Below are 55856 nucleotides of genomic sequence, written 5' to 3'. Positions count from 1 at the left end.
CCCAGCAGTGATAGCACGAGTTGGCCCTGCACCAGCCCGCCGAAGTCGAGCAGATCTTCGCCCGGGGTGAAATCGGTGATGACGTCTTCGGTGCCGGGAAGGCTGTCGGTCACGCGGGAGAAGACGAAGACATCCGGCCCCGCGCCGCCAGTCATGTCGTCCTGCCCGCCGCCGCCCTTCAGCGTGTCATCGCCGTCGTCGCCGAACAGGTTGTCCCGACCGATGCCGCCGAACAGCAAATCGTCGCCCTCGCCGCCGGTCAGATTGTCATTCCCGGCGCGCCCCGCAACACGGTCGTCGCCTGCTTCGGCATCGACGATGTCGTTGCCGCGCCCGCTGTCGATGATGTCGTTCCCAGCGCCGCCCGCGATCGTGTCCCTGGATCCCTGACCGTCCAGCCGGTTGTTGCCGGCGTTGCCCGCGATGACGTTCTGCCAGTCGGTGCCCGCGCCCGACAGGTCCGAACCGCCGGTCAGCACCAGATCCTCGACATGGTCGGCGAGTACATGATCGACGCTGCTGTGCACCGTATCGTGCCCGCCGCCCGACTGTTCGGAAATGGTGACCCCGGCGCCGCCGGTGATGTACAGGTCGCCGCCGTCGCCACCGCTGACAGGTCCGGCCACGGTCCCGCCGCGCAGGTCAAGGGTATCGGCCCCGTCGCCCGCATCGACCGATCCGGCGACGGTGCCGCCGGTCAGCCGCACCACGTCGGCGCCCGGTCCCGTGCGGATGTCGCCATCGACAAGCCCGCCGGTGACCAGAACCTCGTCCGCGCCGCCGCCGGTGTCGATCACGCCGCCCATCACGCCGCCGGTGCGGACAGTGTCATCGGCGTCACCGCCCAGAAAAGCGCCCGACTGTCCGGACAGAAACCCACTGTTCGTCAGTGTGTTACGGGCGCCGGGATCGCTGTCCGAGAAATCGACGGCATAGTCGGCGCTGATCACGGTGCCCGAATTCTGGACCAAGCTTCCGTCGCCGCCCAGCCGCACGCCGGGAAGGTCGGCGTTGATGGTGCCGGCGTTGACCAGCGTCGAATTCGCGAAATCCTGCAGCAGGGCGCCCGGTCCGACCGCCGTGATCGCGCCGTTGTTGACGAACATGCCCGACCCGGTGACCCACAGTCCGAAACTGCCCGACTGGATGATGCCGTCGTTCGTCAGCTGGTTTCCGACCCCGGAAAAGGCGACCCCCGCTGCGGCGCCGGACAGGACGGTCCCGTTGATGCCGATGGTGACCGAGTTGTCGTCGGATGCCAGCAGGATCGCTTCGGCCAATTGCGCGGCGACGGTGCCGCTGACGGTGACATCGACGCTGCCCGCCGTGGCGTAGATCCCGCGCGCACCGGCACCGCTGGCTGCGGCGACGCGATCCGCCTGGACCAGCACGACGTCACCGGCGGACGTCACGTCGATGGCGTGATCGCCCGCGGCGGTCGTCGAGATGCTGGTATTGATGATCTGGATGGACATTCTGCCCTTCCCGGCCGTTTCTCGGTCGGGGGAAGGAATGGCACACCGGCGTGAATCAGTCGTAAACGGCAGTCGGTTCCGGGACGGGAGCCGGGATCACAGCCCCCGGCTTTGCCGTATCTTGGCCGCAAGCCGCGCGGGGTCGATCACCCGGCGTTCGTATTCGGCGTCCCCGGCGTCGGTGCCCATGAACACATCCGGGTTACGGTATTCCATCGGCCCCGGTTCGACCGTGGCGTCCGCGAAATGGAACTCGTAGCCGGTCAGGTCTTCGTCGTTCGGGTCGATCTCGGACGGCGAAAGCTGCCCGCAGACAAGGATCTCGATCCGACCGGCGGCATGCCGGATCAGGCCGCGCAACAGGTCCAGCCCGTTGCGCGCATCGGCGGTCTGGCCGCTGGTCAGAACACGGGTGACACCGCACCGGATCAGGGCGTCCAGCGCCTTGTACGGATCGGGCGTCATGTCGAAGGCACGGTGGCAGGTGACTTCCATCGGACCGGCGGCGCGGACCAGTTCGGCCATGCGCGGCGCGTCGATGGTGCCGTCAGCGTTCAGGCAGCCGCAGACCATCCCCGGCAGCCCGGCGTCGCGGATCGCGGCGACGTCGCCCAACATCACGGCGTACTCGGCGTCGGTATAAAGGAAATCGCCCTTGCGCGGACGCACGATGGCCATGACCTTCGCGTCCTTCACCCGCGCCGCAGCCTCGCGCAGAAGGCCGGGCGACGCGGTCAGCCCGCCCTCGGACAGCGCGGTGCACAGTTCGACGCGGTCGGCACCGGCCTCGGCGGCAAGAACCGCCTCGTCGATGCCTTCCACGCAGATCTCGATCTTCGGCACGAAGCCCATGTCAGTGGCCGCCACAGCGGCAGGGCTGCATCACGTAGTTGCCTTCCTCGAACGGGCGCCGCGCGATCTCGGACTCGCGCCCAGCCATGTAGACGGCCACGGGGTAGAACAGCTTGTCGCCGTCGCGCCGGATGCCGCGCACGTCCTCGAAGGTGATCTTCGCCTCGTTCACCTGAAGCACGGTGATGTCGGCCACCGCGCCGACGCCAAGATGCCCCAGCTCTGGCCGGTTGATCGCCAGCGCCGGACGGTTCGACGACCGCGCCAGCGTTTCGGCAACGGTCAGGCCGCAGTTCAGCAGCTTGGACATGGTGTGCAGCAGGTCAAAGGCCGGGCCCTCGATCGCGACGATGTGCACGTCGGACGAAATCAGGTCGGGCTTGAAATCGTGTCGCAGCGCGACCTCGGCGCTTTCATAGCCGAAAGCGCCCATGCCGTGCGCGATGTCGAACAGCACGCCGCGTTCGCGGGCCGCGAGGATCTCGGGCAGGATTTCCCCGTTCTCGGTGATCGCGCTGTTCGGCTCGGGCCGATAGCAATGGGTCAGGATATCGCCGGGCCGCAGCATCGACACGACGTCGGCGTAGGACGGGGGCGGGCCGCCGATATGGGTCATCAGCGGCAGGTCGACGGCGTTCGCCGCCTCTAGTGCCAGTTCCAGCGCGCCAAGACCGAACTTGCCGGTGACGGGGCCGCCGATGCGGACCTTGACCCCGACGATCCGGTCGCGGTTTTCCTCGATCTTCTGCACGCAGCGGTGCACCGGCAGCATCTCTGCCAGCGTGGCCTCGCCGATCTGTACGTCTTTGTCGAAGCCGAAGATGCCCGGGAAGGATACGTTCAGGAAGGCGAGGATATTGTACGGCGACTGCTTCATCACGAAGTCGCGTAGGCCGTCGTAGTTGCCCGCGCCCGCGCTGCCCGCGTCGACCAGCGTCGTGGTCGCCGACCGGCGAGAGATGAAGTCGGGGTCGATGCCCAGCGACGTCGCCTTGTGATAGACATGCGTGTGGATGTCGATGAGCCCCGGGCTGACATAGCAGCCCGAGACGTCGCGGACGGGCGCGCCCTGCGGGTCAAGGTCCTTGCCCACAGCGGCGACCTTGCCCGCCTTGATCGCGATGTCGGTGACACCGTCGATCCCGTTCCGTTCGTCGACCAGATGGCCGCCCTTCAGCACCAGATCATACGTCTTGGCTTGCGCCGTCATGGTCGTGTCCTTGTTCTTATCCGTGGTCCCGGTGCGGGTCCGCGCCCGAATCAGAGCGGCTTGTAGGCGACGGCTTCGACCTCGACGAGGATATTCGCCATCAGTCGGCTTTCGCAGGTGGTGCGGGCCGGGAAGCCGTTCTTGAAGAACGAACCGTAGGTGGTGTTGAACTTGCCGAAGTCGCGGGCGTCATCCAGCCAGACCGTGGTCTTGCACACGTCGTCCATCGTGCAACCGGCCAGCGCCAGCGCGGCCTCGATGTTCTTCATCACCTGGGTGGTCTGGCCGATGATCTCGTGTCCGACGATGGCACCATCGGCGCCGGCGGGCACCTGACCCGAGATGAAGACGTAATCGCCCGCACGGACCGCGGGGCTAAGCGGCGGGGTCCCGGTGGCGCCGGGGTTGGTGAAATGTTCGATGACCTTGGTCATGCTGTCCTCTTTTCTTCTTTCTCAGAGGGTTGGTTTCGGCTCAGCCCTTGACCGCGCCGCCGGAAAGGCCGGCGATCAGGTGGCGCTGGAGCCAGATGAAGATGATCGAGACGGGGATGGTCGCCACGAAGGTCGCGGCCATGACATGGTGCCATTCGATCTGATAGCGACCGCCCGTCAGTGCCGCGATCTTCAGCGGCAGGGTGTAGGTTTCAGACGACCGGATCAGGGCCAGTGCCAGCGCGTATTCGTTCCACGCGCCGATGAAGGTGAACAGCGCGACCACCGCCATCGCGGGTGCGGCCAGCGGCAGGAACACCTTGCGCAGGGTATAGGCCTTGCTGGCGCCTTCCAGCCACGAGGCATGTTCCAGTTCGATCGGGATCGAGGCGAAGTAGCTTTGCAGCATCCAGATCGCCACCGCGATGTGGAAGCAGCAGTACAGAACCGAGAGCGCCACCAGCGAGTCCAGCAGCCCCAGCCCGACGATCAGGGTGAACAGCCCGATCACCAGAACCACGGGCGAGAACATCTGGGTGATCAGCAGGAAGATCCGGAACGCCTGCATCCCCTTGAACGGCCGCCGTGCCATCGCATAGGCGGCGGGCACGGCGACAAGGATCGTCATCACCGTGGTAATGAAGCCCACGATCAGCGAGTTTACCAGCGCCCCGCCGAAGCCGACGGTTTCCCACATGTCGACGAAGTTGCGCCACGTGAAGGTTTCCGGGATCCACTGCGTGCCCTGCGCGTAGATGTCCTGTTCCGGCGTCAGCGCGGTCGAGATCATCACCGCGAACGGAAACAGGTTGCAGATCAGCAGCGGCGCCAGTGCCAGCCACATCAGGAACGAGCGGCGCACCATTGGGTCCACGGTCTTAGCTGCCATAGGTCTGCTCCCGCGAGATGAGGCGAAGGTAGATGATCGAACAGATCAGCAGGAAGATGACCATCAGCAGGGACACGACCGAAGCCTCGCCCAGCTTCCCGTACTTGAAGGCGATCTTGTACAGGTACGTCACAAGGATGTCGGTCGAGTTGGCCGGCCCGCCTTCCGTCAGAATCCAGATGATCGGGAAGCTGTTGAACACGTTGATCATGTTCAGCACGACCGCGATGTTCACGAAGGGCCGCATCAGCGGCATGGTGATGGTGCGGAACTGGTGCCACGGCGTGGCGCCCTCCATCGTGGCGGCCTCGTAGATGTCCTGCGGCATCGCGGACAAGCCGCCCAGCAGGATCGTCGTGGTGAACGGGATCGATACGAGGATGCCGATGAAGATCTCGACCGTGAAGGCGATGGTCCCGTTGCCCAGCCAGACGACCGGCGCGTCGATCAGGCCCATCTGCATCAGCGAGTGGTTCAGAAGGCCGCTTTCGGCGTTCAGCGCCCAGCGCCAGACCACCGCCAATAGCGACAGCGACACCGACCACGGCAGCATGATGATCACCCGCGCGATGGCGCGGCCATAGAACTGGCGGTGCAGGATCAGCGCGGTCACCACCGAGATCAGCAGCGTGCCGCCCACGACCGAGCCGGTCCAGATGATCGAGCGCCAGATCGCCGCGTGGAACAGCGGGTCCGAGAAGACCTCGGAGAAGTTTTCGAAGTTGTTCAGGTCCGTGATCATCCCGAAGCGATTCACTTCGCGCAGGGACGTATTGATCAGGGCGTAGAAGGGATAAAGGATGATGAAGCACGCGAGGATCAGCCCCGGCCCGATCATCAGATACGGTGCCATGATGAAGGCGGCGCGGGACTGCGCCCGCCCGGGGGTCATGGTCTGGGTTTCGGCAACCATCGTTAGTCGCGTCCTGTCCGGTCTGGAGAACCAAAAAGCGCGGGACCCTGCCGAAACAGGGCCCCGCAGTCAGGGGATCAGTCGAGGATGCCGTTCACGGCAGCTTCGATCTCGGCGAGGGCGTCGGCCGGTTCGGCCTGGCCCAGGTACACCGCCTGAAGATTGGTCAGGGTCGCGTCCGCGATCTCTTCCCAGCCGCCCACGAGCGGGGCGAAGTGGGCGTCGGCCAGCAGCGAGGTGAAGACCTTCAGGTCCTCGTTGTCGGCGAACTGGGGCTGTTCCGCTTCGAAGCGGTTCACCGGCAGGAAGCCTTCAGCCTCGTCGAACTTCACGCGCTGCTCGTTCGAGAACAGGAAGTCGAGGAACGCCCAGGCTTCTTCCTTCACTTCCGAGTTCTCGAACATGACGATCGAGTCGGTCACGCCATAGGTCGCGAAGTTGGTGCCTTCCGGAACCTTGGCGAGGCCATAGTTCAGGTCGGGCGACTGTTCCTGAATCTGCTTCGACACGAAGGGGCCGGTGATGATCATGCCCAGCTTGCCCTGCTTGAACAGGGTCTCGATGTCGGCACGGGCATAATCGACGACGCCCGGCTGGGTGTAGCCGTTGTCGATCATTTCCTTGTACATCGTCAGCGCAGTCAGGCCGGCTTCGGTGTTGACGTTGGACTTGCCGTCCTCGGTCAGGATGGTGCCGCCGTAGGACCACATCGGATAGTAGAAATAAACGTCGGTCTCGGTGCTTTTGCCCTGCAGGCCATAGGCATAGACGTCGTCGGCCGAGCTTTCGGTGATGGCGGCGGACACCTCCATCAGCTCTTCCCAGGTCGCGGGCGGCTCGTCATAGCCGGCGGCCGACAGGATGTCCTTGTTGTAGAACATCGCGCGGGCCGAGGCGGCGATCGGCAGACCGTAGTTGGTGCCGTCGATGACCGAAGGGGTCAGGAACACTTCGAAGAAGCGCGACGAGAATTCCTCGGTGATGTAATCGTCCAGCGGCTCGATCACACCCAGTTCGGCATAGTCGAGAATCCAGCGAGTGCCGATCACGGCGAGGTCCGAGTTTACGCCGCCCGAGATGTCGGTGACCAGCTTCTGCTGCAGCGCGGTCCACGGCACCATTTCCAGTTCGATCGTGGTGTCGGGGTTCTCGGCCATGAAGGCTTCTGCGGCTTGCTCGAAGTAGGGCAGGGTGTTCGAGCTGTACTCGGGGATGGTGACCCGAACGGTGCCGGCGTCGGCGGCAGCCGCCATCAGGCCCAGCGCCGCGGCGCCCGCCATCAGGCTGGTCCGCGCGCTTCCGGAGCGGATCTGGAAATCGGTTTTCATGAGTTTCTCCCGGTTGGATTTGGTTTGTGGTATTCTTGTTATGAAGGAACGGTAGGAACGCTTTCGCAAATCCGTCAAGAAAATTTCTGGATTTGCGCAAATCGATTTTCATGGCTAGCCTCGTTGTCAAAGCGGCCACCGAGACCGCGATGACAACAGGACGGAAAGCTATGGCCGAACCAGCGCCCTACCGCGCGATGTACGCCTACACATGGGATCTCGTGGATGCGGGACCGGACGCCTTCGTTGATGAAATGGCCGGGATCGGCGTGAATACCGTCGCCGTGGCCGCGTCGTACCACGCGGGCAAATTCATTCGCCCCAAGGGCACGTCCGGCAAGGTTTATTTCCCCGAAGACGGCGTCGCGCACTGCCGCGTGAATCCTGGGAAATATGGTAAAATCAAACCTGTAATCGGCGAATTGGCGCAGTCTGACGACGTCATGGGGCGCATGTGCGATCACGGCGGGCTGACGGTTCAGGCTTGGACCGTGTTGCTCCACAACAGCCGGATCGGGGCGCTGCATCCCGAAGCGGTGACCCGCAACGTCTATGGCGATCCGCTGCACTACAGCCTGTGCCCATCGGCCCCCGAAGTGCGGGAATACGCGGTCACGCTGTGCGCCGATATTGCCGACTCGTACGACATCGCGGGGCTGTCGCTGGAGACGCCGGGATGGCTTCCGTACCGCCACGGGTACCACCACGAATTCGCATTGATCGGCGATTCTCCCCGGTGCGAATTTTATCTCGGGCTGTGTTTTTGCGCAAATTGCAAAAAAGTTGCACAAGCCGCAGGCATCGATGTCGAGGCGCTTGAGGCGCGGGTGAAGACGCGGATCGAATCGGCCCTGTCCGCCGCTGAAGAGACCGACCCGGCAACGGACCGCCTATGGCTGGAAAACGATCTGCTGCTGGATCCCGAGCTTGCCGCCTACATCCGGATGCGCAACGAGATCGTCACCTCGCTGGTCGCCGAGATCCGCGGGGGCGTGCGCAAGGACGCCACCGTGCACATCATTCCGTCGGTCAATCAGCCGCTGGCCCTGTCGTGGATGGAAGGCAGTGACCTTGCCGGGATCGACAAGGCCTGCGACGGGCTGGAGGTCTGCTTCTACAGCAAGGCCGCGCTGGTCGATCACGCGATGGTCTCGCAGCACATCGGGCATTCCGACATGCGCGTCGTGCTGCGCCCCACCTCGGCCGAGCACCGTGACGAGGGTACATTTGCAGCGACGGTCGCCGGCTTTGCCGATGCGGGCGTCGATGGCTTCGCTTTCTATAACTATGGCCACATGCGGCAGTCCGGGCTTGACCGGATTGGCCGTGCCCTGGCCGCGATATGATGGGACAGCTCAGGTGAAACGACTGGACGGAAAAGTTGCGCTGGTGACCGGCGCGGTGGGTGGCATCGGAACGGCCGTGGTGAAGGATTTCCTTGCCGAGGGCGCGAAGGTCATCGTGATGGACATCAAGGAAGACGCAGTGCAGGCCGCCGTCGACGCCTATAAGGCCGACGGTCATCCGGTCGCCGCCGCCGCCGCCGACATCCGCGACGCGGACGCCGTCAAGGCGGCCGTCGACAAGGCGGTGGCCGAGCTGGGCCCGGTCAGCATCGTGGTGGCGAACGCCAATACCGGCGGTGCGTCGACAACGCTGGACAAGTCCACGCCCGAGGCGTTCCGCACCGAGATCGCGGACAACATGGCGGGCCAGTTCAACACGGTTCACGCCTGCATCGACATGCTGAAGAAAACCGGCGGTTCGATCGTCGTGGTGGGGTCGGTCAACGGGCTCGCCACCTTCGGGCAGCCCGGCTACAGCGCGGCCAAGTCGGCGCTGCTGTCCTACACCCGGACGATGGCGACCGAGTACGGCGAATATAACATCCGCGCCAACATCGTCTGCCCGGGCACCGTCCGCACCCCCGCTTGGGACGCGCGGCTGGCGAAGAAGCCGGACGTGATGGATGGCCTGAAACGCTGGTATCCGCTGGGCCGCGTCGCGTCGCCCGAGGACATCGCGAAGCCCATCGCCTTTCTGGCGTCGGACGATGCCGCGTTCATCTCGGGTGCGATGCTTCCGATCGACGGCGGCCTGATGGCCGGCAACCACCAGATGGCGCGCGAACTGACACTGGAGGACGTGTGACATGGCCGATCTTCGCATGGTGCGGGTCAGCAAAAGCTATGGCCAGCAAGAGGTCCTGCAGGCGCTGGACCTTGTCATCCCCGAGGGCGAGTTCGTGGTGCTGGTCGGCCCGTCCGGCTGTGGCAAGTCCACACTGCTGCGGATGATCGCCGGGCTAGAAGAGATCACCGACGGCGAGGTCTTCATCTCTGGCAAGAAGTGCAACGACACCCCGCCGCAGAAACGGAACATCGCGATGGTGTTCCAGTCCTACGCCCTGTTCCCCCATCTGAATGTCCGCGAAAACATCGCCTACGGGCCGAAGTTGCGCGGCGAAGATGCCGCTGCCATCGACCGGAAAATTGGCTGGGCGGCCGAGATCCTGAACCTCTCCCCGTATCTCGACCGCTTCCCGAAACAGCTTTCCGGCGGGCAGCGGCAACGGGTGGCGATGGGCCGCGCCATCGTGCGCGAGCCCTCGCTGTTCCTGTATGACGAGCCGCTGTCCAACCTCGACGCGCAGCTGCGCGTGCAGATGCGGACCGAGATCAAGGCGCTGCACAACAAGGTCGGCACGACCTCGATCTACGTGACCCACGACCAGATCGAGGCGATGACGCTGGCCGACCGCATCGTGGTCATGAATGCGGGCCGGATCGAACAGATCGGCACGCCGCTGGACCTGTTCGACAAGCCCGAAACGGTGTTCGTCGCCAAGTTCATCGGCTCGCCTTCGATGAACATGATGCCCGCCACCTGCACGGACGGCATGCTTGTGCTGGACAGCGGCGCCGGGTCGGTTCCGGTACCCGCAAGCTACAAGGTCGCCGAGGCTGGTAAGGTGCTGGTCGGCATCCGGCCGGAACACCTCGACATCGTTCCTTCGGGTGGTTTCGCCTTTGACGCGAATATCGTAGAGCAGACCGGCACTGACACCTACGTCTACGGCAGCATCGGCGGCATCGACTCGACGGTGATGTTCCGTGAACGGACTGCAATCGAGGACGGGTCCAGCCTGAACGTGATGCCACGCACCGGCCACCTGCACCTGTTCGACGTCGCCACCGGCGGCCGTCTACCGGAGATCAACGCGTGAGCCTGAACGAACTCGAAACCCCCGTGCCTGTCGTCGACCTTGCCAAGGTCGACGCCAACCTGAAGCGGATGCAGGACTACTGCGACACGCACGGGATCAAGCTGTGGCCCCATATCAAGACGCACAAGATCGTCGAGATGGCCAAGCGCCAGCTTGCGTTGGGGGCCGAAGGGCTGGTGTGCCAGAAGCTGACCGAGGCAGAGGTCATGCTGGACGCGGGCTGCGAGAACATCCTGATTTCCTATCCGATGATCGGCATGGAAAAGGCGCGCCGCCTTGCCGCGATCGCGGGCAAGGCGAAGTTCACCGTTGCCGCCGACAGCATCTGCGCCGTCGATACGCTGCGCGAGGCCGCCGAGATGTCCGGGGCAGAGATCGGCGTTCTGGTCGAGTTCGACAGCGGCATGGGGCGCACCGGCGTCGTGACGCCGAAAGAGGCCTATGAACTGGCCGAGATGATCAGCGATACCGACGGGCTGCGGTTCGCGGGCCTGATGACCTATCCGTCGAATGAAAACTCGGTCGCCTTTCTGAAGGAAGTGAAACCGCTGCTGGATGCAGCCGGGTTCGGCCTGCCGGTGTTTTCCGGTGGCGGCACCCCGAAAGCGTTCCACCAGCACGAGCTTGGCATCGTCGATCAGCTGCGGGTGGGGACCTACATCTATCACGACCGCAACACGGTGGCGGCAGGGGCGGCCAGTCTGGAAGACTGCGCGCTACACGTTCTGGCGACGGTCATCAGCACGCCGAAACCCGGACATTTCGTTCTGGATTGCGGCACCAAGACGCTGACCAGCGATCCGGTGGCGGCGCCGAACAAGGGCCACGGGCTGCTGGTCGACTACCCCGAAGCGGTGATCGAGCGGCTGACCGAAGAGCATGGCATGGTCACGCTCGACCCGGATCTGCCCGCGCCGCGCATCGGTGAAAAGGTCCTGATCCTGCCGAACCACGTCTGCCCCGTCAGCAACCTGCACGATCAGGTCGCCGTGCGGCAGCGCGACGGCAGCTTTGAATTCTGGGATGTCTCGGCCCGAGGCTGTACGCGATGACGGTCGGGCATGGTCCCCTTTCGCCCGTGACGGACGGAGGGCGTCCATGCCCGTGATGCACGATCTGCGGGTGCTTGGCGGAGACGTCAATTTCGACATCTACACGGCCGGGAACATCGCCACGCAGCTTTCGTACTGGATGCTGCGCACCATCAGCGGCTGGCATGCGTGGGCGCTGACCGGGCAAAGCAGCTGGGTCGGGGTTGTGGTGGCCGCCGACATGCTGCCCGCCTTGCTGACCGGGCCGTGGGCCGGGGTGCTGGCCGACCGGATCGAGGTGCGGCGCGTGCTGCTGGCCTGCTACGGCGCGGCCACGGTCCTGTTCTGCGCCATGGCGTTCCTTGCGGGACAGGATGCGCTGGGGATCTGGGTGCTGACCGCCATGATGGCGGCCAACGGCGTCGTCACCGGCTTTGTCCAGCCCGCCGCCCACGCCGCGATCACCGGGGTCTGCGCCCGGCCGCAGCTTGGCACCGCGATCTCTCTGCACTCGATCCTGTTCAACGTTGCCCGCTTCATCGGCCCGGCCATCGCGGGTGTCCTGCTGGCGATGTCGGGTGTGTCGCTGGCCTTCTGGGTAACCGCGGCGCTGATGGGCCTGTCGTGGCTTGGCTTCGCGCTTGTCCGGTTCGCGCCGCTGGACCGGATGACCGGCTCTGGTTCTGTCCTTGCCGGGATGTGGTCCGCCTTTCGTCATGTCGTGACCGCGCCGGGGTCGGGACCGATCTTTGCGCTGTTCGTGGCGGCGGCCTTCCTGCTGCGCCCGATCGGGGAACTGTTGCCCGAATTGGCGGATGTCACGCTGTCCGGGGACGCCGAGATGCTGGCGCGGCTGAGTTCGGCGATGGGGCTTGGTGCGATCCTTGCCGGGCTTGCGAACATGATGGGCGGCGTCAACGGGCTTGTGCGGCTGTCCTACGTCGGCGCCGGGCTTGCCGTAGTCGGGGGCATTGGGCTGGCCCTGTCGCAATCCGCGACGGCGGCGATCGCGTTCTCTGTCCTGTTCGGGGGCGCCATCGCGGCGGGCGGCGTTTCGGCGCAGACGATGATGCAGGTGTCTGCCCCCGCCAACATGCGTGGCCGGATCATGAGCCTGTTCGGCATGACCTTTCGCGCCGGTCCTGCGCTGGGCGCGATGGCGATGGGCGTGCTGGCCGACCGGGTGGGGCTGGGCTGGGTGTTCGCCGGTGGCAGCCTTGGGATGCTTGTGATCCTTGGTGTCCTGCTTCGGCAGTACGGAACGGCCCGTGATTCAATGAGGATGGTATGAGTTTGGTGGCGTGGCGGGTTGCAAATTTTCCGGCTCCCGCACACATCGGCCGCCGATCCTAGGGAGGACGCACACCGATGAGCGATATCCGCGAAAAGGACGCCGCTGCGCCGCGAAAGATCAATCAGGCGGACATCGCCCGGCGCGCCGAGGTGAGCATCAGCACGGTATCCCGCGCCCTGTCCGGCGCGCCGGGGACCCGCCCCGAGGTGCGCGCCCGCATCCTTAAGATCGCCAGCAGCATGGGCTATTCCCTGCCCGAGGCGCTGGCGTCCGAGCGGGTGGCGGTTTTCCTGCCGATGCACCCGGTCACGGGCGGTCTGCATCAGGTGTTTCAAGAGAATTTCGACGGGGTGAAGGACGCGGCGACCGAGCTTGACGTCGACATCTTCCCCTACCTGATGCCCGAGGCGGACATCACGCTGGACCGCGTCCGCGGCATCATGGACGACCACCAGACCCGCAACGCGATCCTGTTCTACGCGGATGTGCCTGACGACCTGTCCGAGTATTTCTTGAACGAGGGCACGATGGTGCTCGTCAACAACATCGACCCAATGATGCGGTTCGACTCGATCCTGCCCGACAACTATTCGGGGTCCGCGATGATGACAAAGCACGTCATCGCCGCCGGGCATCGCAAGATCGCCTTCCTTGTCGGCAACCTGCGTCACAACCCGAAGCAGCGGCTTGCCGCGTTCCGCGATGTGATGGCCGAGCACCCCGAGGTGGACGCAGAGGTGATCAACATCACCTACGACCGCGAGGAAACGGCCTACGAGTACTTCCGCCGGTTCTTCACGACGCACGGCAAGCCTGAATGGACGGCGGCGGTCTGCGCCAACGACCTGATGGCGCTGGGCGTTCTGCAGGCCGCGTGGGAGGCAGGACTGAAGGTGCCGGACGATTTTTCCGTCACCGGGTTCGACAACATCGGCTGGAGCCAGATGGCGACGCCGCGGCTGACCACCCTTGATGTCGATCGGCGGGAAATGGGGCGTGAGGCGGTCCGCTTGTTGCGGCGGCGCATCGCCACGCCGGACGCGCCGGTTCAGACCGTTCTGCAAGGGTGCACCTTCCTTGCCGGCGCGTCTGTCACGCCTCCGGACGACTGAACCGACGCGCCGGGCGGCGTGTCAAACCACGGGCGACGCCCCCGAGAATGGCGGCCGTGGCGATAGTCTGGCGAACGCGGATTCGTACTCGGGGTCGTGCCCTCGAAAGAACACGCCGTCCGCAAGCACGTCACCCACCGTCTCGCCATCGACGCGCCGGACCTTGCCGGCCCAGGCGTATAGCAGTGTGAACTCGCAAAGCTGGTTCAACAGGCGTGGTACACCCTTCGTCGCGTTGTAGATCGCGTCGCAGGCACTATCCGTGAACTCGTCTCCGGTACCGCCCGCAACCCGGACGCGGTGCCGGATGTAATCGGCGGCATAGCCTTTATCGAGCTTCTTCAGGTGATAGCTGGCAGCCACGCGTTGAAGCAGTTGATGCATTCCGGGGCGGTTGATCATGTCGCGAAGCTCTGGCTGTCCGACCAGCACCAACTGTACAAGAACGTCCTTGCGAGAGTTCAGGTTGGTCAGCATCCGCAGTTCTTCCAACCCGTCCTCGGACAGGTTCTGCGCCTCGTCGAAGATCAGGACGATCCTGCGGCCGGCCGCGTATTCCCGCAGGATGACGTCCTGCAGTCTTTCGAACGTCTGAACATGGCTGGCGCCGGACCCGCAGGGCTCTCCCAGTGCGTAAAGGATCCATTGCAGCAACTCGCCCCGGTCGCCCTGCGCGTTGGACACCAGACCGACGGTCACGTCCGGGCCGAGTCGCGGAAGCATTGCCTGAACAAGGGTTGTCTTCCCGGCGCCGATTTCGCCGGTTAGAAGCGTGATCGGTGCAAGCGACATGAGGCCGAATTCAAAGATCGCGAAGGCTTCTTGGTGCTGCGGCGACCAGTACAGGAACTCCGGATCGGGGACGAGCGTGAATGGGTTATCCTCGAACCTGAAAAAATCGGTATAAAGCTTAATACGCGCCATGCCATTGTCCGCTGGATCAATGGCGGGACGCTTACCACTTTGTTTCCAAAGTGCGAACGGACCTGCGGTAAATCGGCGGATTACGGCTTGAATCGGCGAAAAACTGCCGAATCGGGCGTCGTGTGTTGCGATTCTGCATCCTGATGAAACTGCGCGCTAGCGGCCGATGGTTAATATAAGGTTGCGGAAAACTTAGTAAAAGTTTCGCTAAAACTGCATACAGCGTGGGTCGATTGTGGTATCTCCAAGGCGAAATCATGGCCGATCCGATGGTTAATCAGTCATTAACTAATCGCTATGGTTGAGTGACGAGTGTTCTGCTGCTTTTAAGATTGATGGGTGCGAGTTTGACTGTTCAAAATCACAACACGTTTCATGATGTAGTCTCGCGTGAGTTCGGGAATACTTCACGCTCGGGGTTCGGTGCTGTCCGCCGGCTGTCCGCGCGGCTGTATCGTTTTGTCGGCAAGCGTGTGCTCGATCTAACGCTTGTGCTTCTTTTCGCGCCCTTCGCCTTCGGGCTGATTGCGTGCCTTGCGGCGCTGGCGGCAAGTGACGGGCGCAACCCGTTCTACGTGCAGCCCCGCGTCGGCCGGAATGGACGCGTGTTCCACATGCTCAAGATCCGCACCATGGTCCCCGATGCCGAGGCGAAACTGGACGCCTACCTTGCCGAGAACCCCGATGCCCGGGCGGAGTGGGAGACGAAGCAAAAGCTGGACCATGATCCCCGCATCACCCGGTTCGGGCACGCGATGCGTCGCCTGTCGCTGGACGAGCTGCCGCAACTGTGGAACGTCCTGCGCGGCGACATGTCCATCGTCGGCCCGCGTCCGATGATGACCTGCCAGAAAAGCCTGTACCCCGGACGGGCCTACACCCGCCTGCGCCCCGGCATCACCGGCAACTGGCAGGTGTCGGACCGCAACGCCACCAGCTTCGCGGCGCGTGCGGACTATGACACGCAATACTTCGTATCGCTGTCGCTGCGCCAGGATCTGCTGATCCTGCTGAGGACCGCCGGAGTCGTCCTTAGGGCGACCGGGCGGTGAACCTTTGCCTCGCGCCGGACCAGTCATGCGACAGCTGACAGGTGTTGCCTGGTACGTCCGGGCGGGATGTCTGGGAAGGTTAGTGGTGCCGCTGAAGGGACTCGAACCCCCGACCCCATCATTACGAATGACGTGCTCTACCAGCTGAGCTACAGCGGCCACTGGCGGGCCGTTTAGCACCGCCCGCCGCGCAAGTGTAGCCCCAAAATCAAGGTTTTTTGTCGGCGTCGTCCTCGACGATTTCCGCGTCCGAGACTTCGGCCGTTTTAGTGGCTTCCGCGTCCTGCGACGGGGCGGGCGCCGGGCTGTCCGGCGCGTCTGCAACGGGCGGGGCGACCGGGTCGGCGACCTCGGCGTCCGCGACTGTTGCCGGGACGTTGGCGGGCTGGTTGGGCTTGCCGACGATCAGCGGCAGCATCCCGGTCGAACCGGGCATCGCAACCTCGCCCTCGGCCGGGACGCGCCACGACAGGGTGTCGAAGGCCGAGCAGTTCGAGCAGACCGGCGCCCAGTGGGCGTGGATCGACTGGCAGTTGTCGCAAACCCACTGCGGCCCGCGCGATGCCGTCAGGGCCCGCGCCAGATAGGCGCGCACGACGGATTCGTCGGCCCCCTCGCCCCGTTCCACGGCGGCCATGATCGCCAGCGACCGCGCGGTGGGGTCCGACTGCGCCAGATCGCCAAGGGCGCGCCGGGCGGCCGGGAAATCCTCGGCGGCAAGGTTCAGTTCCGCCAGAAGCATCCGCGTTTCGGGATGGTCTGGCTTCAGCTTGGTCAGGGTCTGGAACCGCTTGATGCGTTCCTGCGGCGTCTCGTCCGGGGCGATCTCGGCGAAAGCGGCGGCGAGGTCGGGGTGCGGCTGCACTTCCCACGCTTTCTTGAGGACGCGCGCGGCATAGCGCGGCTTGTTCTGGTCGATATAGCCCTGCGCGGCCAGCACGGCGGCGGGGATCAGGTCGGGCGACAGGCGGTTCGCCTCGATCGCGGCCTCGCGCGATTCGACGCTTTTATCCTCGTCCAGCACGTCCTTCGCCTCGGACAGGGCCAGCACCGCATCGCGGCGGCGGAACACGTCACGCGGCAGGCTGCCGTGCTTCAGCTTGGCGCCCAGCGTGTGACGGGCGCCGGACCAGTCGCCTTTCTCGGCCTGCAAGCGCAGCAGGATGTCCTGCACCTCTTCGTGCTTGGGCTTCAGGGCGAAGGCCTTCTCGGCCAGTTTCAGCGCGGTGTCGGTTTGGCCCTCGGCCAGCTTCTGTTTCATGATGCCGCGCACGCCGACGAAACGGGTTCGGTCGTCCGACAGCAGCAGCTTGTAGGTTTCCTCGGCCTTGCGCCGGTCACCCGCCAGTTCCGCCGCCTGCGCGGTCAGAAGGTTGGTCAGTTCCGGGCGGTGCAGGTACTTTTCCGCCTTCTGCGCCTTGGCCATCGCCACGCGACCCTCACCCGATGCCAGCGCCATCATGCCGTCTGCCAGCGCCTGAAAGCCTTTGCGTTCACGGTTGCGCGCGAAATACCGCGAGATGGCGGTTTCGTCGCCGTTCAGGAAGCGCAGGCAGGCGACAAGGAAGCCCACCAGCTTGATGAACAGCCAGACCACGACCACCAGCAGGATCATCGCGATGACCGCCTGAAGCGGACCGAGGTTGAATTCCGTGTTGGCGACCGAGACGCGGATACCGCCGTCGGTTTCCATCAGATAGCCGGCACCCAGCGTGGCCGCGGCGATCAGCGCGACGAACAGGACGACCTTTACAAGAGACCAAAGCATTCCGTCGTCCTCAATTCGTTGTCAGTTGTTCTGAAAGCTGCTCGGCCGCCGCCAGCACGTCGCGCCGCACGGTGGCTTGAGCGGCCCACTCGGACATCGCGTCCTGACCCTCTTGGGGCAGGGCCTGCAGTTCCGTCAGCGCCGTGTCCAGATCGGCAGCGGCAACCGCCGCCTCGGCCCGCGACAGGATCGCGTCGGGGTCGTTGCCCTCGCGGGGTTCCAGCGACCGGGCGCCGACCTGCGTGCGCAGGAAGGCTTGGAAGGCGCTGAGTTCGCCGTCTTCGGCGGCGCTGCGCGACGATACGGTCAGGGCCGCGCGGGCGGCGTCGGGGAAGCTGTCCTGCAGCGCGTCAAGCGTGGGAATGCCGTCCTCTGCATGGGCCGACAGGGGGTCGGGGACCTCTGCGCCCGACAGTTCGGCGACCTGCTGCAGCGGTTCGGCATAGGCGTTGCCGGTCTCCAGCGCGGTGCTGACGACCGAGAACGCGGCGCGGGCTTCGGCCAGCTGAGCGGCGGCGATAGCGGCGGCCTCGGCCTCGGACGCGGCCGAGCGGGTCGCGTCCAGTTCGGCCAGACGCTCGTCCAGAGCCCCCTGCATGTCTTCGAAGCGGCCGTCGATCGTGGCCAGCAGGTCGCCGAGCTGCTCGTCGTAAGCGGCAGAGATCGCTGCTGGCAGTTCAGCTTCGGGGATCTGCTGCACGGCGACGTCCGACAGGCGCTGGTTGGTGTCGTCCAGCGTCCCGGACAGGGCATCAAGGTCGGTGCGCAGGCTGTCCATCTGGTCGGTGACCGCCGACAGGTCCGGTTCGGCCTCTGCCAGTGCGGCAACTTCGTCCTGCGCGGTCGACAGGGCGGATTGGGCGTCGGCAAGCTCTGCTTCAAGCTGGTCGATGCGGGCGAGTGTTTCTTCGTCGGCGCCGCCGAAGGACACAAGGCCAAGCGCCTGCGCGAACACGATGACAGCGGCGCCGATCAGCGCGGCGAGAACGCCGCCGATCAGCATTCCGCCGACCCCGGACTGCGCGGGCTGCGGCTCGGGGCGCGGTGCGGCGTCGACGGGCTTGGCGGCATCGGGCTTGATCCCGGCGGTGGGCGGGGTGTCCGCCGCGTCTTTGATCGCGGCGCTGTCGCTGGTCTTGCTTTCGCGCTTCGTTTCAGGCTTCGGCGCTGGCTTGGCCGTGTCCGACTTCGCTGAAGCCGCGGGGGCGGTCTTTGGGTTCGGCGTGGCGGATGCCGTGGTGGGCACGGTCTTGGACGTCGGCGCGGCTTTCGCGGGCGCAGCGGGTGCCGCGTCCGGCTTTGCCGGTGCCGTGGACGTGTCCGGGGACTTGCCGGGCGAGTCCTGTGCGATCCGCGACTCAGCTTCGGAGCCGATTGCCGGACCGGACGCCGGTGGCGTCGTCGCAGAGGCAGGCTTCGGGTCGGGTTTCGATTTCGATCCGGTTTTCGGCTCGATCTCGGTCCCCGGCTTGGAAACGGCGTTCGTGTCGCCCTTCTTTGGTGTCTTAGCCACCTGGTGCAGCCCCCTTCCGTTGTGCGACCGGATTGCCGGGCGCCTATCGCAAAGTCAAACTAGTGCGCTGTCGGGTCGGTCTCAACCCGGCCATTCTGCGCAGATTGTTCTGATCGCGTCCAAGACTGCCTGTGCGTTGGGCCGTCCCGCGACGACACGCCGCGCGGGGGCGGCGCCGTTCCACGCTTTTGCCGCCGCGTCGCTGATCGCGACGATCGCCGTCGGCGCAGCGGGGTCGGGCACCGCTTCGGACAGCAGGGCGGCGCTGCGGGGCGAAAACAAGGGCAGGATGACAGGCTCGGTGCCGTCAAGCAGACCTCGGGCTTCGGGGGATAGAGGCACGGGCTGCTGGTCGTAGACAACAACCTCGCGCACTGTCAGTCCGGTTGCCGCAAGCCTGTCGGCCACATCGCCGCGCCCGTGTCGGCCACGCAGGTGGACCAGACCGCCGCCGGGTGGCGCAGACCGGATCACGCGGACCAGCGCGTCGGCATCTCCGTCGGCGGATACGGCGTGCAGGCCAGCAGCCTTAGCCGCCGCAGCGGTCCGGTCGCCGACGCAATAGGCCGTCCGACCGACCAGCGGCGCCGTGTCGATGACGTCAAGCGCGCTGGCAGACGTCAGGACGATGTCCTCGCCGTCGCGCAGGTCCGGGGTTTCGACGCGAACGATCCGCAGAACCGGCGAGATGACGACGCGCAGATCGGGAAGCGTTTCCCCGATCAACTCGGCGAAGCGTTCGGACTGCGGAAGCGGCCGGGTCAGAAGCAGCGTGGTCACGGGCGGTTCGCCGGGATTGTAGGACGCATGGGCAGGTGTTACCTGCCGTCCGGTATTCACGCAACATGGCTGACGGATGACCAAGACGCTGACGGTGCTGGGACTGGAAAGCAGCTGCGACGACACCGGCGCGGCGGTGATCCGCCATGCAGACGGCGCGGCGGCAGAGATCCTGTCGAACGTGGTGGCCGGGCAGGGCGACCTGCACGCGGCCTTCGGCGGCGTTGTCCCCGAGATCGCCGCGCGCGCCCATACCGAGAAACTGGACCTTTGCGTCGAGCAGGCCTTGGACGCGGCGGGCGTGACGTTGGATACGGTCGATGTGATCGCCGTCACCGCCGGGCCGGGCCTGATCGGCGGCGTGCTGGCCGGGGTGATGTGCGCCAAGGGACTGTCCGCCGGCACCGGCCTGCCGCTGGTGGGGGTCAACCATCTTGCGGGCCATGCGCTGACGCCCCGGCTGACCGACGGGCTGGCGTTTCCCTACCTGATGCTTCTGGTGTCGGGGGGGCACTGCCAGTTCCTTCTGGTGCGCGGGCCCGAGGATTACAGCCGTCTTGGCGGGACCATCGACGATGCCCCGGGCGAAGCCTTCGACAAGACCGCCAAGCTTCTGGGCCTGCCGCAGCCCGGCGGCCCCTCGGTCGAGGCAGAGGCCAAGAACGGCGACCCCCGCCGTTTTGCCTTCCCGCGTCCCCTGCTGGACCGACCGGGCTGCGACATGAGCTTCTCCGGGCTCAAGACCGCGCTTCTGCGGGCGCGGGACGCGCTGGTTGGGGAAAAGGGCGGGCTGACGGTGCAGGACCGCGCCGACCTGTGTGCCGGGTTTCAGGCCGCCGTGGCCGACGTGCTGGCGGAAAAGACCCGTCGTGCGCTGGCAGTCTACCTGAACGAGGCGCCCGCCGTTCCGATGCTGTCCGTCGCGGGCGGCGTTGCGGCGAACGGCACGATCCGCACGGCGCTGCAATCCGTTGCCGAGACAGCTGGCGCCGGGTTCTCCGCGCCGCCGCTGGCGCTGTGCACCGACAATGCCGCGATGATCGCATGGGCCGGGCTGGAACTGTTCCGCGCGGGCCGTGTTGACGACATGACGCTGTCCGCGCGCCCGCGATGGCCGCTGGACCAGTCCAGCGCGCCGATGCTGGGCAGCGGCAAGAGGGGGGCCAAGGCATGAGCGTTGCAGTTCTGGGGGCCGGTGCGTTCGGCACCGCATTGGCCGTGGCCTTGGCGCGGGATGGAGACCCGGTGCGCCTTTGGGCTCGTGACGCCGGACAGGTCCGCGCGATGGCCGAGACGCGCGAGAACGCCGAACGGCTGCCGGGTGTAACCCTGCCGGACTCTGTCGAGCCCGTGTCCGATCTTGCTCATGCCGCTGAAGCGGACTGTCTTTTGCTGTCCGTCCCGATGCAGTCTCTGTCGGACTTCCTGAAGGCCACCCCCGATCTTTGGCGCGGCAAGCGGCTGGTTGCGTGCTGCAAGGGCGTCGACCTTGCGACCGGGCTTGGTCCGTCCGGCTTGATCGCGGCGGCCGCGCCCGACGCGGTGCCTGCGCTGCTGTCGGGGCCCAGCTTTGCCGTCGACATCGCGAACGGCCTTCCCACCGCACTGACGCTGGCGTCCGCCGACGAGACGGCGGCGCGGGCGATGCAGGAACGTCTTTCGACGGCGGTCCTGCGCCTGTATCGCAGCACGGACATGGCAGGTGTCGAGCTGGGCGGGGCGCTGAAGAACGTGATCGCCATCGCCTGCGGCATGGCCATCGGGGCGGGGCTTGGCGAAAGCGCGCGCGCCGCGCTGATGACGCGCGGCTATGCCGAGATCCTGCGCCTTGCGATGGCGCGCGGCGCGCAGCGCGAGACTTTGGCGGGGCTGTCGGGGCTGGGTGATCTGGTCCTGACCTGCACGTCCGAGAAGTCCCGAAACTATGCATACGGCTTGCGCCTAGGGCAGGCGGGCAAGGCGGAGACGCTGGCCACGACCGAAGGGATCGCGACCGCGCGCGCCGTATCGACGCTTGCCGCGCGCGAGGGGCTGGAGATGCCGATCACCACCGCCATCGCGGCGGTTCTGGACGGTTCGGTGACGGTCGAACAGGCCGCCGACGGTCTGCTGACACGCCCGCTGCGCCCAGAGTAAGCCGGACAGGCCGCTTCAGGTCGCTTGCCCGACGGGCCTGCATTTTCTAGACATTGCCGGTATCGCAACGACTGCGGGAGACGCACAATGGCCTATTGGCTTTTCAAATCGGAACCCTCCACGTGGTCGTGGGACGATCAGGTCGCCAAGGGTGACGCGGGCGAGGAATGGGATGGCGTGCGCAACTACCAAGCCCGCAATTTCATGCGCGAGATGAAGCTGGGCGATCGCGGGTTCTTCTACCATTCACAGAAGGAAAAAGCCGTCGTCGGCATCGTCGAGGTCTGCGCCGAATGTCACCCCGACAGTACGACCGACGATGACCGGTGGGAGTGCGTGGACATCAAGGCGGTCAAACCGGTCGCCACGCCGGTTACGCTGGCCGACATCAAGGACAACCCGCGCCTTGAGGACATGGTGCTGGTCAACAATTCCCGCCTGTCTGTGCAGCCCGTGACCGAGGCCGAGTGGAAGGCCGTTTGCGAGATGGCGGGCATCGACCCCTAAGCTTGCAGTAGCCCGACCGCAGGCCCTGCGTCATACTCGATCCAAGCAAGCAGGGAGAAGCGAATGGGTATCATCAGTGTCATACTCGCGGCGGCGGCCGCGTGGGTGTTCGGGGCCGTCTGGTACGGCATGATCGGAACGCGCTGGATGGACGCGCAGGGTTTGACCGACCAGACGATAGACCGGTCCAACCCGCTGCCCTACATCGGCAGCTTCCTGTGCTGCCTCGTGGTGGCTGGCATGACCCGGCACGTTCTAGCGATGTCGGGGATCGACGGCGTCGGCAAGGCGGCGGTGACCGGGCTTGGCCTTGGGTTGTTCATCGCTGCGCCTTGGATCGCGACCAACGTCCTGTTCGGGCAGAAGTCGCGGTCGCTGATCTGGATGGACGGTGTCTATCCGGCGGGCGGCATGACGCTTATGGGGTTTGTCCTCGGCATCTTCCACTAGGCCGGATGAACGGAAGGCTGGCGCCGGGCCGGCGCGGCCCATCGTTTCACAGTGTCCAGAAAATCGCGGAGGGTCCCGACCAAGGTCGAGACCCTCCGTCTTCCCACGCGCCTCACACCCCTGATGGGGCACCCCGCGTGCATCGGATAGGTCCCGATCCTTCTGATCGGTCTTGCGCGGACCATGCGCGGACCGTCTCCGCGAAGCAAGCGGAAGCTATGCTTAATTCGATGGAAATGCTCGCCATTCCGGGCGGGCGACGGGCGGCCGGCGACGTCTGCGCCGGCCGCAAGACCAATGTCAAAGCATGGGGTCAAAAGCCGGGGTCAGCCGTAGACGGATTCCTTGCCGAAGTGCTTGACCAGCAGATAGTAGAACACGGCGCGGTACTTGTTGCGTTCCGACTTGCCGTAGGTTTCGACCGCTTTCTCGATCCCGGCCATCAGCTCGGGGCCATCCGGCAGGCCAAGTTTCTTCATCAGGAAGTTCTCTTTCACGGTCTCAAGCTCGCTTTCCTGACTGGAAGCGACGGTCGAGGCGTCGTCGTCGTAGATCGAGGGACCGCATCCGATGGTGACCTTGGTCAGCAGGTCCATGTCTGGCGACATGCCGCACTTTTCCTTCAGGTCTTCGGCGTATTTCTCAATAAGTTCGTCACGTTTTCCCATAGGTCCCTCTCTCGCGGGTTCTTGGGTCGGCCAGATTGTTTCCGACCCGTTAATGCAAGTTAAGGTTAGACATGAATGTTGCGTGCGGAAAGGAAAAACCTTCCACACTTTCAGCCTTGGATATAGGCCTCCAGTTCCTCTAGCGACATCGAGCCAGCGCCCTTCCCGCCGCCGACAAGCTCGGCGGACAGGACGGTCAGCCGGTCGTTGATCGGGGTCGGGATGCCGTGCAGCCGCCCGATAAGCGAGATCTCTCCGTTCAGGTAATCGGTCTCGACCGTGCCCGTCCCGCGCGTCAGACTTTGCGTCGTAGAGCCGCCGACATAGGTCTCGCCCTCCAGCTTGACCGACCGCATGTATTCGTCACGCCGGGGGTCGTTGTCGCCGATGTCGAGATAGGCAATGCCGGCGCCGTCCAGCACGGCGCGGCCTTCCTCGCGCGCGCGCTTCGAGATCGCGCTGGTGTCGACGCCGGTTCCGGCGGCCGCCTGCACGATGTTCCCGAGGTTGAGGATCAGCTTGCCGAATTTCGAGGTCATGACGTCTTCCATCGGGAAGGCGGCTACGTTGGCGGCTTCCAGCGCCTCGGCAAAGGCGCGGTCCGCGTCGTCGATGCCGCCCGGATAGCGGCCGATGTCGAACATGCCGAACCGGGGTTCGACAAAGATCGCCACGCGGCCCGGCTGAATGTAGGTTGCGGGCATCATGACGGTGACGCCGTGCACGTTCGGAAACAGCCGAAGCGCCTGACGCTCGTTCTCGGTGCCGTTCTGGCAGCAGAAGATCGCCTGTTCGCGCACCCCAGCATCCCGCAGGGCGTGCAGGGCGGCGCCCGTGTCCTGACCCTTCATGGTCAGCATGATCAGGTCGTCCGGGCGGAACTCGATCTCCGAAGGCCTGCCGACGCATTCGAAGGTCGCTTGTTCGGCGCCACGGCTGCTGCGCAGGCTTAGACCGTCCTTGCGGATCGCATCCAGCATCCCGCCGCGCGCGATGCCGACAACCTCGCGTCCGGCCAGCGCCAGCGCCGCCGCGACGACCCCGCCAATCGCTCCTACCCCGTAGACGATGATGCGCATCCGATCCTCCCTGTTCGCTTTTGCCCGGACCTTCGGGGAAGGACCGCGGACATGCAAGAGGCGCGCCAGTGATGGCGCGCCTCGGTGATGCGACACACGGGGGTCGCGTCAGTTGTTCATGGTCGTCATGTCGTCAGAGGTATCTTCCATGTCGTTCTCGACGACTTCCTCGTCTTGCTCGACCGGCAGTTCCTCGGTCTCGGCGGACTCTTCCTCGACCGCGGGCATCTCGCCCTCGACCGGGTCGACTTCCGACGACTGGTCGACCGGGGCTTCGTCTTCAGCCGCCGGGTCCACGTCCGTCATCAGGCTTGCAATCGCCGTGTCGTCGGGCAGACCTTCAACGCCGGCTTCATCGAACTCGGGCTGCGACTTCAGGGTTTCCTTGTCGGTCGCAAGGCTGAACGAGGTGCCGTCGTCGCTCAGCTCGAATTCCTCCAGCGGCATCGACACGGTGTACTCGCCCAGGCCGAGGAAGCCACCGATGCCAAGCACGGCTGCGGCCGCACCTTCGGTATCGACGACATAGTCGATCTCGGCGATCCGTTCGCCTTCGGGGTCATAGGCAACCATGCCGACGACGTCGCCGACGGTCATTTCGTCGATGCTGGCGAAGACGGGGGCCTGCTCGGCAGCGGTATCGTCCATCATGCCGCTGTCGGCCATGTCGCCGCCTTCGGTCATCGCGGGCGGTTCCGTCGCCATGTCAGCGTCGGTGTTGGTGTCTTGGGCGAATGCGCCACCGGCAACCAGGGCTGCAAGGGCTGCGCTCATCGTCAGGTTCTTCAGTTTCATCTGTGCCTCCATTGGTCACTGTATGACCAGACAAGGCACGAGCCGCCGGTTCCGTTCCCCGGAACGCAAAGCGCCCCGCGGAATGGCGAACCATTGCCAGCGGGGCGCTTTTTCGGGGGCCGGTTCCCGCCGATCTTGCGATCGGCGGAAAACGGCAAATTCCCGGATCAGTAGCGGTAGTGTTCCGGCTTGAACGGGCCGTCGGCGTTGACGCCGATATAAGAGGCCTGCTCGGGCGTGAGCTTGGTCAGCTTGGCGCCGACCTTCTCAAGGTGCAGGGCCGCGACCTTCTCGTCCAGGTGCTTGGGCAGAACGTAGACTTCGTTCTTGTACTCGTCACCGCGCGTCCAAAGCTCGATCTGGGCAAGCGTCTGGTTGGTGAAAGAGGCCGACATCACGAAGGACGGGTGGCCGGTGGCGTTGCCGAGGTTCAGCAGACGGCCTTCGGACAGAAGGATGATCTTGTTGCCCGAGGGCATCTCGATCATGTCCACCTGATCCTTGATGTTGGTCCACTTGTGGTTCTTCAGCTGGGCGACCTGGATCTCGTTGTCGAAGTGGCCGATGTTGCCGACGATGGCCATGTTCTTCATCGCGCGCATGTGCTCGATGCGGATCACGTCCTTGTTGCCGGTCGTGGTGATGAAGATGTCGGCGCTGTCGATCACGTCTTCCAGCGTCACGACCTCATAGCCGTCCATTGCCGCCTGCAGCGCGCAGATCGGGTCGCTTTCGGTGACCTTCACGCGGGCGCCGGCGCCGGACAGCGACGCGGCAGAGCCCTTGCCCACGTCACCATAACCGCAGACCACGGCGACCTTGCCGGCCATCATGGTGTCGGTCGCGCGGCGGATGCCGTCGACCAGCGATTCTTTACAGCCGTACTTGTTGTCGAACTTCGACTTGGTGACGCTGTCGTTGACGTTGATCGCCGGGAACGGCAGCTGGCCCTGCTTCATCAGCTCGTACAGGCGGTGCACGCCGGTGGTGGTCTCTTCCGAGACGCCCTTGATCATGTCGCGCTGCTTGGTGAACCAGCCGGGGTTGGCGGCCATGCGCTTCTTGATCTGGGCGAACAGGGCTTCTTCCTCTTCGCTGGTCGGGACGGCGATAAGGTTGTCTTCGCCGGCCTCGACGCGCGCGCCGATCAGGATGTACAGGGTGGCGTCGCCGCCATCGTCGAGGATCATGTTGGCGCCATCTTCGAAGTCGAAGATCTTGTCACAATAATCCCAGTATTCGACGAGTGTTTCGCCCTTCACGGCGAACACCGGCACACCGGCAGCAGCGATCGCGGCGGCGGCGTGGTCCTGAGTCGAGAAGATGTTGCACGAGGCCCAACGCACATCGGCGCCAAGCGCGACAAGCGTTTCGATCAGCACTGCGGTCTGGATCGTCATGTGGAGCGATCCCGCAATCCGTGCGCCTTTCAAGGGCTTGCTGTCGCCGTACTCCTCGCGCAGAGCCATCAGGCCCGGCATTTCGGTTTCGGCGATGTCGAGTTCCTTGCGGCCAAACTCGGAGAGAGAAATGTCCTTGACGATGTAATCTTTTGCCATGCTGGGCGGCTCCTGGTGGTTCCGGTCGAGATGCCTCTAGCATCGTACCGGAACCCGAGCAACCAGCCCTCATGGGCAGGAGTAGGGGGTATTAGAGCCGAGTGCCTGCTGGAACGGCATCGGGCAGGCCCTGATGCCAATTTTCTCCGCTTCCGACGATACAGCTTGTGCCATCCGCGAAGGTCATCAGCGCGGTCCATGTCCCGGTCTCCGGGGCGGACCAGATTTCCAGCACCTGCTCACGCGACATCATGCCACCGCCGGTCGGCTTCTCTCCGAAGTCCGCGCCAAGGCGTTCGATGATGTCATTGCGTTGGGCACAGACGACGTCGTCCTCTTGCGCCACGGCCTCGGGCGCGTTGAACGAGGTGGCAAGGGCGGTCAGGCCCAAGGCGGACACGGCTCCGATCACGGTCATTTTCATGGCTTGTGTCTCCGGGTGGTGTTGCAGGTCGAACGCCGGGCGCGGCGGTTTCGTTCCCAAGTTCGGAACCAAGCTCTGCATGAATGGCGGAATGCCGCTTCCATAGGCGGGCGCGGCTGTGGCAGGAACGGGCCGCGAACCCAGCATGACGAAGGATGACGGATGGCTTCCCAGAACCGCGCTTGGCAGAGGATGCTGTCGGGCCGCAGGCTTGACCTTCTGGACCCGACCCCGATGGACATCGAGGTCGAGGACATCGCGCACGGCCTTGCCTTCGTTGCCCGCTGGAACGGCCAGACCCGGGGCGATCACGCCTATTCCGTGGCCGAGCATTCGCTGCTGGTCGAAGAGATCTTCGGTCGCCAGCACCCCGAAGCGCCGGTCAAATGGCGCCTTGCCGCCCTGCTGCACGACGCGCCGGAATACGTGATCGGGGACATGATTTCTCCGGTGAAGGCGGCGGTCGGGCCCAGCTATGGCGCGTTGGATGACCGGCTGACGGCGGCCATCCATATTCGGTTCGGTTTGCCCGCGCAGATCCCGGTGAAGGTGAAGCGCCAGATCAAGCAGGCCGACAAGGTGTCCGCGTGGCTTGAGGCGGTTCAACTGGCCGGGTTCAGCGAAGCGGAAGCGACCCGGTTCTTCGGCAAGGCCGCAGCCGAGCAGGCGCAGGGCCTGACGCTGCACCTGCGGGAACCGAAGGTGGTGCGCGAAGCATTCACCCAGCGCCACGCGCAACTGATGAAGGCGATGAGCTGATGCTGCACGTCCGGCGCGCAGGCACGTTGGACGCGGCAGGCATGGCCGAGATCCTGAACGAGATCATCGCCATCGGCGGGACGACCGCGATCACCGACCCGGTGACCGTCTCTGACCTTGCGGACTGGATGGCCCGCGACCCGCGTTCGATCTGGCATGTGGCCGAGGATGACGGCGGCACGGTGCTGGGGTTCCAGTGGGTCGACCCGCACCCGGGTGCGGGGCCGGATGTCGCGCAGATCGCCACCTTCGCGAAAGTGGGGCGCACCGGGCTGGGCGTTGGGTCTGCCCTGTTTCGCGCAACGGCAGAGGCCTGCCGCGCCGCTGGCTATGCGTGGATCAACGCCGAGATCCGTGCCGACAACGCCAGCGGGCTGACATACTACCAAAGCCGCGGGTTCGAGGACTATGGCCGGATCGCGGATTACCGGATGGCGAACGGCCAGCGTGTCGACAAGGTGTTGAAGCGGTACGACCTTTAGCGCCGGCTTCCGACCGCATGTGACGCATCGTCAAAATCGTGATCGCTTGCCCCATTGCGGCGCCGGGAAAGTGAACATAGCATGAACACATGCCCCGGACCCTTGATCAGAAACTTGCGATTCTCTCGGACGCTGCGCGCTATGACGCGTCTTGCGCATCCTCCGGCACGACCCGGCGGGACAGCCGTTCGGGCGGCCTTGGCTCGACCACGGGGTCTGGGATCTGTCACGCGTATGCCCCCGACGGACGGTGCATCAGCCTGCTGAAGATCCTGATGACGAACTTCTGCATCTACGACTGCGCCTATTGTGTGAACCGCGTGTCGTCCAACACTCCGCGCGCCCGCTTCACCCCCGAAGAGGTCGTGCACCTGACCATCGAATTCTACCGTCGCAACTATATCGAAGGGCTGTTCCTGTCCTCGGGCATCATCCATTCGCCCGACAAGACGATGGAGGACATGGTGCGGATCGCCCGCCTTCTGCGAGAACGCGAGGGGTTTCGCGGCTATATCCACCTGAAGACCATTCCCGATGCGGCGCCGGAGCTGATCCAGCAGGCGGGGCTGTTTGCCGACCGCCTGTCGGTGAACATCGAACTGCCGACCGTGCGCGCGCTGGAAGCCTACGCCCCCGAAAAGGACGCCGGGACGATCAACGCGGCAATGTCAGAGGTGAAGGCCAAGCGCGCGGAATCGAAAGACCGCAGCCACACCGGCAAACGCCCGCCGCGCTTCGCACCCGCCGGGCAGTCGACGCAGATGATCGTGGGCGCCGACGAGTCGACCGACCGGACGATCCTTGGCCAGTCGACGCGGCTGTATGGCGACCACAAGTTGAAGCGCGTCTATTACTCGGCCTTCTCGCCGATCCCCGAAAGCTCTGCCAAGCTGCCGCTGATCAAGCCGCCGCTGCTGCGTGAACATCGCCTGTATCAGGCGGACTGGCTGCTGCGTTTCTACGGCTTCGACGTGAACGAGATCACCGGCGCGCGGCCTGACGGCAACCTCGACCTAGAGGTCGATCCCAAGCTGGCGTGGGCGCTGGCGCATCGCGACCGGTTTCCGGTGCAGGTCCAGACCGCCGAGCGGGAGTTGCTTTTGCGGGTGCCGGGCTTTGGCACCAAGACCGTCAAGCGCGTGCTGGCCACGCGGCGGCACCGCACGCTGCGCTATGAGGACCTTCAGCGCATGGGCGCCAACCTGAAACACGCGCGCCCGTTCATCGTGCTGCGCGACTGGCGGCCCGGTGCGTTGACCGACAGCGCCGACCTGCGCGCCCGGTTCGCGCCGCCGCCCGAGCAGCTTTCGCTGTTCTGACCCATGCGCACGGTGCAGCTTCCTCGGATCGGCACGTGGCCCGCTTGGCGTGACGCCGCGCGCGGCCTGCTGGCCGAAGGCGTGCGGCCCGAGGACGTGCTGTGGCGGTTCGGCGAGGATGCGGTGGACGACCTGTTCGGCGGGGCGGCAGAGCCTGTCACCGCGTCGTCTGGGTTAACCGTGCCGAAAGGGTTCGTCGACCTTGCGTCGCGGGTCGTGTGGCATTCGGACCCGGAACGCTTCGCACGGCTGTACGCCTTCCTTTTGCGGGTCAAACGCCAGCCGCGCTTGCTGTCCGACCGGGGCGAAGCCGACCTTGCCCGCCTGCGCGCGATGGAAAAGAACGTGAACCGCTGTGCCCACAAGATGAAGGCCTTCGTGCGGTTCCGCGACATCGGAACCGGGCCCGGCGGACGGCGGGCCTTTGCCGCGTGGTTCGAACCGTCGCATCACACGGTCGAACCCACGGCGCCGTTCTTCACCGGCCGTTTCGGTGACATGGACTGGATCATCGCCACCCCGGACGTCACCGCCCGGTTCGAAGATGGCCGGGTCAGCTTTGCCGAGGGCCAGCCGCGTCCCGACCTGCCCGAGGATGGCGCCGAGGCGCTGTGGGGCACCTATTTCCGCAACATCTTCAACCCGGCGCGGGTGAAGGTGCAGGCGATGACCTCGGAGATGCCAAAGAAGTACTGGAAGAACCTGCCAGAGGCGCGGCACATCCCCGACCTGATCGCCGGGGCGCAGGCGCGGGCCGAAGCCATGCAGGCCGCGATGCCCGCCTTGCCGCCGGTTCGGGCGGAACGGATTCTCGACCGGCTGCACGCCACGCGCTCGGCCATCGGCTGGGACGAGCTACGCGCCCGCGCCGAGGCTGACAGCCGTGATCTGCCCGAGGGGCTGGGCCGGATCGTGCTGGGCGAGGGGCCGCAGGACGCCCGGCTGATGATTGTCGGCGAACAGCCCGGTGATCACGAGGACCGGCAGGGCCGACCCTTTGTCGGACCGGCGGGGCAGTTGTTCGACGACATCGCGGGGCAGGCCGGTCTGAACCGTCGTGCGGCGTATGTCACGAATGCGGTCAAACAGTTCAAGTTCCGTCGCGACGGCAAACGTCGACTGCACGAACCGCCGAACCGGACAGAGATCGAACATGCGAAATGGTGGCTGGAGGCAGAGCTGAAGCTGGTGAAACCCGCGCTGATCCTGTCGCTGGGCGCGACCGCACTGCACAGCCTGACGGGCCGCCGCGAGGGCCTGCTGAAACGGCGCGGGGCCGTCGAGGACACGCCCCACGGCCCGGTGTTGGTGACGGTGCACCCGTCGTTCCTGCTGCGGCTTCCCGACCCGGTGCGCAGGGCCGAGGAAACAGAGCGGTTCCGCGAGGATCTCGCGGCGGTCGGCAGCAGGATTTTCTAGAGATTCCTGCTGCCAACGATCGTCTGGAAGATCTGTCTATCCGTTACGCCAGCGCCGCAGCCACCGATTTGGACAGCGGAGTCGTCGGACGGCCGATCAGTTTCGACAGCGTCTTGTCCTCGGAATACAGAACACCCTTGGCGGCTTCGGCGTCGAAGGACGCCAGCGCCGCGGCAAGCCCGGCAGGCAGGCCGATGCTTTCAAGGATCTTCGCGTATTCCGCCGGCGGCATGTCGGCATAGGGGATGTCCTTGCCGGTCTGCGCCGAAATCTCGGCGGCAAGTTCGGACAGGGTATAGGACTCGTCGCCCGCCAGTTCGTAGGTCTGGCCCTCGTGCCCGGTGCCGGTCAGGGCTTCGACGGCGGCCGCCGCGAAGTCTTCGCGGGTCGCGGACGAGATACGTCCGTCACCGGCGCTGCCGACGAAGGCACCGTTCGCCACGGCGGGCGGCACCGATCCGGTGTAGTTCTCGGTGTACCAGCCATTGCGCAGCAGTGTGACCGACAGACCGGAGTCCGCGAGCATCGCCTCGGTCGCGCGGTGCTCGTCAGCCAGCGACAGGGTGCTGGTGGGGGCATTCAGCAGCGACGTGTAAACGATACGCTTTACACCGGCGGTCTTTGCCGCGTCGATCACCGCCTTGTGCTGGCGCGCGCGCTGTCCGATCTCGCTGCCCGAGATCAGCAGCAGCGTATCGACACCCTCCAGCGCGGGCTCAAGAGTGTCCGGCTGATCGTAATCCGCCTTGCGTGCGGGCACGCCCATGCCGTCCGCCTTGGCCGGGTCGCGGACCAGCGCGACGGCCTCTGCGCCTTTTTCCTTCAGTCCCTCGATCACGAGGCGTCCAAGCTGGCCGGTGGCCCCGGTTACTGCGATGGTCATGATAACGTCCTTTCGTTCCGGTCGTTCGTTGTATGACGGAAGGATAAGCGCCTTGCTTACGGATAGTAAGTACTTACATATTGATAAGTGCCTTGGCGCGTAATAGACCGCGCCCTGCGCGCGTGCACAGACCGCCCGGCCTGCCCGCATCACCCCCGACCGGAGACCCCGCATGACCACGACACCGATGACCCCCGACGTGCTTGCGGCGCAATGCCCCTCGCGCGAGGTGCTGCGCCTGCTGACCAGCCGCTGGGCGCCGCTGATCCTGATCGTGCTGAAGAACGGGACCTTCCGCTTTGCCGAGATCCGACGCAGCATCGGCGGCATATCGGAACGTATGCTGGCCGAAACGCTGTCGAACCTGTGTGGCGCCGGGATGGTTCTGCGCACCGACCACGGCGAGATCCCACCCCGCGTCGACTATCGCCTGACCCCGCTTGGCGTCGAGGCGGCGGACCGCCTACGCGAGTTCGCGGACTGGATCGAGCAAAGCCTGCCGCGCTTTGCAGAGGCCGGGGCGGACTGACCCCGAAAGCGGGCCTTTCCTCGGGGCGCGTTTTTGGCCAGATTGGCCGCGCGAAAAACGGGGTGATTTGATGTTGCAGATGTTCCTGACGGCCGTGCTGGCCTATCTGTTGGGCTCGGTGTCCTTCGGGCTTGTGATGGCGCGGGTCTTCGGGCTGGGCGATCTGCGCAGCATGGGGTCTGGCAACATCGGCGCGACCAACGTCCTGCGCACCGGCAACAAGCTGGCGGCCCTGCTGACCCTGATCGGGGACGCGGGCAAGGGCGCGGCGGCGGTGCTGCTGGCGCGCTGGCTGGTCGGAGAAGACGTGGCGGGCGTCGCCGCGTTGTTCGCGATGGTGGGTCACCTGTGGCCCGTGTTCCTTGGCTTTCGCGGCGGCAAGGGCATGGCGACCTTCCTTGGCACGCTGCTGGCGCTTAGCTTCCCCGTCGGGCTTGCCGCCTGTGCGACGTGGCTGGTGGTGGCGCTGGTGTTCCGGATCTCGTCCCTGTCTGCACTGGTGGCGGCGGCGCTTTCGCCCGTCTATGCGCTGATCTTCTACCATTGGCACGGGGCGGTGCTGATCCTTGTGATGGCGGTGCTGATCTGGATGAAACACCGGGCGAACATCTCGCGGCTTCTGGCCGGAACCGAACCGAAGATCGGCGCGAAGAAATGAGACGCGGCGCCCCGCGTCCGGCGTGTGCTGTCGGGCGGTATCGCGGCGCGTCGACCATTGATTTCACGACATATTCCCGTGCGCCGCATTGTCGCTGGCGCAGCGGCAACCGGGCCGTTATGACGACCGCTGAAGGAGACCGTTAAAATGACCGGCATTCAGCCCCAACCCGGCATCATGGACATCAAGCTTTACGTCGGCGGACAATCCTCGATCGAGGGCCGCGACGACGTGATCAAGCTGTCGTCCAACGAGAACCCCTTCGGCCCCAGCCCGAAGGCGATGGAGGCGTTGAAGCGGTCGGCGCATCTGATGCACCGGTATCCCCCGACGGATCACGCTGCCCTGCGCGCGGCGATTGGCGAAGTTCACGGGCTGGATCCGGACCGGATCATCTGCGGCGTCGGGTCGGACGAGATCATCCACTTCCTTTGCCAGTGCTATGCCGGGCCGGGGGACGAGGTGATCTACACCGAACACGGGTTTTCGATGTACAAGATCTCGGCCCGCGCGGCCGGGGCCTCGCCGGTCATGGTCTCGGAGCGCGACCGTCGCGTCGATGTCGATGCGGTGCTGGCCGCCTGCACCCCGCAAACGCGGCTGGTGTTCATCACCAACCCGGGCAACCCGACCTCGACCATCCTGACCGACGCGGAACTGGCGCGGCTTGCGGACGGCGTGCCGTCGACGGCGATCCTGGTGATCGACAGCGCCTATGCCGAGTTCGCACGCGGCTATGACGGCGGCGTGTCGCTGGTGGATGCGAAGCCGAACATCGTCATGCTGCGGACGTTCTCGAAAGCTTATGGGCTGGGCGGGCTGCGGGTCGGCTGGGGCTATGCCGACCGCGAGATCATCGACGTGATGAACCGCATTCGCGGACCGTTCAACCTGTCGGTGCCCGCGCTGGCCGCGGCAGAGGCGGCGGTGCGCGACCGCGCCTTCGTCGAGAAGTGCCTTGCCGAGAATACCCGCCTGCGGACCTGGCTGGCCGATGCACTGGCCGCCAAAGGCGTGCCGTCCGATCCGGCGCATGCGAACTTCATCCTTGCGCGCTTTGCCTCCGAGGACGAGGCCGCCGCCTGCGACGCCGCGCTGAAAGAGGCGGGTATCCTCGTGAGGCGGGTCGGTGGCTATGGCTTTCCCGAAAGCCTGCGCATCACGGTCGGGGACGAGGCGTCCTGCCGCCGGGTGGCGCATGTCATCGGTGGCTTCATGGAGGCGCGCGCAGAAGGAGCCGGCGCATGAGCCATGTCTACGAACGGGTCGCGCTGATCGGTCTGGGGCTGATCGCGGGGTCGATGGGTCTTGCTATGAAAGCGCACGGTCTTGCGGGCGAGGTGGTGGGCACCGCCCGCTCGAAGGACACGCGCGACGTCGCCGTCGGGCTGGGCCTGTGTGACCGCGTGACCGAGACCGCGGCCGAGGCGGCGAAGGACGCGGACCTTGTCGTGCTGGCCGTCCCCGTTGGTGCGATGGGCGCCATTGCCGCCGAGATCGCGCCGCACCTGAAGCCGGGCGCGACGGTGACCGACGTCGGGTCCGTCAAGAAACACGTCGTCGAAGCCGTGTCGCCGCATCTGCCGGACACCGTGCATTTCGTGCCGGGTCACCCGCTGGCGGGGACCGAGCATTCCGGCCCGCATGCCGGTTTCGCGACCCTGTTCGAGAACCGTTGGTGCCTGCTGATTACCGATGCCGGCTGCGAGGCTGGCGCCGTGGCCAACCTGCGCGCCCTGTGGGAAGGCATGGGGGCCAATGTCGAAGAGATGGATGCGGATCACCATGACCTTGTCCTTGCCGTCACCAGCCACACGCCGCACCTGATCGCCTACACGATGGTGGGCGTGGCCGACGACTTGCGGCGGGTCACGGATTCAGAGGTTATCAAGTATTCTGCGGCAGGTTTCCGGGATTTCACCCGGATCGCCGCGTCGGACCCGACGATGTGGCGGGACGTGTTCCTGACCAACAAGGAAGCCACGCTGGAAATCCTTGGACGGTTCACCGAAGAACTGTTCGCGCTGCAGCGGGCGATCCGGACAGGTGACGGAGAGCAACTGTTCGATTACTTTACCCGTACCCGTGCGATCCGACGCGGGATCATCGAGGCCGGGCAAGATACCGAAGCCCCCGACTTCGGAAGAGGAACGAGCCGGAAATGAACTTCCGTTACCTGATCTTACCCGCGATTCTTGTCGCTGGCGCGATGCCGGCACTGGCCGAGGCGCCGGAGATCTCGATCGCCCCGATGACCCGTCCGGACCCGGAAGGCGCGCTTTTGGGAGCGGTTACGCCGGTGATCCGGCCCGCCGATCTTGACCCGGATGCCGAGATTGCCGCGACGATGGGCGAAGATCCGCTGCCCGAAAACAGCCCCGAACCCGGCCCCGAAACAGAGCCCGAGCTGGCCGAGGTCGAGGTGCCCGTGCCCTTCGCCGAAGGCGACGCGTCGGAGGATCTGACCGAGGAAGAGATCGCAGCACTTGCCGAAGACGCCGCCGAGGCGGAGCCTGAAACGGACGAACCTGCCACGGCCGTCGCCGAAACGGACGAGACGCCCGTGATCGACACGCCCGAGGCCGAAGTGGAAGTGGCGGACGTTGCCGCGTCCGACGAAGCCCCTGTCGAAACGGTCGAGGTGTCGAGCCGCCTTCCGATGCTGCGCCCGGCGGATCTTGTCCCCGCCGCGGTTCTGCCCGAGGGCGAAGCGGATGCTGCCGATCCCGCGACCGACGACACGACCGAGGTCGCCGAGGTCAGCCGTGGGCTGATCCTGTCGCCGGTCCCCGTTCCGCGCCCGCGCGTGATCGTGCGTGCGCCTTCGCCCGAGGCACCTGCCGCGGTCGTGACGGCCAGTTCCGGTCCCGTCGCCACGCCCGCGCCGACCGTGCCGCCGGGGCGGCCGAAGGGTCTGCTGGCGACGATCTTCCGCGCGCCGAACAAGAACAAGTACCCGACCGAGGGTTCGGTCTGCGGCGATCCGGCGATCCGGGGTCAGGCGATCCCGCCGATCCCCGCGAAGATGTCCGGCTGCGGCCTGCAGAACCCGGTCCGCATCACGGCGGTGGACGGCGTGGCGCTGACCACGCCGGCGACGGTCAGCTGTGAAACCGCTGGCGCACTGCGCAGCTGGGTCACCAACACCGTCATCCCGACCGTGGGCAAGACCGGCGGCGGGCTGGCCGCGCTTCGCGTTGCCGGAAGCTACACCTGCCGGACCCGCAACCACGTTCCGGGCGCCCCGGTGTCGGAACACGGCAAGGGCAAGGCCATCGACATTTCGGCCCTGATCCTGAAGGACGGCACCGTACACACGGTCCTTGCGGGCTGGCGCGACCGGGTTGCCGGACCGATCCTGCAAACGATCCACGCCCGCGCGTGCGGCACCTTCGGCACCGTGCTGGGGCCCAAGTCCGACGCGCAGCATCAGGATCACCTGCATCTGGATGTCGCCAAGCACGGCTACGGTCCCTACTGCCGCTAAGGCGGACCCTTCGCGGCAGGATCGCCGGACTAGGGCAGGGGAAGCGGCAGGACCGGCAGCGTACCGATGTCGACGCCGCCTAGGTTGACCGCGCCATCGGTCAGGGTGACCGTCATCTGTACCCGTTCCTCTGTCGGCTGCGACAGCAGGTCGAACTGGTCCGGCGTCACCGCGTTGACGGCCCGAAGCAACGCCAGAAACGACGGCCAATGACCGACCTTCAGCAGCAACTCGCCCGTAGGCTGGCCGCTGGCCCCTTCGGTCAACACGCCCTGCAGGTGCACGTCCGAGGTCACGCCGTCGAACTCCAGCGTGCGCAGGTCCAGTCCGAACTCGGTCCCGTCGCCGCTGGGTCGCGTCGCGAACAGCAGCGCGTTCGCCGCCGCGCTCCAGCCTGCCGACGATGTCAGAACGGGCGCGTCGATCACGAAACTCGACCGGGCGCCGTCATCGTCCCGCGCCACGCTGGCACGGGCCTGATCGGATTCGAAGGTCAGGATCTGATCGACGGTGTCGATCCGCTGCGTCGTGTCGAAGGCAAGGATATAGCGTCCCTGGCGATAGGACAGCCGCAAGATCTGCACGAACCCCGTCGACCAGTCCAGCCGATCCCCCCGGATCTCCGGTTCGGTCACCGTGGTGTCGAACCGGTTGGGAAAGCCCGTTGTCGACACGACCCGCGCGCTGACGCCATCGGTCCGGCCGATCCACGCCGCCACGGCGCGTTCCTCGGCGGTCGAGCCGTACCACCACCAGCCCGACCACAGCAGGGCGGCGCAGAACACCGCGATGATCCCGATCATGAACGAGCGCATGATGACCCCTTTGCCCTGCCTGCCCGGCCGTGTTTATAAGGCCCCGAGGCAAAAGGGCAAACGTGATGACAGACGCGGATTTGTGGGTCTTCGGCTATGGCTCGCTGATGTGGAACCCCGGTTTCGAGTATGACCGGCGCGAACTTGCGACCCTGACCGGCTATGCCCGGACCTTCTGCATGTGGTCGATCCATCACCGGGGCACGCCGGAACACCCCGGGCTTGTCCTTGCGCTGGACCCGCACGAAGACGCCGAATGCCACGGTCTTGGATTTCGCGTGCCGGGGCTGCACCGAGCGCGGACGCTGGACTATCTGCGGGAACGCGAACTGGTCTCGTCCGCCTATGTCGAACGGATGCTGCCGCTTCGTCTTGCCGACGGCGAAGAGGTCGAGGCGGTGGTCTATGTCGTCGACACCGACCACGTTCAGTACTGTGGCGGCCTTGCGCTGGAACGGCAGGCCGAGGTGATTTCGACCGCCGTCGGCGGACGCGGGCCGAACACCGAGTACCTGTTTAACACCCAATCACACCTGCAAGAACTTGGGATCGACGACCCGGATCTGCTTTGGCTGTCGCACAGGGTCCGCACACTGGCGGAATCCGTCTGATTATAGTGCTTTAATCCCGCCACAGGTGTTGGCACCGGGGTTAATCCCCCATATCGTTGCCGCAAAAGGCATTCCCGGGAAACGCTTCTCATGGTGCAGACGGAGCGCGAGGCCGCGCCGTATTTTTCACAGCCGATCCGGCAGATCGTCTCGATGGTGATCGTACTGGGCCTCGTTGCGTTCGGGGGCTATCTCGCGTTTCCGCGGGTTGAATCGGTATTCCTCGCCAACCTCTACCTGAACGGCTTCATCGCGCTGGTGTTCTTCGTCGGCATCGTCGCGTGTTTCGCGCAGGTGTTCCAGCTTGTCCGGTCGGTCAACTGGATCGTCGGTTTCGCCGGCGGCGACCCCGAGGTCCGGTCGGGTCACGCGCCGCGCCTGCTGGCGCCGCTGGCCGCCCTGCTGCGGCGGCGCGACGCGCGGATGCAGATCAGCGCGGCCTCGTCGCGGTCGATCCTCGATTCGGTGGCCACCCGCATCGACGAGATCCGGGACATCACGCGCTATATCACCAACCTTTTGGTGTTTCTCGGCCTTCTGGGCACGTTCTTCGGCCTTGCAACCACCGTGCCCGCCGTTGTCGACACGATCCGCTCGCTGGCGCCGCAAGGCGGCGAGTCGGGGCTTGAGGTGTTCAACCGGCTGATGACCGGGCTCGAGGCGCAGCTGGGCGGCATGGGCGTCGCCTTCTCGTCGTCGCTGCTGGGCCTGGCCGGGTCGCTGGTGGTCGGGCTTTTGGAACTGTTCGCGGGCCACGGCCAGAACCGGTTCTACCGCGAGCTGGAAGAATGGGTGTCCACCATCACGCGTCTGGGCATCTCGTCCGGCGATTCCGATGCGACGACGGAACAGGACGCGGTGATCGCGGTGCTGGAACACATGGACAACCAGATGGAAGGCCTGCGCGAGATCATCGCTCAGTCCGACATCGCCCGCAGTCAGGTGGATCAGCGGCTTGGCTCTTTGGCGGACAGTCTTGAACGCGTCGCGGCGCAGCTGGACCGCGACGATTCAAGCGGGCGGATGCTGGAACGCGTGGTCGATGGTCAGCAGCGTCTGGTCGAGGTGCTGGACCAGCAATCGTCGCAAGGCGGCGGGGGCGGCATGGACGCGGAAAGCCGGATGCGCCTGCGGTCGATGGACGTGCAGCTTTTGCGCATTCTCGAAGAGATGTCCGCCGGACGGCAGGAATCCACGATCAACCTGCGCTCGGACATTGCCGCGCTGACAGAGGCCGTCCGAGAGCTGACACGCGCAGCGACAGAGGGCTAGGCCGATGCCGCTGACCCGCAGATCCGTCAACCGCATGTCGGGCAATATCTGGCCCGGCTTCGTCGACGCGATGACGGGGTTGCTGCTGGTTCTGATGTTCGTGCTGACCATCTTCATGGTGGTGCAGTTCGTGTTGCAGGAACAGATCCACGGTCAGGAAGACGAACTCGACGCGCTGGCGACAGAGGTCAACGTGCTGGCCCGTGCGCTGGGGGTCGAGGAACGGCGAAACGAAGCCTTGGAAACCGAGCTTGGGTCGTTGAACGCCACGCTGGCGGATGCCCGCGCGCAGGGAGAAGCGCAAGCGTCGCTGATCGCCGACCTGCAGGCCGAGATCGCCGGCCAGACCGAGGAGCTGCAAGCCCGCGCCGCCCGGATCGCATCGTTCGAGGAACAGGTCGCGTCCTTGCTGGCGCAACGCGACGAAGCCCGCGCCGAGGGAGAGGCGCTGGCCGCCGACCTGTCCGAGCTTCAGGGCGAGAATGCCGAGCTGATTTCAGAGCAAGAGGCGCTTCAGCTGGCGCTGGCGCAGGCCCGCGACGAGATCGACGAACAGGTCGAGGCCGCGCGCCTTGCCGCCGCGCGACGCGAGGCACTAGAGGCGCTGGTCGCCGATCTTGAACAGAAGGTGTCCGACCGCGATGCGTCGCTGGTCCGGTCGTTGGCACAGCTTGAAGGCGCGCGAACGCAGAACGCGGACCTGAACGACCGGCTGGCGCTGATGCAGTCAGCGCTGGACGAAGAGCGCTCGACCCTTGCCACTGTCCAGGACGAGGCTGCCAGCCTTCGCGAGCAGATCGTGTCGCTGACCGCCAGCCTGACCGAGGCGACCGACAGCCAGCAGGATACGCTGGACCAACTGGCCGCGCTGCGCGACAGCCTGCTGACGGAACAGGATGCGGCAGCCGCCGCCACGGCCGAGAACGAGACGCTGGCCGAGCGCATCGTGCGGCTGGAGGCGGAACTGGCCCAACGCGAGGCCGATGCCGAGCAGACGGCGACCCTGTTGCAAGACCAGCTGGAAGACACCCGCGCCGAACTAAGCGAAGCCGAGGCCGAGCAACTGGCGCAGGAAGCGGCGGCAGAGGCCCTGCGCGCGCGGTTGGCGGCGCTGGAAGAGACGGTCGGAGAAACCGACGCCGCCCGGATCGCGCGGTTGGCCGAGGTTGAACAGCTGCGGCGCGCGATGGCAGAAATGGCGACCGAGCTTAGCGATGCCGAGGCGGCTCGGCTGGCAGAGCAGGCTGCGCTGGAAGAGTTGCGGCGCCGGTACGCCACCGCCGAAGCGGATCTGGACGAGGCCGAAAAAGCCCGGTTGGCCGAAGAGGCTGCTGCCGCCGAACTGCGCGCGCGCCTTGAAGCCGCCGAGGCGGACCTGACCGACGCCGAAGCCGAGCGGCTGGCGGAAGCCGCCGCCGCCGAGCAGCTTCGCGCGCAGCTGGCAGAGGTCGAGACCGAGCTGACGGAAGAAGAAGCCGCCAGGCTGGCCGACGCGGCTGCGGCCGAGGCGCTGCAGGCACGGCTGGAAGAGTCGGATGCCGAGTTGACCGCGATGTCGCTGGCGCTGGAGGAAAAGCGGCAAGAGGCCGAGGACACGCTGACCCTGCTGGCGGCGGCCCGCGCGGCGGAAGAGGACCTGACGGAACGGTTGCAGGCCGCGCTGGCCGCGCAGTCCGAGGCCGAGGCCGAACTGGATGCCGCGCAGGCGGAACTGACCTCGCTAAGCGGGTCGGCCGAAATCAGCGAGGAAGACCTGCGCAACCAGCTTGCCGCCGCGCTTGCCGCGCAACGCCGCGCCGAACGGGCGGCCGAAGCCGCGCTGACCGAACAGGAACGCAACGACCTGCTGCTGGCCACCGCGAACGAACGACTGGGAGAGGCAGAGGTCGCCACGGCCGCGGACCAGCGCCGGATACAGGCGCTGAACGAACAGGTAGGCGAGCTGCGCCGCCAGATCGCCACGCTGCAGTCGATGCTGAATCTTGCCGCCGAAGAAGACGCGCAGTCGAACGTGCAGATCGAGGCGCTGGGCGCGCAGCTGAACGCCGCGCTGGCCCGCGCCGCGCAGGAAGAACGCCGCCGGGCCGACGCGGAAGAGGCGCTGCGGCTAGAGCTGGAACGCCAGAAAGAGGAACTGGAACGCTTCCGGTCAGAGTTCTTCGGCCTTCTGTCACAGCTTCTGTCGGGCCGCGACGGCGTGCGGGTCGAGGGCGACCGCTTCGTGTTCTCGTCCGAGGTGCTGTTCGAAGTGGGCGATGCGGAACTGTCCGAGGCCGGCAAGGACCAGATCGCGGGCGTCGTCGAGATCTTGGCGGACGTGGCCGACGAGATCCCGCCGCAGATCGACTGGGTGCTGCGGGTCGACGGGCACACGGATGACACCGCCGTGCGCGGTGGCCGGTGGGAAGACAACTGGCAACTCAGCCAAGCCCGCGCGCTGTCGGTCGTGCGCTTCATGATCGACGAGCTTGGCTTCGCGCCCGACCGGCTGGCCGCCACGGGCTTCGGCGAGTGGCAGCCCATCGCCGAGGGCGACACCCCCGAGGCCCGCGCCCAGAACCGGCGCATCGAGCTGAAGCTGACAGAGAAATAGCGGCAGGGCCGGGGAGATCGGTCTTTACCTCTTTTAAACGCGCGGCTGGTACCTCCGCGCGGACAAAGGGGCTGCCATGAACCTGTATCACTGCATGATCGACCTGAAGAACGACGCCAAGGCGATCGTTTTTGCCAGCGCGCTGGAACGGTGGATGGAACATCTTCTGGCCGAAGGGCTGATCCTGCGGTGGCGGCTGCTGCGACGGAAACTGAACCTCGCTTCGGCATCGCATCGCGATTTCGTGCTGGAAATCGAAGTGCAGGGCCTTGCCGCGCTGGACGACCTGTTCGGACACGCCTGTTCCCGTTCCGCCGACGTGTCAGAGCTTTACGAAAAGGTTCACGGCATGGTCGAAACGGTCGAATACGGCCTGTATCGCCCCTTTCCCGACCCGGAAAGGGTCGAGCGTGTGGCGATCCTTTAGGCGGCCGACGGGCTGCGGCCATCGCCCCGCGATTGCGCACGCGGATCGGAAGCGGCACCGATGGCGCCGGTCATCGGGCGCTGGTGTCCGAAACGAAAAAGGGCCCCGAAACGGGGCCCTTTTCTGTGTTCTGTCGAAGCTGGATCAATCGGCGGTCAGAAGCGGCGGCTTCTTCGAGGCGATGCGCGGCGCGCCTGCCTCTTCGACCCGAAGGTCGATCTTGCCGTCCTTGACGCCAACCTTCACCACACCGCCCTTGGCGAGCTTGCCAAACAGCAGCTCTTCCGCCAGCGGCTTCTTGATGTTCTCCTGGATCACGCGGCCAAGCGGGCGGGCGCCCATCTTGTCGTCGTAGCCCTTTTCGGCCAGCCACTCGGCTGCCGGCTTGGTCAGCTCGATCGCGACGCCACGATCCAGAAGCTGGGCTTCCAGTTGCAGCACGAACTTCTCGACCACCTGCAGAATAACCTCTTTCGGCAGCGGGCCGAACGAGATGACCGCGTCCAGACGGTTGCGGAATTCCGGCGTGAACTGACGTTCGATGGCTGCGGTATCCTCGCCCTCGCGACGATCGCGGCCGAAGCCCATCGCCTCTTTGGCTTGTTCGGCAGCGCCAGCGTTCGACGTCATGATTAGGATCACGTTGCGGAAATCCACCGTGCGACCGTTGTGGTCGGTCAGCTTGCCGTGGTCCATCACCTGCAGAAGGATGTTGTAGACATCCGGGTGCGCCTTCTCGATCTCGTCGAGCAGAAGCACGCAGTGCGGGTGCTGGTCGACACCGTCCGTCAGCATGCCGCCTTGGTCAAAGCCGACATATCCCGGAGGTGCACCGATCAGGCGCGAAACGGCGTGCTTCTCCATGTATTCCGACATGTCGAAGCGCAGCATCTCGACCCCGAGCGACTCGGACAGCTGCTTGGCCACCTCGGTCTTGCCGACGCCGGTCGGGCCCGCGAACAGGTAGTTGCCGATCGGCTTCTCCGGTTCGCGCAGGCCGGCACGGGCCAGCTTGATCGCGGACGACAGCGCCTCGATCGCGTTGTCCTGACCGAAGACCACGCGCTTCAGCGTGCCCTCCAGATCCTTCAACACCTCGGCATCGTCCTTGCTGACGTTCTTCGGCGGGATGCGGGCGATCTTGGCGACGACGGCCTCGATCTCTTTCGCGCCGATGGTTTTGCGACGCTTGCTGTCCGCCACCAGATGCTGCGCGGCGCCGGCCTCGTCGATAACGTCGATGGCCTTGTCCGGCAGTTTCCGGTCGTGGATGTAGCGAGCCGAGAGTTCAACCGCCGACTTGATCGCATCAGAGGTGTACTTGATCTCGTGGTGCTTCTCGAAATACGGCTTCAGACCCTTCAGGATCTTCACCGCATCGTCGACCGTGGGTTCGTTCACGTCGATCTTCTGGAACCGGCGCGACAGCGCGCGGTCCTTTTCAAAGTGCTGACGGAACTCCTTGTAGGTGGTCGAGCCCATGCAGCGCAGCTTGCCGCCCTGAAGCGCGGGCTTCAGAAGGTTCGATGCGTCCATCGCACCGCCGGACGTGGCGCCGGCGCCGATCACGGTGTGGATCTCGTCGATGAACAGAATCGCATCGGGATGCTCTTCAAGCTCGGTCACGACGGCTTTCAGCCGCTCTTCGAAATCGCCGCGATAGCGGGTGCCGGCCAGCAGCGCGCCCATATCGAGCGAGTAGATGGTCGCACCTTTCAGAACGTCGGGCGTTTCCTTGGCGACGATCTTGTGCGCAAGACCTTCGGCGATGGCGGTCTTGCCGACACCGGGATCGCCCACCAGCAGCGGGTTATTCTTGCGCCGGCGGCACAGGACCTGGATGCAGCGTTCGACTTCCTGCGCGCGCCCGATCAGGGGATCGACGTCCCCCTTCTTCGACTTGGCGTTCAGGTCGACGCAATACTTCGCCAGGGCGCTTTCACCCTTCTGTTCATCCTCGGCCGTCTGAGTTTCCTCTTCGGCCTCGGTCGCGCCCTGAACCGGGCGGGATTCGCCGTAGGACGGATCCTTCGCCACGCCATGCGCGATGAAGTTGACCGCGTCATAGCGGGTCATGTCCTGCTCTTGCAGGAAATAGGCCGCATTGGATTCGCGTTCCGCGAAGATCGCGACCAGCACGTTGGCGCCGGTCACTTCCGTGCGGCCGGACGACTGGACGTGGATCGCGGCGCGCTGGATCACGCGCTGGAATGCGGCGGTCGGCACGGCCTCGGACCCGTCAACATCGGTGACAAGGGTCGAAAGGTCGTCGTCGATGAAATCCACCAAAGTCTTTCGCAGCGCATCCAGATCGACACTGCAGGCCTGCATGACCTTGGCCGCGTCGGGTTCATCGACGAGGGCCAGAAGCAGATGCTCCAGCGTCGCAAGCTCATGGCGGCGGGCGTTCGCCAGCGCCAGAGCCGAATGAATGGCTTGCTCGAGGGTGTTCGAAAATGACGGCACCTGTCGTGCTCCTTCGCTTGGGCGGAGAGGGCCTAGGCCTCGTTCTCCACCGTGACCTCATACCATTAAGGTTCGGTTCTTTTTCCCGCGCTTCAAGGGTTTTCTAACGGCGTACGGTCACATTTTTATTCACGCGACCGGAATTTGGGCAGGAGGGCAACGCGGGGTGCCCAAGGTTGCGACGTTGTCAGAAGGAGTCTTTGCGCCTGCGGATCTCCGCAAAGACTTCGGCGTCGGGCGACGACTCCATATTTAGGAGCGCCTTGACCTCGTGCAAGTGGGCCCGAAGGAAGGGGTTTGTTTCCTTTTCCTGCCCAATGCTTGCTGGAACGGTGGGTTCGTTTCCGGATCGCTTGGCATCGATCTCTGCGGCGCGGGCCTGAAGCGCGGCGTTGTCCGGCTCGATGGTCAGCGCGAAGCGAGCGTTCGCGGCCGTGTACTCGTGGCCGGAATACACCAGTGTGTCATCGGGCATCGCAAGGAACTTCTGCATCGAGTCCCACATCATCTCGGGCGTTCCCTCGAACAATCGACCGCATCCAAGGGCCATAAGGCTGTCGGCCGAGAACACCGCCTTTGCCCGTGGAAAGTGAAAGGCAAGATGGCCGAGCGTGTGGCCCGGTACGGCAAGGGGGACCGTATAGCCGTCGCCTTCGCCGCCGTTCATGCCTTCTTCCAGCGCCATGTCGAGCGGCGGCAGCTTGTCGGCTTCGGCCTTGGGGCCCATCACCTTGCAGCCGTACTTCGCGCGCAGTTCTTCGACCCCGTCGACGTGATCGTGGTGGTGATGGGTGATCAGCAGGGCGTCCAGCCCCCAGCCGCGCTGGTCGAGCGCGTCGATGATCGGGCCCGCTTCGGGGGCGTCGATCAGGCAGACGCAGTCCGGCCCGTTCACCAGGTAGGCGTAATTGTCGCGCAGGCAGGGAACGGTGACGATCTCCAGGGGCATGGTCTTTCCTTAATGCTGCGGTATTCTTTCCCCGACACTCGCCGATACGCCAACGGGCTGCAATGCATCTGGATGTTCTGGACCTGCGCAACTTCTACTACCGCTCGGCCTTGGGCCGTGCGGCGCAGCGTGCGATCCGCAACCAAGTGATCGAACTGTGGCCGGACGCCCCGGGCGAGACGGTCGTGGGCTTCGGCTTTGCGGCGCCGCTTCTGCGGCCTTACCTGTCCACCGCCCAGCGTGTTGTCGCGCTGATGCCGGGCCAGCAGGGCGTCATGCCCTGGCCGGGTGGCCAGCCCAACGTGTCGGTCCTGTGCGAAGAGACGCTGTGGCCGTTGCAGACCGGGCAGGCGGACAAGCTGATCCTGCTGCACGGGCTGGAAACAAGCGAGAACGCCCCGAAGGTGCTGGACGAATGCCGCCGGGTCTTGGTGCCGGGCGGCAAGGCGCTGTTCATCGTGCCAAACCGGGCCGGGTTGTGGGCACGGCGCGACGGCACGCCGTTTGGCTTCGGGCGGCCTTATTCGCTGTCGCAACTGGAAACCCAGTTGCAGCGCCATTCGCTGGAACCGGCCCGCAGCAGCACCGCGCTGTACCAGCCGCCGTCGGATGCCCGGTTCTGGCTGAAGACCGGCAATTTCTGGGAACGCACGGGTCGCCGCCTGTCGATGGGGTATGCGGGCGGAGTGCTGATCGTCGAGGCGACCAAGCAAGTGTCGGCGCCGACCAAGGGCATCAAATCCCGCGTGCGCAAACCGCTGCGCGTGCTTGAAGGGCTGACGCAGCCCGAAGCGAAACCGGTCTGATCCGCCCCCGCGATTGCATCACCTGTAAAGGGTCCGCTGGCGTTTGGCGTGACCGGCTGAGGCCGGTGGCGCTAACAGTCGTCGCGGCGAAAAAATCGCATTTATCAGGGGATTCGCCCGGCCGCTGACAGAAATTCGTGACTATTTCGCTACTTTATTTCCCCGCATTCGCTCGCAGAAATGTCATCGCCTTGTTTTCCTAGGGTTTCGGCATCCCGGAAAGCGGGCCAAGAATGTTGCGGGCCGGAGAGGGCTCTGCTAGACCGACGCCGATTTTGAAGGCTGGGCCACTCGGCCTTGCCACTTGGGCTGCCTCGGCCCGCGTCATGCGTGGGGGGGAACGAGGCTTCAACACTCGGAAGGATCGACGTGTCCGAAACAGCTTCGATTTCGACCGGCATCGCTGCGCGCTACGCCACGGCCGTCTTTGAACTGGCCAAGGAAGACAACTCCATCGCCACTCTCGAAACCGACGTGGATACGCTGGACGCCGCACTTGCCGAAAGCGCGGACCTGCGCGACCTGATCAATTCGCCGATCTACAGCCGCGAAGCTCAGGGCAATGCGATCACCGCGGTCGCCCAGAAGATGGGCCTGTCGACCACGATGACCAACGTGCTGGGCCTGATGGCCTCCAAGCGCCGCCTGTTCGTCCTGCCTTACACGCTGCGCGCCCTGCGCGACCGCATTGCGGAAGAGAATGGCGAAGTCACGGCAGAGGTCGTGTCGGCGAAGGCGCTGACCAAGACGCAGTCCGAGAAGCTTGCGAAGACCCTCGCCTCGACCGTGGGCAAGGACGTAAAAATCAATACGACCGTTGATGAAAGCCTCATCGGCGGTCTCGTCGTTAAGGTGGGCTCGAAGATGATCGACACGTCGATCCGCTCGAAGCTTGCCAACCTACAGAACGCAATGAAAGAGGTCGGATAAGATGGCGATCCAAGCTGCGGAGATTTCCGCAATCCTTAAGGACCAGATCAAGAACTTCGGCCAGGAGGCCGAAGTGGCCGAGGTTGGCCGCGTGCTGTCCGTCGGTGACGGGATCGCCCGCGTGTTCGGCCTGGACAACGTGCAGGCCGGCGAGATGGTCGAGTTTCCGGGCGGCATCATGGGCATGGCCCTGAACCTGGAAAGCGACAACGTCGGCGTCGTGATCTTCGGTTCCGACCGGGACATCAAGGAAGGCGACACCGTCAAGCGCACCAACGACATCGTGTCGGTTCCGGTGGGCGACGCCCTGCTGGGCCGCGTTGTCGACGGCCTTGGCAACCCGATCGACGGCAAAGGCCCGATCGCCACGTCCGAGACCCGCGTTGCCGACGTGAAGGCGCCGGGCATCATCCCGCGTAAATCGGTTCACGAGCCGATGGCGACCGGCCTGAAGGCCATCGACGCCATGATCCCGATCGGCCGCGGCCAACGCGAACTGATCATTGGTGACCGTCAGACCGGCAAGACCGCCGTGGCGCTGGACGCGATCATCAACCAGAAATCCTACAACGAAGCCGCCGGCGACGACGAAAGCCAGAAGCTCTACTGCGTGTACGTCGCCGTGGGCCAGAAGCGTTCGACCGTTGCGCAGCTGGTGAAGCGTCTCGAGGAAACCGGCGCGATCGAATACTCGATCGTCGTGGCCGCGACCGCCTCGGACCCCGCGCCGATGCAGTACCTCGCCCCCTACACCGCGACCGCGATGGGCGAATACTTCCGCGACAACGGCCGCCACGGCCTGATGATCTACGATGACCTGTCCAAGCAGGCCGTTGCCTATCGTCAGATGTCGCTGCTGCTGCGCCGTCCGCCGGGGCGTGAAGCCTACCCGGGCGACGTGTTCTACCTGCACTCCCGCCTGCTGGAGCGTTCGGCCAAGCTGAACGAGGACAACGGTGCCGGCTCGCTGACCGCGCTGCCGATCATCGAAACCCAGGGCGGCGACGTGTCGGCGTTTATTCCGACCAACGTGATCTCGATCACCGACGGCCAGATCTTCCTGGAAACCGAACTGTTCTTCCAAGGCATCCGCCCGGCCGTGAACACCGGTCTGTCGGTGTCGCGCGTTGGCTCGTCGGCCCAGACCAAGGCGATGTCCTCGGTTGCCGGCCCGGTGAAACTGTCGCTCGCTCAGTACCGCGAGATGGCCGCCTTCGCTCAGTTCGGCTCTGACCTCGACGCCTCGACCCAGCAGCTGCTGAACCGGGGTGCGCGCCTGACCGAACTGATGAAGCAGCCGCAGTACTCGCCGCTGACCAACGCGGAAATCGTCTGCGTCATCTTCGCCGGTACCAATGGCTTCCTCGACAAGATCCCGCTTTCGAAGGTCAAGGACTTCGAGGCTGGTCTGCTGAACCACATGCGGACCAACCGTAAAGATATCCTGGACTGGATCACCAACGAGGACCCGAAGATCAAAGGCGAGCCGGCTGACAAGCTGAAAGCCGCGATCGAGGAATTCGCCAAAGACTTCGCGTAAGGGGGAAGGCGAATGCCGTCTCTGAAGGACCTGAAAAACAGGATCGACAGCGTCAAGTCGACGCGGAAGATCACCAAGGCCATGCAGATGGTGGCCGCGGCCAAACTGCGCCGGGCGCAAGAGGCCGCGGAAGCCGCGCGCCCCTATGCCGAGCGTTTCAACGCGGTCATGGCTGGCCTTGCCGGTTCGGCACAGGAGCTGGGGCAGGGCCCCAAGCTTCTGACCGGCACCGGCAAGGACGACGTGCAGCTTCTGGTCGTCATGACCTCGGAAAAAGGGCTGTGCGGCGGCTTCAACACTTCGATCGTGCGGCTTGTCCGCTACCAGATCGAAAAGCTGCGTGGTGAAGGCAAGACCGTGAAGATCCTCACGGTCGGCAAGAAGGGCCGCGAACAGCTGAAGCGTGACTACGGCGACCTGTTCGTGGGCCACATCGACCTGAGCGAGGTCAAGCGCATCGGCTATGCCAACGCACAGGACATCGCGAAGGACGTGCTTGCACGGTTCGATGCCGGCGAATTCGACGTGGCGAAGATCTACTACGCCAAGTTCGAGTCGGTGATCAGCCAGAAGCCGCAAGAGCTGCAGGTGATCCCTGCCAAGTTCGAGGGCGAGGCCGCCGAGGCCACGACGTCGAACCTGTACGACTACGAGCCCGACGAGGAAGCGATCCTCGCCGACCTGCTGCCGAAGTCGGTCGCCACGCAGATCTTCGCGGGTCTGCTGGAGAACGGCGCCTCGGAACAGGGTGCACGGATGTCGGCGATGGACAACGCCACCCGCAACGCGGGCGACATGATCGACAGGCTGACCATCGAATACAACCGTTCGCGTCAGGCCGTGATCACCAACGAGCTTATCGAAATTATCTCGGGCGCCGAGGCGCTCTAACCGAACCGGAGACACTTACATGGCAAACGCGAAAGGCAAAGTGACCCAGGTCATCGGCGCCGTCGTCGACGTTCAGTTCGACGATCACCTGCCCGAAATCCTCAACGCGCTTGAAACCGAGAACCACGGCACCAAGCTGGTCCTCGAAGTCGCGCAGCACCTGGGCGAAAGCACCGTGCGCTGCATCGCTATGGACGCGACCGAAGGTCTGGTCCGCGGTCAGACCGTGACCGACACCGATGGCCCGATCATGATCCCGGTTGGCAACGCCACGCTGGGCCGCATCCTGAACGTCGTGGGCGAGCCCGTCGACGAAGGTGCGCCGATCGAATCGACCGAAAAGCGTGCGATCCACCAGCCCGCTCCGAAGTTCGAAGAGCAGGCCACGGAATCCGAGATCCTCGTGACCGGCATCAAGGTCATCGACCTGCTGGCCCCCTACGCAAAGGGCGGCAAGATCGGCCTGTTCGGCGGCGCCGGCGTGGGCAAGACGGTTCTGATCATGGAACTGATCAACAACATCGCCAAGGTGCACTCGGGCTACTCGGTGTTCGCTGGCGTGGGTGAACGGACCCGCGAAGGCAACGACCTGTACCACGAGATGATCGAATCCAACGTTATCAAACCCGATAACCTGGAAGACTCGCAGGTGGCGCTGGTCTACGGCCAGATGAACGAACCGCCGGGGGCCCGTGCCCGCGTCGCCCTGACCGGCCTGACTCTGGCCGAGCAGTTCCGCGACCAGTCCGGCACCGACGTTCTGTTCTTCGTCGACAACATCTTCCGCTTCACGCAGGCGGGTTCCGAGGTGTCGGCGCTTCTGGGCCGTATTCCTTCGGCGGTGGGCTACCAGCCGACCCTCGCGACCGACATGGGCGCGATGCAGGAACGCATCACCTCGACCAAGCAGGGCTCGATCACCTCGATCCAGGCCGTGTACGTGCCGGCGGACGACCTTACCGACCCCGCGCCCGCCACGACCTTTGCCCACCTCGACGCCACCACCGTGCTGTCGCGTGCGATCTCGGAACTGGGCATCTACCCGGCCGTTGACCCGCTCGACTCGTCGTCGCGCCTGATGGACCCGGCGGTTCTAGGTGACGAACACTACCAGGTGGCCCGTGACGTGCAGGGTATCCTTCAGCGTTACAAGTCGCTGCAGGACATCATCGCGATCCTCGGGATGGACGAACTGTCGGAAGAGGACAAGCTGACCGTGGCCCGCGCCCGGAAGATCCAGCGTTTCCTTTCGCAGCCGTTCGACGTGGCGAAGGTGTTCACCGGCTCTGACGGTGTGCAGGTTCCGCTCGAAGACACGATCTCGTCCTTCAAGGCGGTCGTGGCCGGCGAGTACGACCACCTGCCGGAAGGCGCTTTCTACATGGTCGGCGGCATCGACGAAGTGAAAGCCAAGGCCGAGAAAATGGCCGCGGAAGCGGCGTAAGGTAGGCAGAGATGGCCGATACCATGCAATTCGACCTCGTGTCCCCGGAACGGAAACTGGCCTCTGTGCAGGCCACTGCCGTCCGTATCCCGGGCACCGAGGGCGACCTGACAGCGATGCCGGGCCACGCGCCCGTCATCACGACGCTGCGTCCGGGTGTGCTGTCGGTCGAAGGGCCGGACGGCACGCAGGACTACGTGGTGTCCGGAGGCTTCGCCGAGATCGCGGCGGAGTCGACTTCGGTGCTGGCCGAGCGGGCAATCCCGCGCGGCGAGGTGACGAAGGACTTTCTTGACGAACTGCGCGCCGAGGCCGAAGCCCGGCACGAGGCCGCCGAGGACCACGAGAAGGACGTCACGTCCAAGGCCCTGTCCGATCTGGCCCATCTGGCCGAGGACATGGTCTGAAGCGTTCAACGCTTAGGGCATCCTTAAAGAAGCCCCGGCAGACTTGCCGGGGCTTTTTCTTTGCGTAAAATCGACAGCCCGGGGGCGCATCAGCCTTGGCTGTCACAGGGTAGAGGAACGGATCGGGGTGAAGCGGTTGAAAAACCACTTGGTCGGCGTGGACCAGGGCAGTGTCCCGATGTTCTCTGATTTCGAGAACGATGGCGAGATGTGGACAGGCGACGGCCCTCGCAAGTGCAGCCGCCGCATCACCTTCGCCGAAGCCTATCAGACCCCGCCATCGGTGCATGTCTCGATCTCGATGTGGGACACCGGGGCGGACCGCAACCAGCGCGCGGACATTTCCGCCGAAAGCATCAGCACCACAGGCTTCGACCTTGTGTTCCGCACATGGGGCGACAGCCGCGTTGCACGGATCCGCGCAGATTGGCTCGCCATCGGCGCGTTGCACGACGATGACACTTGGGACGTCGAGTGACCCTGCCTGCCTGCCCATGCAAGTAATCGCCCTGTTCCGCACGCCAGAGGGCTGACCGGCGATGGCGATTGCCTGCCTGTCGGGCATCCGCTAACCAAAGCGCGTATGACCAGACGCGACACCCGCCCCGGCCCCGGCCGACCGCCCAATATGGAAGACCCGGTCGCCGCGATCCGCGAGGCGGCGGCGGCGCTGTTCGCCGATAAGGGCTACGACGGCACGTCGCTGCAGGACGTCGCGGGCACGGTGGGGATCACCAAGGCGGGGCTGTACCACTACTTTCCGACCAAGCAGGCGCTGTACCAGTCGATCGTGCTGGCAACGCTTCAAGATCTCCGGCGCGAGGTCGAGATGGCTGTCGCTGCTGCCGATACCGCCGAGGCCCGGCTGCTGGGCTTCATGGCGGCGCATGCGCGGTTCTTTCAGCAGAATCGTGACCGCTACCGCGCCAGCTTCTTTGGCCGGACAGATGGCGATCCCGACCGCTTTTCCCCGGACGAACTGTCGGCGCGGAAGGCCTATGTCCGCTGCCTTGAGACGGTGCTGACCGACGGCGTGGCGGACGGCAGTCTTGCGGTCGCTGACGTCCCGACTTTCGCGCGGGGTATCCTTGGTATGCTGAACTGGATGGCCCGCTGGTACAGCGAGGATGGCCCCCTTTCAGCGGTCGAGATCGCCGAAAGCTATGGGCGAACACTGGTCGCGGGACTGGCGGCGAAACCCTGAAACACGGCACGGAACTTGACCCGGCGCGCCGCACGAATTAATTACCTGCCAAGCGGTAGGTAATTGCCCGGCGCGCCGCCGGACGCCCCGCCCGCAGGGATCGGAGACACGACATGGACACCCAGCCAAAGCTGAAACCCAAGGATACGCCCGCACTCGGGGCGTTCGATTGGCAGGATCCCCTGCAACTCGACACCCTGCTGACGGAAGAAGAACGGATGATCCGGGATTCGGCGCATTCCTTCGCGCAGGAAAAGCTGGCGCCTCGGGTGATCGACGCCTACCGCGAAGAACAGACCGACCCCTCGATCTTCCGCGAAATGGGCGAGGTGGGTCTTCTTGGCGCGACCCTGCCCGAGGAATACGGCGGCATCGGCGCGTCCTACGTGGCCTACGGCCTGATCGCCCGCGAGGTCGAGCGGGTCGACAGCGGCTATCGCTCGATGATGTCGGTGCAGTCGTCGCTGGTGATGTACCCGATCTATGCCTACGGCTCGGAAGAGCAGCGACAGAAATATCTTCCCGGCCTTGCGCAGGGCACGCTGATCGGCTGTTTCGGCCTGACCGAACCCGACGCGGGATCCGACCCGGGCGGTATGAAGACCCGTGCGGTCAAGACCGATGGCGGCTATCGGCTGACCGGTTCGAAGATGTGGATCTCGAACAGCCCGATCGCGGACGTCTTCGTCGTCTGGGCCAAGTCCGAGGCGCACGGCGGCAAGATCCGCGGCTTCGTGCTGGAAAAGGGCATGAAGGGCCTGTCCGCGCCAAAGATCGGCGGCAAGCTCAGCCTGCGCGCTTCGATCACCGGCGAGATCGTGATGGACGGGGTTGAGGTGGGCGAGGATGCCCTGCTGCCCGGTGTCGAGGGGCTGAAGGGGCCGTTCGGCTGTCTGAACCGCGCGCGCTATGGCATCGCATGGGGCGTGATGGGCGCCGCCGAATTCTGCTGGCACGCCGCGCGTCAGTACGGGCTTGACCGGCACCAGTTCGGCAGGCCGCTGGCCCAGACCCAGCTGTTCCAGAAGAAGCTGGCCGACATGCAGACCGAAATCGCGCTTGGCCTTCAGGCCGCGTTGCAGGTGGGCCGCCTGATCGAGACCGGCGGCGCCTCGCCCGAGGCGATCTCGCTGATCAAGCGCAACAACTGCGGCAAGGCGCTGGACATGGCGCGGATGGCGCGGGACATGCACGGCGGCAACGGCATTTCCGAGGAATTCCAGGTCATGCGGCACATGGTCAACCTCGAAACGGTGAACACATACGAGGGCACCCACGACGTGCACGCGCTGATCCTTGGTCGGGCGCAGACGGGCCTTCAGGCGTTCATGTAAGCCGTGCCAGTCCGGTAAAAGGAAAGGGCGGCCCCGGTGGCCGCCCTTTGTCGTTCCGCCTCGCTTCGGTCGGTCAGAACCGGGCGTAGGTACCTTCATAGATCGGATGCAGCGTCTCGGTCTCGAACAGCGACGACACGCTGGTGCCGTTCCAGATGTTCAGGATCGCCTGCGCAAAGATCGGCGCGGTCGGCACGATGCGGATGTTCTTCGCGGCCTTGACCGGCTCGGTCGCTTGGATCGTGTCCGTGATCACCAGCGACTTCATCACCGACTTGGTGATGCGGTCGACGGCCGGGCCGGACAGAACGCCATGGGTGATGTAGGAGTGAACCTCTTTCGCGCCCTGTTCCATCAGGACCTCGGCCGCCTTGCACAGCGTCCCGGCAGTGTCGCAGATGTCGTCGACGATGATACAGGTCTTGCCCTTCACGTCGCCGATGACGGTCATCTCGGCCACCTCGCCGGGCTTTTCGCGGCGCTTGTCCACGATGGCCAGCTGCACGCCGATCCGCTTCGCCAGTTCGCGCGCGCGGGCCACGCCGCCCACATCGGGCGAGATCACCGTGACGTCCTTGAGCCGGCCCTTGAATTGGTGCTCGATATCCAGCGCGAACACCGGCGCGGCGTACAGGTTGTCCACCGGAATGTCGAAAAAGCCCTGAATCTGCGCGGCGTGCAGGTCCATCGTCAGGATCCGCTCGATCCCGGCGGTGACCATCATGTTGGCGACCAGCTTGGCCGAGATCGGCGTCCGCGCCTTGGTGCGGCGGTCCTGACGGGCATAGCCGAAATAGGGGATCACGGCGGTGATCCGCGCCGCCGAGGACCGGCGCAGCGCGTCGGCCATGATCAGCAGCTCCATCAGGTTGTCGTTCGCCGGGTTCGATGTCGGCTGAAGGATGAACATATCCTCGCCGCGGACGTTCTCGAAAACCTCGACGAAGATCTCGCCGTCGTTGAAGCGCTCGACGCGCGCATCGACAAGCCCGACGTTCACACCGCGGTGCATCGACATCCGCCGTGCGACGGCAGAGGCAAGGATCGGGTTGGCGTTGCCGGACATCAGTTTGGGTTCGTGGATCGCGGGCATGGCAGCTGGTCTCTGGGAAGATGCGGGAATGACGGATTCGTGACGTTGGCCACCGCTTAGCACCCTGATACGGTCTTGCAAACAAGACGCAGCGCAGGGAGGCCGGGCCGTTGCCGCAT

At 65.1% G+C, this 55856-nt stretch carries 55 protein-coding genes and 1 tRNA gene (2 of these 56 running past the window's edge); 34 read left to right on the top strand and 22 right to left on the bottom strand.

What is annotated here, in order from left to right:
- The 7 genes from P1K30_RS17850 to P1K30_RS17820 form a co-directional block, all read right to left on the bottom strand.
- Positions 1 to 1475 carry the 5' portion of a calcium-binding protein gene (locus tag P1K30_RS17850; RefSeq protein ID WP_275634122.1) on the bottom strand. It extends 154 nt beyond the left edge of the window, so 1475 of the gene's 1629 nt are visible here — the first part of the coding sequence; its start codon is at positions 1473 to 1475; its stop codon lies beyond the left edge, outside the window.
- Between the two features lie 96 nt (positions 1476 to 1571).
- Complete coding sequence (locus P1K30_RS17845) at positions 1572 to 2342, bottom strand: copper homeostasis protein CutC (protein WP_275634121.1); 771 nt, start codon at positions 2340 to 2342, stop codon at positions 1572 to 1574.
- Entirely contained in the window at positions 2329 to 3537 is a 1209-nt protein-coding gene (locus P1K30_RS17840) for an amidohydrolase/deacetylase family metallohydrolase (RefSeq protein WP_275634120.1), read from the bottom strand. Before P1K30_RS17840 ends, P1K30_RS17845 begins: the two co-directional genes overlap by 14 nt.
- Positions 3538 to 3587: 50 nt before the next feature.
- Complete coding sequence (locus P1K30_RS17835) at positions 3588 to 3971, bottom strand: RidA family protein (protein ID WP_275634119.1); 384 nt, start codon at positions 3969 to 3971, stop codon at positions 3588 to 3590.
- A gap of 40 nt (positions 3972 to 4011) precedes the next feature.
- A complete protein-coding gene (locus tag P1K30_RS17830; protein WP_275634118.1) occupies positions 4012 to 4860 on the bottom strand; it encodes a carbohydrate ABC transporter permease in 849 nt (282 codons plus the stop codon).
- Positions 4850 to 5773 (bottom strand): carbohydrate ABC transporter permease, encoded by a 924-nt coding sequence (locus tag P1K30_RS17825; RefSeq protein ID WP_275634117.1) that lies wholly within the window; start codon positions 5771 to 5773, stop codon positions 4850 to 4852. The genes P1K30_RS17830 and P1K30_RS17825 overlap by 11 nt, the downstream gene beginning before the upstream one ends.
- A 77-nt stretch (positions 5774 to 5850) precedes the next feature.
- Positions 5851 to 7101, bottom strand: a complete 1251-nt coding sequence (locus tag P1K30_RS17820; protein ID WP_275634116.1) for an ABC transporter substrate-binding protein — start codon at positions 7099 to 7101, stop codon at positions 5851 to 5853.
- A 92-nt stretch (positions 7102 to 7193) separates the two neighbouring features.
- Between P1K30_RS17820 and P1K30_RS17815 the strand changes: the two genes are divergently transcribed.
- The 6 genes from P1K30_RS17815 (at position 7194) to P1K30_RS17790 (ending at position 13764) form a co-directional block, all read left to right on the top strand.
- Complete coding sequence (locus P1K30_RS17815) at positions 7194 to 8447, top strand: glycoside hydrolase family protein (RefSeq protein WP_275634115.1); 1254 nt, start codon at positions 7194 to 7196, stop codon at positions 8445 to 8447.
- 13 nt (positions 8448 to 8460) lie between these two features.
- Positions 8461 to 9252, top strand: a complete 792-nt coding sequence (locus tag P1K30_RS17810; protein ID WP_275634114.1) for an SDR family oxidoreductase — start codon at positions 8461 to 8463, stop codon at positions 9250 to 9252.
- Between the two features lies 1 nt (position 9253).
- A complete protein-coding gene (locus P1K30_RS17805) occupies positions 9254 to 10327 on the top strand; it encodes an ABC transporter ATP-binding protein (RefSeq protein ID WP_275634113.1) in 1074 nt (357 codons plus the stop codon).
- A complete protein-coding gene (locus P1K30_RS17800; RefSeq protein WP_275634112.1) occupies positions 10324 to 11379 on the top strand; it encodes an alanine racemase in 1056 nt (351 codons plus the stop codon). The genes P1K30_RS17805 and P1K30_RS17800 overlap by 4 nt, the downstream gene beginning before the upstream one ends.
- Positions 11380 to 11425: 46 nt before the next feature.
- Entirely contained in the window at positions 11426 to 12649 is a 1224-nt protein-coding gene (locus P1K30_RS17795; RefSeq protein WP_275634111.1) for an MFS transporter, read from the top strand.
- 77 nt (positions 12650 to 12726) lie between these two features.
- Complete coding sequence (locus P1K30_RS17790; protein WP_275634110.1) at positions 12727 to 13764, top strand: LacI family DNA-binding transcriptional regulator; 1038 nt, start codon at positions 12727 to 12729, stop codon at positions 13762 to 13764.
- 21 nt (positions 13765 to 13785) lie between these two features.
- On the opposite strand, the gene P1K30_RS17785 is transcribed toward P1K30_RS17790, so the two are convergent.
- Positions 13786 to 14688 (bottom strand): ExeA family protein, encoded by a 903-nt coding sequence (locus P1K30_RS17785; protein WP_275634109.1) that lies wholly within the window; start codon positions 14686 to 14688, stop codon positions 13786 to 13788.
- 473 nt (positions 14689 to 15161) lie between these two features.
- Between P1K30_RS17785 and P1K30_RS17780 the strand changes: the two genes are divergently transcribed.
- Entirely contained in the window at positions 15162 to 15740 is a 579-nt protein-coding gene (locus P1K30_RS17780; protein WP_275634108.1) for a sugar transferase, read from the top strand.
- An 83-nt stretch (positions 15741 to 15823) separates the two neighbouring features.
- Here P1K30_RS17780 and P1K30_RS17775 read toward each other — a convergent pair.
- The 4 genes from P1K30_RS17775 to P1K30_RS17760 all read right to left on the bottom strand — a co-directional run bounded on the left by P1K30_RS17775 (position 15824) and on the right by P1K30_RS17760 (position 19801).
- Positions 15824 to 15899: transfer RNA gene (locus tag P1K30_RS17775), tRNA-Thr, on the bottom strand.
- A gap of 49 nt (positions 15900 to 15948) precedes the next feature.
- Positions 15949 to 17508, bottom strand: a complete 1560-nt coding sequence (locus P1K30_RS17770) for a heme biosynthesis protein HemY (protein WP_275634107.1) — start codon at positions 17506 to 17508, stop codon at positions 15949 to 15951.
- A 10-nt stretch (positions 17509 to 17518) separates the two neighbouring features.
- Positions 17519 to 19021 carry a hypothetical protein gene (locus P1K30_RS17765; protein ID WP_275634106.1) on the bottom strand — a complete coding sequence of 501 codons (1503 nt, stop codon included), beginning with the start codon at positions 19019 to 19021 and terminating at the stop codon, positions 17519 to 17521.
- An 81-nt stretch (positions 19022 to 19102) separates the two neighbouring features.
- Complete coding sequence (locus tag P1K30_RS17760; RefSeq protein WP_275634105.1) at positions 19103 to 19801, bottom strand: uroporphyrinogen-III synthase; 699 nt, start codon at positions 19799 to 19801, stop codon at positions 19103 to 19105.
- A 76-nt stretch (positions 19802 to 19877) separates the two neighbouring features.
- Between P1K30_RS17760 and tsaD the strand changes: the two genes are divergently transcribed.
- From tsaD to P1K30_RS17740, 4 genes are all read left to right on the top strand, one after another.
- Entirely contained in the window at positions 19878 to 20975 is a 1098-nt protein-coding gene (gene tsaD / locus P1K30_RS17755) for a tRNA (adenosine(37)-N6)-threonylcarbamoyltransferase complex transferase subunit TsaD (RefSeq protein WP_275634104.1), read from the top strand.
- Positions 20972 to 21937, top strand: a complete 966-nt coding sequence (locus P1K30_RS17750; protein ID WP_275634103.1) for an NAD(P)H-dependent glycerol-3-phosphate dehydrogenase — start codon at positions 20972 to 20974, stop codon at positions 21935 to 21937. Before tsaD ends, P1K30_RS17750 begins: the two co-directional genes overlap by 4 nt.
- 87 nt (positions 21938 to 22024) lie before the next feature.
- Positions 22025 to 22444 (top strand): EVE domain-containing protein, encoded by a 420-nt coding sequence (locus P1K30_RS17745; RefSeq protein ID WP_275634102.1) that lies wholly within the window; start codon positions 22025 to 22027, stop codon positions 22442 to 22444.
- Positions 22445 to 22507: 63 nt separating this feature from the next.
- Complete coding sequence (locus P1K30_RS17740; RefSeq protein ID WP_275634101.1) at positions 22508 to 22894, top strand: DUF1761 domain-containing protein; 387 nt, start codon at positions 22508 to 22510, stop codon at positions 22892 to 22894.
- A gap of 326 nt (positions 22895 to 23220) precedes the next feature.
- Here P1K30_RS17740 and P1K30_RS17735 read toward each other — a convergent pair whose 3' ends face one another.
- From P1K30_RS17735 to P1K30_RS17715, 5 genes are all read right to left on the bottom strand, one after another.
- Positions 23221 to 23562 (bottom strand): DUF2853 family protein, encoded by a 342-nt coding sequence (locus tag P1K30_RS17735; RefSeq protein ID WP_275634100.1) that lies wholly within the window; start codon positions 23560 to 23562, stop codon positions 23221 to 23223.
- Positions 23563 to 23672: 110 nt separating this feature from the next.
- Positions 23673 to 24641, bottom strand: a complete 969-nt coding sequence (locus P1K30_RS17730; RefSeq protein ID WP_275634099.1) for a ketopantoate reductase family protein — start codon at positions 24639 to 24641, stop codon at positions 23673 to 23675.
- A gap of 108 nt (positions 24642 to 24749) precedes the next feature.
- Entirely contained in the window at positions 24750 to 25436 is a 687-nt protein-coding gene (locus P1K30_RS17725; protein ID WP_275634098.1) for a hypothetical protein, read from the bottom strand.
- 167 nt (positions 25437 to 25603) lie between these two features.
- Positions 25604 to 26995, bottom strand: coding sequence for an adenosylhomocysteinase (gene ahcY, locus P1K30_RS17720; protein ID WP_275634097.1), 1392 nt, complete (start codon positions 26993 to 26995; stop codon positions 25604 to 25606).
- 91 nt (positions 26996 to 27086) lie between these two features.
- Positions 27087 to 27419, bottom strand: a complete 333-nt coding sequence (locus P1K30_RS17715; RefSeq protein WP_275634096.1) for a hypothetical protein — start codon at positions 27417 to 27419, stop codon at positions 27087 to 27089.
- A 162-nt stretch (positions 27420 to 27581) separates the two neighbouring features.
- Here P1K30_RS17715 and P1K30_RS17710 point away from each other — a divergent pair, with 162 nt between their 5' ends.
- The 4 genes from P1K30_RS17710 (at position 27582) to P1K30_RS17695 (ending at position 31398) form a co-directional block, all read left to right on the top strand.
- Positions 27582 to 28178: an HD family hydrolase gene (locus P1K30_RS17710; RefSeq protein WP_275634095.1), complete on the top strand. Its 597-nt coding sequence runs from the start codon at positions 27582 to 27584 to the stop codon at positions 28176 to 28178.
- A complete protein-coding gene (locus P1K30_RS17705) occupies positions 28178 to 28660 on the top strand; it encodes a GNAT family N-acetyltransferase (RefSeq protein ID WP_275634094.1) in 483 nt (160 codons plus the stop codon). The genes P1K30_RS17710 and P1K30_RS17705 overlap by 1 nt, the downstream gene beginning before the upstream one ends.
- Before the next feature lie 89 nt (positions 28661 to 28749).
- Positions 28750 to 29979, top strand: coding sequence for a putative DNA modification/repair radical SAM protein (locus tag P1K30_RS17700; RefSeq protein ID WP_275634093.1), 1230 nt, complete (start codon positions 28750 to 28752; stop codon positions 29977 to 29979).
- 3 nt (positions 29980 to 29982) lie between these two features.
- Positions 29983 to 31398, top strand: a complete 1416-nt coding sequence (locus P1K30_RS17695) for a UdgX family uracil-DNA binding protein (protein ID WP_275634092.1) — start codon at positions 29983 to 29985, stop codon at positions 31396 to 31398.
- Between the two features lie 43 nt (positions 31399 to 31441).
- On the opposite strand, the gene P1K30_RS17690 is transcribed toward P1K30_RS17695, so the two are convergent.
- Complete coding sequence (locus P1K30_RS17690; RefSeq protein WP_275634091.1) at positions 31442 to 32281, bottom strand: SDR family oxidoreductase; 840 nt, start codon at positions 32279 to 32281, stop codon at positions 31442 to 31444.
- Between the two features lie 172 nt (positions 32282 to 32453).
- Here P1K30_RS17690 and P1K30_RS17685 point away from each other — a divergent pair, with 172 nt between their 5' ends.
- The 5 genes from P1K30_RS17685 to P1K30_RS17665 all read left to right on the top strand — a co-directional run bounded on the left by P1K30_RS17685 (position 32454) and on the right by P1K30_RS17665 (position 36955).
- A complete protein-coding gene (locus tag P1K30_RS17685; RefSeq protein WP_275634090.1) occupies positions 32454 to 32810 on the top strand; it encodes a winged helix-turn-helix transcriptional regulator in 357 nt (118 codons plus the stop codon).
- A 70-nt stretch (positions 32811 to 32880) separates the two neighbouring features.
- Positions 32881 to 33468 carry a glycerol-3-phosphate 1-O-acyltransferase PlsY gene (plsY, locus tag P1K30_RS17680; protein WP_275634089.1) on the top strand — a complete coding sequence of 196 codons (588 nt, stop codon included), beginning with the start codon at positions 32881 to 32883 and terminating at the stop codon, positions 33466 to 33468.
- Between the two features lie 147 nt (positions 33469 to 33615).
- Positions 33616 to 34716 (top strand): histidinol-phosphate transaminase, encoded by a 1101-nt coding sequence (gene hisC / locus P1K30_RS17675; RefSeq protein WP_275634088.1) that lies wholly within the window; start codon positions 33616 to 33618, stop codon positions 34714 to 34716.
- Positions 34713 to 35633, top strand: coding sequence for a prephenate/arogenate dehydrogenase family protein (locus P1K30_RS17670; RefSeq protein ID WP_275634087.1), 921 nt, complete (start codon positions 34713 to 34715; stop codon positions 35631 to 35633). Before hisC ends, P1K30_RS17670 begins: the two co-directional genes overlap by 4 nt.
- Positions 35630 to 36955 (top strand): extensin-like domain-containing protein, encoded by a 1326-nt coding sequence (locus P1K30_RS17665; RefSeq protein WP_275634086.1) that lies wholly within the window; start codon positions 35630 to 35632, stop codon positions 36953 to 36955. The genes P1K30_RS17670 and P1K30_RS17665 overlap by 4 nt, the downstream gene beginning before the upstream one ends.
- A gap of 29 nt (positions 36956 to 36984) precedes the next feature.
- On the opposite strand, the gene P1K30_RS17660 is transcribed toward P1K30_RS17665, so the two are convergent.
- Positions 36985 to 37770 carry a DUF2125 domain-containing protein gene (locus tag P1K30_RS17660; protein ID WP_275634085.1) on the bottom strand — a complete coding sequence of 262 codons (786 nt, stop codon included), beginning with the start codon at positions 37768 to 37770 and terminating at the stop codon, positions 36985 to 36987.
- 65 nt (positions 37771 to 37835) lie between these two features.
- Here P1K30_RS17660 and P1K30_RS17655 point away from each other — a divergent pair, with 65 nt between their 5' ends.
- The 4 genes from P1K30_RS17655 to P1K30_RS17640 all read left to right on the top strand — a co-directional run bounded on the left by P1K30_RS17655 (position 37836) and on the right by P1K30_RS17640 (position 42673).
- Positions 37836 to 38381, top strand: a complete 546-nt coding sequence (locus tag P1K30_RS17655; protein WP_275634084.1) for a gamma-glutamylcyclotransferase — start codon at positions 37836 to 37838, stop codon at positions 38379 to 38381.
- Positions 38382 to 38471: 90 nt separating this feature from the next.
- Positions 38472 to 39653: a biopolymer transporter ExbB gene (locus tag P1K30_RS17650; RefSeq protein ID WP_275634083.1), complete on the top strand. Its 1182-nt coding sequence runs from the start codon at positions 38472 to 38474 to the stop codon at positions 39651 to 39653.
- A gap of 4 nt (positions 39654 to 39657) precedes the next feature.
- Positions 39658 to 42246: a peptidoglycan -binding protein gene (locus P1K30_RS17645; RefSeq protein WP_275634082.1), complete on the top strand. Its 2589-nt coding sequence runs from the start codon at positions 39658 to 39660 to the stop codon at positions 42244 to 42246.
- Positions 42247 to 42322: 76 nt separating this feature from the next.
- A complete protein-coding gene (locus tag P1K30_RS17640) occupies positions 42323 to 42673 on the top strand; it encodes a DUF6614 family protein (RefSeq protein WP_275634081.1) in 351 nt (116 codons plus the stop codon).
- A gap of 144 nt (positions 42674 to 42817) precedes the next feature.
- Here the strand turns inward: P1K30_RS17640 and clpA are convergent, their stop codons facing one another.
- Together clpA and gloB are read right to left on the bottom strand one after the other, a co-directional pair.
- On the bottom strand, positions 42818 to 45139 hold the full coding sequence (clpA, locus tag P1K30_RS17635; RefSeq protein ID WP_275634080.1) for an ATP-dependent Clp protease ATP-binding subunit ClpA: 2322 nt from the start codon (positions 45137 to 45139) through the stop codon (positions 42818 to 42820).
- A gap of 187 nt (positions 45140 to 45326) precedes the next feature.
- Positions 45327 to 46088 carry a hydroxyacylglutathione hydrolase gene (gene gloB / locus P1K30_RS17630; RefSeq protein ID WP_275634079.1) on the bottom strand — a complete coding sequence of 254 codons (762 nt, stop codon included), beginning with the start codon at positions 46086 to 46088 and terminating at the stop codon, positions 45327 to 45329.
- 62 nt (positions 46089 to 46150) lie between these two features.
- Between gloB and P1K30_RS17625 the strand changes: the two genes are divergently transcribed.
- The 9 genes from P1K30_RS17625 (at position 46151) to P1K30_RS17585 (ending at position 54644) form a co-directional block, all read left to right on the top strand.
- Positions 46151 to 46894, top strand: coding sequence for a class I SAM-dependent methyltransferase (locus P1K30_RS17625; protein WP_275634078.1), 744 nt, complete (start codon positions 46151 to 46153; stop codon positions 46892 to 46894).
- Positions 46895 to 47257: 363 nt separating this feature from the next.
- Entirely contained in the window at positions 47258 to 47824 is a 567-nt protein-coding gene (locus tag P1K30_RS17620) for a F0F1 ATP synthase subunit delta (protein WP_275634148.1), read from the top strand.
- 1 nt (position 47825) lies between these two features.
- Positions 47826 to 49364: a F0F1 ATP synthase subunit alpha gene (atpA, locus tag P1K30_RS17615; RefSeq protein ID WP_275634077.1), complete on the top strand. Its 1539-nt coding sequence runs from the start codon at positions 47826 to 47828 to the stop codon at positions 49362 to 49364.
- A 12-nt stretch (positions 49365 to 49376) separates the two neighbouring features.
- Complete coding sequence (locus P1K30_RS17610; RefSeq protein ID WP_275634076.1) at positions 49377 to 50255, top strand: F0F1 ATP synthase subunit gamma; 879 nt, start codon at positions 49377 to 49379, stop codon at positions 50253 to 50255.
- Positions 50256 to 50274: 19 nt separating this feature from the next.
- The gene (gene atpD, locus P1K30_RS17605; RefSeq protein WP_275634075.1) at positions 50275 to 51699 is read left to right on the top strand and encodes a F0F1 ATP synthase subunit beta; all 1425 of its coding nucleotides are present in this window, start codon (positions 50275 to 50277) and stop codon (positions 51697 to 51699) included.
- A gap of 11 nt (positions 51700 to 51710) precedes the next feature.
- Positions 51711 to 52106 carry a F0F1 ATP synthase subunit epsilon gene (locus P1K30_RS17600; RefSeq protein WP_275634074.1) on the top strand — a complete coding sequence of 132 codons (396 nt, stop codon included), beginning with the start codon at positions 51711 to 51713 and terminating at the stop codon, positions 52104 to 52106.
- Positions 52107 to 52263: 157 nt separating this feature from the next.
- The gene (locus P1K30_RS17595) at positions 52264 to 52584 is read left to right on the top strand and encodes an H-type lectin domain-containing protein (RefSeq protein ID WP_338052385.1); all 321 of its coding nucleotides are present in this window, start codon (positions 52264 to 52266) and stop codon (positions 52582 to 52584) included.
- 105 nt (positions 52585 to 52689) lie between these two features.
- Positions 52690 to 53310: a TetR/AcrR family transcriptional regulator gene (locus tag P1K30_RS17590; RefSeq protein ID WP_275634072.1), complete on the top strand. Its 621-nt coding sequence runs from the start codon at positions 52690 to 52692 to the stop codon at positions 53308 to 53310.
- Positions 53311 to 53423: 113 nt separating this feature from the next.
- Complete coding sequence (locus P1K30_RS17585) at positions 53424 to 54644, top strand: acyl-CoA dehydrogenase (protein ID WP_275634071.1); 1221 nt, start codon at positions 53424 to 53426, stop codon at positions 54642 to 54644.
- 73 nt (positions 54645 to 54717) lie between these two features.
- Here the strand turns inward: P1K30_RS17585 and P1K30_RS17580 are convergent, their stop codons facing one another.
- On the bottom strand, positions 54718 to 55737 hold the full coding sequence (locus tag P1K30_RS17580; protein WP_275634070.1) for a ribose-phosphate pyrophosphokinase: 1020 nt from the start codon (positions 55735 to 55737) through the stop codon (positions 54718 to 54720).
- Positions 55738 to 55847: 110 nt separating this feature from the next.
- Between P1K30_RS17580 and P1K30_RS17575 the strand changes: the two genes are divergently transcribed.
- Positions 55848 to 55856: the start of a 2-hydroxychromene-2-carboxylate isomerase gene (locus tag P1K30_RS17575; RefSeq protein WP_275634069.1), read on the top strand. The gene runs 591 nt beyond the window's last position; the window shows 9 of its 600 coding nt (coding positions 1–9); its start codon is at positions 55848 to 55850; its stop codon lies beyond the right edge, outside the window.

It is taken from the genome of Psychromarinibacter halotolerans, from assembly GCF_029168315.1.
Classification (GTDB): domain Bacteria; phylum Pseudomonadota; class Alphaproteobacteria; order Rhodobacterales; family Rhodobacteraceae; genus Psychromarinibacter; species Psychromarinibacter halotolerans.
Note: the sequence above shows the minus strand (reverse complement) of the source record. Positions and strands in the feature narration are given on the sequence as shown.

What these genes read in the sequence shown, in the direction of transcription:
- P1K30_RS17705 (WP_275634094.1), top strand. Translation starts at nt 28,178, where the DNA reads ATGCTGCACGTCCGGCGCGCAGGCACGTTGGACGCGGCAGGCATGGCC.
- P1K30_RS17785 (WP_275634109.1), bottom strand. Translation starts at nt 14,688, where the DNA reads ATGGCGCGTATTAAGCTTTATACCGATTTTTTCAGGTTCGAGGATAAC.
- P1K30_RS17840 (WP_275634120.1), bottom strand. Translation starts at nt 3,537, where the DNA reads ATGACGGCGCAAGCCAAGACGTATGATCTGGTGCTGAAGGGCGGCCAT.
- P1K30_RS17690 (WP_275634091.1), bottom strand. Translation starts at nt 32,281, where the DNA reads ATGACCATCGCAGTAACCGGGGCCACCGGCCAGCTTGGACGCCTCGTG.
- P1K30_RS17710 (WP_275634095.1), top strand. Translation starts at nt 27,582, where the DNA reads ATGGCTTCCCAGAACCGCGCTTGGCAGAGGATGCTGTCGGGCCGCAGG.
- P1K30_RS17655 (WP_275634084.1), top strand. Translation starts at nt 37,836, where the DNA reads ATGACAGACGCGGATTTGTGGGTCTTCGGCTATGGCTCGCTGATGTGG.
- P1K30_RS17715 (WP_275634096.1), bottom strand. Translation starts at nt 27,419, where the DNA reads ATGAAAATGACCGTGATCGGAGCCGTGTCCGCCTTGGGCCTGACCGCC.
- P1K30_RS17700 (WP_275634093.1), top strand. Translation starts at nt 28,750, where the DNA reads ATGCCCCGGACCCTTGATCAGAAACTTGCGATTCTCTCGGACGCTGCG.
- ahcY (WP_275634097.1), bottom strand. Translation starts at nt 26,995, where the DNA reads ATGGCAAAAGATTACATCGTCAAGGACATTTCTCTCTCCGAGTTTGGC.
- P1K30_RS17610 (WP_275634076.1), top strand. Translation starts at nt 49,377, where the DNA reads ATGCCGTCTCTGAAGGACCTGAAAAACAGGATCGACAGCGTCAAGTCG.
- P1K30_RS17665 (WP_275634086.1), top strand. Translation starts at nt 35,630, where the DNA reads ATGAACTTCCGTTACCTGATCTTACCCGCGATTCTTGTCGCTGGCGCG.
- P1K30_RS17645 (WP_275634082.1), top strand. Translation starts at nt 39,658, where the DNA reads ATGCCGCTGACCCGCAGATCCGTCAACCGCATGTCGGGCAATATCTGG.
- plsY (WP_275634089.1), top strand. Translation starts at nt 32,881, where the DNA reads ATGTTGCAGATGTTCCTGACGGCCGTGCTGGCCTATCTGTTGGGCTCG.
- P1K30_RS17830 (WP_275634118.1), bottom strand. Translation starts at nt 4,860, where the DNA reads ATGGCAGCTAAGACCGTGGACCCAATGGTGCGCCGCTCGTTCCTGATG.
- P1K30_RS17600 (WP_275634074.1), top strand. Translation starts at nt 51,711, where the DNA reads ATGGCCGATACCATGCAATTCGACCTCGTGTCCCCGGAACGGAAACTG.
- gloB (WP_275634079.1), bottom strand. Translation starts at nt 46,088, where the DNA reads ATGCCCCTGGAGATCGTCACCGTTCCCTGCCTGCGCGACAATTACGCC.
- P1K30_RS17650 (WP_275634083.1), top strand. Translation starts at nt 38,472, where the DNA reads ATGGTGCAGACGGAGCGCGAGGCCGCGCCGTATTTTTCACAGCCGATC.
- P1K30_RS17825 (WP_275634117.1), bottom strand. Translation starts at nt 5,773, where the DNA reads ATGGTTGCCGAAACCCAGACCATGACCCCCGGGCGGGCGCAGTCCCGC.
- P1K30_RS17805 (WP_275634113.1), top strand. Translation starts at nt 9,254, where the DNA reads ATGGCCGATCTTCGCATGGTGCGGGTCAGCAAAAGCTATGGCCAGCAA.
- P1K30_RS17670 (WP_275634087.1), top strand. Translation starts at nt 34,713, where the DNA reads ATGAGCCATGTCTACGAACGGGTCGCGCTGATCGGTCTGGGGCTGATC.
- P1K30_RS17835 (WP_275634119.1), bottom strand. Translation starts at nt 3,971, where the DNA reads ATGACCAAGGTCATCGAACATTTCACCAACCCCGGCGCCACCGGGACC.
- P1K30_RS17750 (WP_275634103.1), top strand. Translation starts at nt 20,972, where the DNA reads ATGAGCGTTGCAGTTCTGGGGGCCGGTGCGTTCGGCACCGCATTGGCC.
- P1K30_RS17745 (WP_275634102.1), top strand. Translation starts at nt 22,025, where the DNA reads ATGGCCTATTGGCTTTTCAAATCGGAACCCTCCACGTGGTCGTGGGAC.
- P1K30_RS17640 (WP_275634081.1), top strand. Translation starts at nt 42,323, where the DNA reads ATGAACCTGTATCACTGCATGATCGACCTGAAGAACGACGCCAAGGCG.
- P1K30_RS17685 (WP_275634090.1), top strand. Translation starts at nt 32,454, where the DNA reads ATGACCACGACACCGATGACCCCCGACGTGCTTGCGGCGCAATGCCCC.
- P1K30_RS17585 (WP_275634071.1), top strand. Translation starts at nt 53,424, where the DNA reads ATGGACACCCAGCCAAAGCTGAAACCCAAGGATACGCCCGCACTCGGG.
- P1K30_RS17820 (WP_275634116.1), bottom strand. Translation starts at nt 7,101, where the DNA reads ATGAAAACCGATTTCCAGATCCGCTCCGGAAGCGCGCGGACCAGCCTG.
- P1K30_RS17740 (WP_275634101.1), top strand. Translation starts at nt 22,508, where the DNA reads ATGGGTATCATCAGTGTCATACTCGCGGCGGCGGCCGCGTGGGTGTTC.
- P1K30_RS17790 (WP_275634110.1), top strand. Translation starts at nt 12,727, where the DNA reads ATGAGCGATATCCGCGAAAAGGACGCCGCTGCGCCGCGAAAGATCAAT.
- hisC (WP_275634088.1), top strand. Translation starts at nt 33,616, where the DNA reads ATGACCGGCATTCAGCCCCAACCCGGCATCATGGACATCAAGCTTTAC.
- P1K30_RS17625 (WP_275634078.1), top strand. Translation starts at nt 46,151, where the DNA reads ATGCATCTGGATGTTCTGGACCTGCGCAACTTCTACTACCGCTCGGCC.
- P1K30_RS17795 (WP_275634111.1), top strand. Translation starts at nt 11,426, where the DNA reads ATGCCCGTGATGCACGATCTGCGGGTGCTTGGCGGAGACGTCAATTTC.
- P1K30_RS17725 (WP_275634098.1), bottom strand. Translation starts at nt 25,436, where the DNA reads ATGAAACTGAAGAACCTGACGATGAGCGCAGCCCTTGCAGCCCTGGTT.
- P1K30_RS17730 (WP_275634099.1), bottom strand. Translation starts at nt 24,641, where the DNA reads ATGCGCATCATCGTCTACGGGGTAGGAGCGATTGGCGGGGTCGTCGCG.
- atpD (WP_275634075.1), top strand. Translation starts at nt 50,275, where the DNA reads ATGGCAAACGCGAAAGGCAAAGTGACCCAGGTCATCGGCGCCGTCGTC.
- P1K30_RS17695 (WP_275634092.1), top strand. Translation starts at nt 29,983, where the DNA reads ATGCGCACGGTGCAGCTTCCTCGGATCGGCACGTGGCCCGCTTGGCGT.
- P1K30_RS17735 (WP_275634100.1), bottom strand. Translation starts at nt 23,562, where the DNA reads ATGGGAAAACGTGACGAACTTATTGAGAAATACGCCGAAGACCTGAAG.
- tsaD (WP_275634104.1), top strand. Translation starts at nt 19,878, where the DNA reads ATGACCAAGACGCTGACGGTGCTGGGACTGGAAAGCAGCTGCGACGAC.
- atpA (WP_275634077.1), top strand. Translation starts at nt 47,826, where the DNA reads ATGGCGATCCAAGCTGCGGAGATTTCCGCAATCCTTAAGGACCAGATC.
- P1K30_RS17580 (WP_275634070.1), bottom strand. Translation starts at nt 55,737, where the DNA reads ATGCCCGCGATCCACGAACCCAAACTGATGTCCGGCAACGCCAACCCG.
- P1K30_RS17660 (WP_275634085.1), bottom strand. Translation starts at nt 37,770, where the DNA reads ATGCGCTCGTTCATGATCGGGATCATCGCGGTGTTCTGCGCCGCCCTG.
- P1K30_RS17590 (WP_275634072.1), top strand. Translation starts at nt 52,690, where the DNA reads ATGACCAGACGCGACACCCGCCCCGGCCCCGGCCGACCGCCCAATATG.
- P1K30_RS17770 (WP_275634107.1), bottom strand. Translation starts at nt 17,508, where the DNA reads ATGCTTTGGTCTCTTGTAAAGGTCGTCCTGTTCGTCGCGCTGATCGCC.